A 57,671-nucleotide genomic window follows, 5' to 3' on the forward strand; every position below is an offset into this window, starting at 1 on the left:
CCATAGCGCCTGTGGGCCGTGTAAGTAAAACCGTCCTGCTCATTGCTGTGGCTGCTGCCGCTCAAATCGGCCACCGGTTTGCCTTTGAAAGGCAGCATCAAAACCAAGGCGGCAAGCATGGAAACAAAACCCGGGCTGAGCAGCAAAACCCCTGCTACGGCATAGCGAATCGGCCAAAGCAGCTGGTAAAGCGACACTTTCCCTCCGGTACGCATGGCCGCCGCAGCCAGCAACACGCCCGAAGTACCCATGCGGCGCAGCATGAAAATCCCGAGCACAAAGCTGGCAATCATCAGCAAAAGGGTTACGCCGCCGCCGAGCCAATCCGCCACCCACACGATGGACATGATTTCCAAAAACAGCATAACCAAAAAAATGATACCGAAATATTGCATGTCGCGTTCCTTGTTTGCATGAGCCTGTAACATAACGCCAAAACCATTTGTTTTCAAGAAACAGTTTTGCATTATTCCGCCGTAAAAAAAGGTAAAGCAAGCGCCAAATACGGCGAATTTGTTTATCCTTTGCGCATTATGAAAAAGAACACTATTTTTACACAATTGATGAATGCCGCCTTAGCCGGCATTGTTTTATTGACCGCAGCCTGTGTGGGCGCGCCCAATACCAAAGGTCCGGTGCCGCCCGGCTATTACCGCGTACAAAGCGGCGATAACCTTTACCGCATCGGCCTGCGTTTTGGTCAGAGCGCCGCCACTTTGGCTAAATGGAATAACCTTGTTGACCCAACCCGTATCGAAGTAGGGCAGGTGCTGAAAGTGAGCGATAAAGCCGATAAAGGTGGCGCCGGTGTTGCCCCTGTCGCCAAAGAAGTGAAGCCCACCAATACGGTTATGCCGATGAAATGGCCGGTGGACAATCGCCAAATCATTGCCAACTACAACGGTTCCACCAACAAAGGCATTGATTTTGCAGGGGAACGCGGCACGCCTGTGCGTGCGGCGGAAGCAGGCAAAGTATTGTTTGCAGGGGAGGGCGTGCGCGGCTACGGCAAGCTGATTTTAATCAGCCACAACCGCAGCACCTTAACCGCCTATGCCCATAACGACCAGATTCTGGTTAAGAAAGACCAAACCGTAAAAGCCGGCGAGCAAATCGCCACCATGGGCGACAGCGAAACCGACCGCGTGAAGCTGCATTTTGAAGTGCGCGTGGGCGGCAAAGCCGTGAACCCTCTGACTTATCTGAATCAATAACCGGCTTTGCCCAAGCATGGGTTTAAGCGGAGTCTAAATAACCCGATAACTGAATCACCGGAGAGCTTCAGCACAAACAGCTATCCGGTGATTCAGTTATTTGGTTATATAATGCCGCTATTCTTCATATGCCTGTCTGAAACATGAAATCCACCCGCCGCCAGTTTCTCGGCTATACCGCCACACTCACCGCCGCCGCATCCGCTTCATGGCTGATACACCGCCATTTAAACCCGATGCCGGGCATAAAGGTCAACCGTGTCGGCCTGCCGCTGGGGCATCTGCTGCGCGACGGCGCCTTGCTTCAAACACCGGCCCAAACCTACCATTGCGACACACTGATTCTCGGCAGCGGCGCAGCGGCATTGAGCGCCTTGTGGTATCTGGAAAAAAACGGACACCGCAATATTCTGCTGGCCGAAGGCTTTGAACGCAACGGCAACAACGCAGGCTATTATACCGGGCAAAAACTCGGCGCCCCCACCGGCGCGCACTATCTTGCGCTGCCATCCCGAGAAAGCGTTTATGTGCGCGAAATGCTGGCCGATTTGGGCATCATCGAAGGCTTCAATCAAGCCGGCAAGCCGGTCTACCGCGAAACCGATTTGGTTTACGCCCCGCAAGAGCGCTTACTTTATCAAGGCAAATGGCAGGAGCACCTGATTCCGAAAGACGATGCCGACACCCGCCGCTTTTTCGGCTTTATCCGCCAAATCAAAACCGCCCGCGGCAGCGACGGGCGCAAACTTTTCGCCATCCCCATAGTATTGTCTTCGGCAGACGAAAACTGGCGCCATCTCGACCGCCTCACTTTTGCCCAATGGCTGACACAGCAAAAATACCGCTCGCTCACGCTGCTTTGGTATCTCGATTATTGCTGCCGCGACGACTACGGGCAGGGCATCGCACAAGTTTCCGCCTTCGCCGGATTACACTATTTTGCCGCACGCGGTAATGAGGATGATGCCGTGCTCACTTGGGCCGACGGCTTGGCGCATCTTTCCGAAGCCCTGCGCACACACACCAAGCTGCAACCCTTGCCGCGTTTGCCCGATACCCCGACGATGGTATTTCCCCAACCCGTTTCATTCGATGCCTCCGCAGTGAAAATCAAAGAAACCGAACACCATGCGGAAGTTTGGCTGCGGCATAACCAAAGCGGCGAAACCCTGGCCGTGTATGCCAAGCGCGTCATCAGCGCCATGCCCTTAATGGTAGCGGCCAGAATATTGGAACAGGCGGCCGATTATGGTTTTCAGACAGGCCTGTCTGAATACGCCCCGTGGCTGGTGGCCAATTTCGTGATGCGCCGCTTCCCGCAGGAAACCGGCGGGAGCGAACTCGCTTGGGATAACGTGGTTTACGGCAGCAAAGGCTTGGGCTATGTGGTGGCGACCAACCAATTTATCCGCACCGCCAAGCCCGCAGAAACCGTGTTCACCACTTACCATGCTCTCAACCACGACACCCCGCAACGCATCCGCCAATGGCTGCTCGAAGCATCCGACCAAACCCTGCTCGACTATGCCGCAAAAGAGCTAACCGCAGCCTACGGCAAACGCGTTTTAAATCATGTAAAGCATGCCGACATCACCGTGCGCGGCCACGGCATGAGCGTGCCCCAACCCGGCTACCTCAACCGCCCGCTGCTACACGCCCTACGCAGCCACCGCTCGCGGATTGTGTTTGCCCACAGCGATTTGAGCGGCTATTCGGTATTTGAAGAAGCCGCCTACTGGGGCGTGGAAGCAGCGAAAAGCATATTGGAAATGCCTGTCTGAAAAAGTTTTAGATAGATTGATTTTTAGATATTGAAGCACACTAAGATAGATAAGAAGGCCGCCCGGAACGATATTTCAGGCGGTTTTATCGTTTTCATAGACTAACTGCCGTATCACGGCTGGTGCCGGTTAGGCTGCGCAGGCTGAATATCATTCCAGCTTGCGCAATTTATTTGAAGATTACAACAGCTTATTAAAAGATCAAAAAGACCAAGCCCCGCTCCCCGACCACTATCCCAGTGAACTGGCCAGCCTCAGCTGCCTCATCGCTTCCGGCATAAAGGTCAAAAGCGTACCCGATGTTTTTAAATGGCAAAACACATTTATGTGGTTGCAGCGAAATAGCGAATCAGATCCACAAATTCAACACTATCAATCATTTTGCTCACCCAGCTATGCAATATTGCTCCCACCGATTACCAATTTATATACCGGCTATACCAACGAATCAGGAGAAAACAGCACAGTAAAAGTAGAGGCATTATTGTTCAGCTTGCCGGACATGCGTTTCATCACAAGTGTTTTCACTTCCGTTCCCAAACCCACAGAAAACAAAATGTTCACGGTCAAATATCTAAAAATCGAACCGCAAGCTCACAGGCATGTCGCAACCGGTGAAATTATGGAGTACACCTTTGACTTCGAACCCATTGTGTTGGAAGAGAATAAATAGCTTGTTACATCCAACTGTCAACGAGTGCCCATATAACAAAGGCCGTCTGAAAATCTTATGGTAAGAATTTTCAGACGGCCTTACTGTTTCTATACATCAATTATCATATTATCGACAGTAGTGGCTGGTAGGGTGTGTGGCGCAAGCCGCGCATGCGGTTGCTGGAAAAACAAACGACACGTGCGTGCCGATGGCACACACACTACACAGGCTACGCTGGCTGTATTATAGGGATTCTTGATGTAAATCTGTAATTAGGTCTTTTGCAGAAAAATTACCAAGATTTTCTCGTCGAGTTTTGAGATTTTCTAATAAATAACCATTTATTAAATCAAATTCATCTAATAATGAATACCAATTTTTTACGTAGCACTTAAATCTATCGTCATCCGTTACCAAACCGGGCTCTAATTTATTTTTTAAAGAATTAATGCGTCCACGAATTTCAGTATCTGAACTTGATATTTTTCTACCAATAAGAATTAACTCAAAATATAAATTTTCACTACTAAACTCAGGGTGATTTTGTAGTATCCTTTTATAGTCATCTAACTGTCTTAGATGAGTATAGTTTAAAGCAATTGAGGGGCGCTTAATTTCTATAATAATACATCTAAAAAATTTTTTTCCTGTTGGCGATACAAATGGAACCTTTCGTGCTAAAAATAAATCTACTTGCCTTTGAATTCCTTCCAGTTCTTCTGCATCAAGATTTTCACCATCTAAATCCTCTTGAGTTACTTTCCTAAAAATATCTGGTACCTTATTCCTCAAAGAATAAGCATTTTTTGTAAAATTATCTTCTTCTGCCCCAATAGTTTCATAGGCATTTCCAAACAACCAGGTATTATTTTCTATAATTCCTTGAAGGTCAGGAGTTTCCAAAACTTCTTTATAATGAAGATTCATAATTTCTCTTAATTTATGAACAACATTTTCTCTACGTTGCAAAATTTCTATTGTGCTAATAATATGCTCTAGTTTAGATTTGGAAATTTGTTGCGCTAGTTTTTTAGTGTTTTCTTGATCTAAGTTTAAAACATTTTCAATAATATCAATTAATCCATCATTTTCATTTGAAATGGATAATCTATCAAGTAATTGAATAATAATTTTTTGCTGCTTCTTATTTAAATTACTGAAAATTTTAGGATCTGCCAAATATAATTCACGTACTAACTGTTTAGTGTTTTCTTTACGCCATTCTTTTTGTTCAATACTCAAAATATCTTTATAGTCGGGAAAGATACCATTCTTTTCAAATTGGGCAATTTTTTCCTCAACAATAGATTTTAGAAAATCATTGTATATTTTCCTTGTAAATTCAGTACATTCACTCTCTACTTTTTTCCATGTCTCTGACAATGGAGTGTAAATAGGTTTTTCCGATAATAAATCATTATCGTGAGTCGAGAAGTTATCAGCCCATTTTGAAATAATATATATACTGATGTAAAAGTCAGGTTTTTTATTAAAACTACTCAACTTTTTATAAACAACTTTATCGTAACTATTCAAAAGGTAAATATATGACTTCTCTGATGTAGGCTTCTTATCCCATAAAAAAAGTTTAACCTCAAATTTATGTCCATCAATTAAGATTTGATGTGTAAATAATTCATGCGAAGGCGCTTTAATTACATCAGAGCCAAGCTTTAGGGTATGTGTATCATGTAGCGCAAGGAACCAACCAAACTCAATAGACAGTTTCTCTATTAATTGTTTATTGTCTATACTAATCTTCGGAAATATTTCATTTAATTCAACACATGTTCCAGTGTTTTTATTTTTTAAAGATAGATGTTGAGTAGTATCTTGTAATTCAATCCAAGGACATTGGATAAGGTCGATACTATTAATGCTAATTCTAGCTTGCTTACCAAATTTATTCTTTGTGTACCAATCAGCCTTGTTTGCAAGCTTATGAAAAGCCAAGCGTCCTCTACCACGAGACCCATGTTGTTCAACATTGTCTTTTTTGGAAGAATCATTAAATTTACCAAAATTATCCTGAATGTTATCTATATCGATGCCAGTCCCATCGTCAAGCACTGTTACTGCCTGTAAAGCATCCAGTTCACTTCTAGTTAAAATAATATCAACATTTTTAGCTTTGGCATCGAAACCGTTCCAAGCTAGTTCAATTATAGCTTGTTCAGGCTCTGTATTTTTGAAATGATTTTGTACTCCCGAATGAGTAATTTTCGTTTCTAACTTGTTCATGAGTGTTGTCCTAGTGATTTTTAAATCTATGAGATTCTACCTTTAAAAGAGTTGTCAGTGTTTATTTGACATTCTCCCACTCCTTCAATAACCTCTTCACCGACACCGGACTCGGCGTCTTCAACTCCTGCGCAAACAGCGACACACGCAATTCCTCAATCTGCCATTTAAACATCTTCAGGCCGTCTGAAACGGGTTGGTTTTGTTTCAAAAGTGATTGTACCTTGTCTTGCCACATCTGTTCCAACTCTTGAATATCGGCTTCGCGTGCGGCATCGCGGGCGGGGTTGGTGCCACATTTTTCCATGCGCAGGGTCATGGCTTTGAGGTAGACGGGTAGGCGCGGCCATTGGCTCCAGGGGGTGCGGCCGGCGAATCCGGCGGACAGCAGGGCTTGGTTGCGTTCGCGCAGCAGGTGGGTGAGCGGGTGTTTGCCGAGTTTGCCGTTGAGTTCGGCGTAGGCGGCGGCGGTGTCTTGCAGGTAGCGGCTCATGGCTTCTTTGACGGCGGGCAGGCGGCTGCGGGCGCGTTTGATTTGTTCTTTGAAGGCTTTTTCACTGCGGGGTAGTTCGTCGTCGCCGATAAAAGCGCGGTCGCAGATGGCGGCGGTGAGGTCGTCGCGCAGGGTGTCGGCGGGGATGTGTTTGAGCAGCATGGCGGCTTGGGTGAAGCCTTGTATGCCTTTGCCTAGGTCTTTCATGTGCTCTTTGAGCTGGAGCTGCATGAGGGCAATCACGCCTTGCCGGTGGGCTTGTTCGGCGGCTTCGGGGGTGTCGAACAGGCGCAGGGCGATGGTGTTGTTTTTTTCTTTTTGCAGGCCGAGGTAGCCGGTGAGCTGTTGTTTGCCGCGGGCGAATTTGATGTTTTCAGGTAGCGTGCCGATGTCCCAGTTGGTGAGGTTGTCGCGCTCGAATTCTTGGGTGTTGTCGCGGAAGGTTACGGCGGCGGCTTGGCCGAGTGCTTGCTGGAGTTTGGCTAAATCGCGGCCGGTGGCAAGCTCTTGGCCGCCGTCGTCGATGATGCGGAGGTTGAAATAGCAGTGCTCGGGCAGTTTGAACGCACTCCATTCGTCTTGGTCGATTTGCTCGAGCAGGCGCATGTCGCCGGCGGTTTTGGCGATAAAGCGGGCAAGCTGGGGGATGATCGGCTCTTGGCGGTTGGGGTTGCTTTCTAAAAATTGTGTGATGAAGTCGGGCACGGGCACGCAGATGCGGCGGATTTGTTTGGGCAGGGCTTTGATGATGAGTTGCAGTTTTTCGCGCAACATGCCGGGCACGAGCCATTCGAGCGCGGGGGCGTGGAGGCGATTGAGCACGGTGAGCGGCAGGGTAAGGGTTACGCCGTCGAGCGGATGATGCGGCTCGAAGCGGTAGCTGAGTTTGAATTTGCCGTCGGCGTTTTTCCAATGGTGGGGGAACTGGGCTTCGGTGATGTGTGCAGCGGCGTGCTGCATAAGGTCTTCGCGGGTAAGGAACAGCAGGCGCGGGTTGTCGCGCTCGGCGGTTTTAAGCCAGCTTTGAAAGGTGCGGATGTCGGCAAGGGGCAATGGTTTTTTCAGACGGCCTGCGTGCTTGGGGCTACCTGAAAGGCCGTCTGAAACGGGGGCGGTGTTGTCGGGCTGGGGACTTACGGTTTTGGTTTTGTCGGATTCGAGAATCCGACCTACGTTTTCTGCTTCTGCACTTTCAGACAGGCCTGTGTTGTCGGGCAGGGATGCCCGACCTACCTTTTCAGACGGCTCGTAAAACTGCGGTAAATGCCGGTTGTAAAACTCAAACAAGGCTTCTTCGTCCACCAGCACGTCTTGCTTGCGCGATTTGTGTTCCAACTCACTGATTTCTTTAATCAGTTTTTTGTTGTGGATAAAAAAGGCCGTCTGAAGATTGCATTCCTGCGCCACCAGCGCGCCACGGATAAAAATTTCGCGGGCTTCTTCGGGGGCGACTTTGCCGTAGGCAACGGGGCGGCGTGGCAGCACCGTGAGACCGTAGAGTGTAACACGCTCGCTGGCGACGACTTCGCCGCGTTTCTGCTCCCAATGAGGTTCAAAATAATGGTAGCGCACAAGGTGCGGAGCTTCCTGCTCGATCCATTCGGGCTGGATGGCAGCGACATCGCGGGCATAAAGGCGGGTGGTTTCGGTGAGTTCGGCCGCCATCACCCATTTGGGTTTGGATTTGAACAGGGCGGAAGCGGGGAACAAATGAAAGTGTGAACCGCGCGCACCGGTGTAGTCGTGGCCATCGGGCGATTTCATGCCGACGTTGGCAATCAGGCCAGTCAGCAGGGCGCGGTGGATTTGCTCGTAGCCCGCTTCTTTGGCGGAGCGGATTTGGGCACGATGCTGTTTTTTATCCAGTTGTTTTTGTTTGAGTTTGGCAGATAAATCTTGGTCGCCGGTGTTTTTCCGCAAGGGACTTCCTGCGGTCGAAGACGGCAATTGCGGTTGTGCAGGAGGCCGTCTGAAAGCCTGTTCCTTAGTGGTCAAACCCATTTCCACGGCAATGTCGGCGAGCTGGTGGTGCAGTTCGCGCCACTCGCGCATCCGCAGGTGGGAAAGGAAATATTGGCGGCACCATTGCACCAGTTGTTTGTTGGACAAACCTTTGTCGCGCTCGCGCTGGAAGCTGTCCCAAATATTGAGGTAGGCGAGAAAGTCGGACTGTTTGTCGGTAAAGCGTTCGTGCGCCTTTTGAGCGGCTTCGCGGGCTTCGAGCGGCCGTTCGCGCGGGTCTTGAATCGACAGGGCGGACACGATAACCAGTATTTCCGCCATACAATCGTGCTTTTGCGCCGCCAGCAGAATACGGGCGACTTTCGGGTCGATGGGCAGCCGCGCCATTTGCTCGCCGAGCTTGGTTAGGCGGTAGCGCGGTTTGCTTGGGGAATCTGATCTCAGGCCGTCTGAAAGGTTTTCAGACGGCCTAAGTTTGTCAGTACTGTTTTTCAGGCTACCTGAAAGATTTTCGGTCTTTTTGCTTTGTCTGTCGTTCATATTGGTTTCGTCGGCCGGGCGTTGATGCCCGAGGTTTTGTTAGTCGGTTTTCCGGCCTGAATGTTGTTTTTCAGACCATTCAGGCCGTCTGAAAAAAACTCTCCGCACGTTGTTTGAGTTCGCGGTTCATTTTTTCAAATGCAGGCAGCGTGTGTTTATCCAATGAGCCTGCCATCAAACGAACCAAAATACCACTGAAATCCTCGCCGTGAACCAATCGTGTTGTATGTTCAGACAGAGCCTCCAGTCGGAAAAAATGCTCACCGTCGAATAATCCGCGTAAGGGCAGGCTGCCCAGCCAACGCAATTCTTGCGGGGCTTGACACACCAGTAGACGGGGTTTGAAACGCATAGCACGACCGCCTGCAGGCTGTATGCACACGTTCAAGCAGCTTCCCTCTGCAAGGCTGCCTGAAATTCCGGTAATAAAACTGTTCCATTGGGGAAAAGCAGCGAAGTCGGTCAGGATAGACCACACCGTTTCTATGGGTGCATTGATAACGGCTTCGGTGCAGATGTTTTTTTTCATGGTATTTGCCTTGTTCAGCTGTTTAAGTTGGGTATGAATATCCAAGATTTTATTGTTGTTTTATCAGAGGGATTTTGCGGTGGCATTTTACCGTATCCCCAAGCGAGCTGGAAATAGCCACTCCTTATTTCATTTGGAAAAGAGTATTAATGAATCACTTTTTCATTTGAAAAAATGTATAATCTACCCAGAATAAACGGCAAACGATGTAGGAGCCATGCCATGCAACGCAAGATTATTCAATCCCTCGAAAAATGGAAAAACCAACCTAAACGCAAGCCCTTGATTATTCAAGGGGCAAGACAGGTTGGCAAAACGTGGGCGATGAAGCACTTCGGTGAGCAGCATTTCGCCCAAGTTGCCTACATCAATTTTGACCACAATCCGCGCATGAAGACGCTGTTTGCGGGCGATTACGATATCAACCGCCTGCTGCTTGGTTTGAAAATCGAAAGCGGCGTGGATATTCAGGCAGAGGATACTTTGTTGATTTTTGACGAAATTCAGGAAGTGCCGCAAGCCTTGTCCTCGCTCAAATATTTTTACGAAAACGCGCCGCAGTTTTATATCGTGGCGGCAGGTTCGCTCTTGGGCGTATCGCTGCATCATCAGGCGTCGTTTCCTGTGGGCAAGGTGGATTTTCTGCCGATGTATCCGATGGATTTTCAGGAATTTCTCACCGCGCTGGGCAAACAGGATTTGCGGCAACTGCTGGAAACGCAGGATTGGCCGCTGATTGCCGCCATGAAAACGGCCTATATCGAGCTCTTGCGCCAATATTATTTTGTCGGCGGCATGCCCGAAGCGGTGCAAACATTTATTGATACGCAAAATTTCGATGCGGTTCGCCAAGTACAGCGCAATTTGCTGTTGGCGTATGAGCAGGATTTTTCCAAGCACATCAAAGACGGGCAAACCGTACAAAAAGTGCGGTCGATTTGGTCGTCCGTTCCCGAGCAGCTTGCCAAAGAAAACAAAAAATTTATCTACTCGCAACTGCAAAAAGGCGCACGAAGCAAGGATTATGAAATTGCCCTGCAATGGCTCAAAGACAGCGGTTTGGTGCATTGCGTGCCGCGCATCAAAAAACCACATCTGCCGCTTTCGGCATATCAAGACAACGCTTTTAAGCTGTATGGATTGGACGTCGGCCTGCTCGCCGCACAAAGCCATTTGGATGCCGGCGTTTTGCTGGAAGGCAGCCGTATTTTCACCGAATTCAAAGGCGCATTAACCGAGCAATATGTCTTGCAACAACTGGTTGCCAGGCAGGAAAACCCTGTGTTCTATTGGGCTGCCGAACGCGGTACGGCGGAGGTGGATTTTGTGCTGCAATGCGGGCAGTCGGTCATTCCCATTGAAGTGAAAGCGGAAGAAAATTTGAAAGCCAAAAGTTTGAAAGTGTATGTGGAACAGTTTCAGCCCGAGCAGGCGGTGCGGTTTTCCATGGCGGATTATCGGGAACAGGATTGGCTGGTGAATGTGCCGTTGTATGGAGTAGGAATTTTTAATTAATCCATTTAGCTAAAAATTCTTTAATTACTTGCTAAGGAATACTTATGTTTGAAGAAAAATTAAATATTGCTAAAAAAACCGATTCATTACCAGAGCTTAAAAATGAAGAACTAACTATTAAATCAGGGGAAACAACCATTATCATTGGAGCGAATGGTTCAGGAAAAACGAAATTAGCAGTTTATTTAGAAGAACAACTAGGAGAAAAAGCACATCGAATTTCAGCACATAGGGCGCTAAATTTAGACCCAAGTGTAGATAAAATACCTGAAAACCGAGCTAAACTAAGCCTTATGTATGGTAATTCTAGTTGGGCTAAAACAGTTGATGATAGAAAATCAGCTCGCTGGAATAATAAATTATCAACGTCACTATTAAATGATTTTAACCAACTTCTCCAATATTTATTTGCTCAGCAAAATAACCTTGCTGTTGCAAACAACCAAAAAATTAATCAAGGTATAGCAATTACAGAAAGTGAGACGAAGCTAGATAAACTAAAAAAAGTTTGGGAACTATTATTGCCACATAAAAAGCTGCATTTAACAGCAGATGATATTCAGGTTTCTTCTATAAATACAGAAAACAGCCAATACTCAGCATCAGAAATGAGTGATGGTGAACGTGCTGTATTTTACATTTTAGGCCAGGTACTCTCTGCTAATGAAAATTCAATTTTAATTTTTGATGAACCTGAATTACATATCCATAAATCAATTATTTCAAATCTATGGGATAAAGTTGAAGAGCTGCGCCCTGATTGCGCTTTTATAATGATTACACACGATATTGAATTTGCCGCAACCAGAGCAGCCAAAAAATATGTTATTCATAGCTATTACCCTGACCCTGCTTGGAATATTGCAGCCGTGCCTGATAGCGAATTTGATGAACAAACTGTTACATTAATTTTAGGTAGCCGGAAACCTATTCTTTTTGTTGAAGGAGGAAATACTAGCTTAGACATTGAAATTTATCGGCATTGCTATCCAGAATGGACAATTATTCCAAAAGGCTCCTGCAAAGATGTTATTCAAGCAGTCTCTTCCTTAGACAAGTTAAATCAAGATATGCCACTATTAAATATAAGATGTGCTGGCATAGTTGATCGTGATACAAGAGAACAGTCTGAAATAGATTCTTTAAATTCATTGAATATTAAAGTATTGGCAGTTTCTGAAATTGAAAATATTTTTAGCTTAACTTCCACAGCAAAAGAAATATTAAAATTAGAAGGATTTCGTGATGTAGAATTAGAAGGGAAATTAGCTCAGTATAAAGAAAATCTATTAGATTTTATTAAAGAAAATTTAAGAGATGATAAGCTGGATAAATTTGTAATTAAACGGATTCAAAGACATATTGATAGGTACTTAAAAAATATTAATTTATCAGCAAGTTATAGTAGTGACCAAATGAAAAATTTGCTTATTTCAGAAGTGAGAAATTTAGCAAATAACCAAATAGAACAATGGATTTCTGAAATGAAAGATGAAATTGAAACTTGTTTTAATAATGGTGACATAGATAAACTATTGGAAATCTATGAGAGCAAAGGTGGGTTATTAAATAAAACAGCCTCAATATTAAAAAGTACGAGAAAAGATGAGTTTGAGAAATGGCTAATACGACAATTAAAAAATCAAGAGAGTGAGCTTTTACAGGTTATTAAACAAAATCTACCTAGTATTTAGCTAAATGCCTGTCTGAAAATTATTTTTCAGACAGGCATTTTTAGTTTACCTGCCCGTTTTCAGACGGCCTCCTCCACCGCCCCCAGTTCCAACAACACCTGAAAGCCATCATTAATATAACGCTGGTCAGGCGCTTCGAGAAACGGAAACGCCGCCACATCGCCCAGTTTCAACGCGGCCATGCGCAGGATCACTGCTGCCAGATTGCTGCGGATGATTTCGGGGTCGGTAAAGGCGGGGCGCTCGTTGAAATCTTCTTCGCTGTACAGGCGCACGGCTACGCCGGCGGATACGCGGCCGCAGCGGCCGGAGCGTTGGCGGGCAGCGGCTTGGGAGATTTTTTCCACATGAAGCTGCTCCACTTTGGCGCGCGCGGAATAGCGTTTGACCCGTGCCAAACCGGTGTCGATCACATATTTGATGCCCGGCACGGTAAGCGAGGTTTCGGCCACGTTGGTCGCCAGCACGATGCGCCGTTTGCTGCCGCTCGGGTGGAAAATTTTGTGCTGTTCGGCGTTCGACAAGCGGGCAAACAGCGGCAGGATTTCGTCGTCACGGCGCAGTGGCGATTTGCGCAAGGCTTCGGCGGCTTCGCGGATTTCGCGCTCGCCGGGCAGAAACACCAGAATGTCGCCGCCGCCCAGCCGCGCCAGTTCGTCAGCGGCATCGACAATCGCGTCGGTCAACTCGATTTCCGCTTCGTCTTCGTCTTGCGAATGCAGCGGGCGGTAGAGAATATCGACGGGGAAGGTGCGGCCGCTCACTTCCAGCACAGGCGCGTTGTTGAAATGTTTGGAAAAGCGCTCGGCATCAATGGTGGCCGAGGTGATGATGACTTTCAAATCGGGGCGGCGCGGCAGAAGCTGTTTCAGGTAGCCGAGCAGAAAATCGATGTTGAGGCTGCGTTCGTGCGCTTCGTCGATAATAATCGTGTCGTAGGCGGTGAGGAAGCGGTCGGTTTGCGTTTCGGCGAGCAGAATACCATCGGTCATCAGCTTCACATAGGCATCGCGCGAGGTGTTGTCGTTGAAACGCACTTTGTAGCCGACGGTTTGGCCGATGTTGCTGCCCAATTCTTCGGCAATCCGCTCCGCCACCGACCGCGCCGCCAACCGCCGCGGCTGCGTGTGCCCGATCAAACCCGCCGCACCGCGCCCAAGCTCCAAGCAGATTTTCGGGAGCTGGGTGGTTTTGCCCGAACCGGTTTCGCCGCAAATAATGGTGACTTGGTTGTTTTGAATGGCGGTTTTGATGTCATTCAAACGCTCGTGTACCGGCAGCGTGCCGTCATACTGCGGCTTGGGCAGCGCGGCTTGGCGTTTTAAAAATACGTCGTGCGATTTTTGGTATTTTTTCTGCACTGCTTCGATGCCGCCGAAGCGTTTGGGGTTTTTGAAGGCGTTTTGCAGGAAATGGCGGTCGCGGGAGAGCGTTTGGGTGAAGTCGGGCTGCTGCATGGTGTGTTTGTGTGTGAGGGAATTTAAAGGTTGTGATTATAACAAAATGCCTGCCTGAAAGTTTTCAGACAGGCATTGTTGATGGCGGCGCTTATTCTTTTGAAAGGGTAGTTGTATTGGTTGGAACGGAATACAGATTCCGTTAGGGGGGCTAAGGGTGCGTAGGCAACGATTTCGATATAACCTTATCAGCCACGTTTAATATGGTAAAGATAATCGCTTTAGTACCTACATCACGTCTGAGTTTGCTTCATATGCGCTTTACGCTGAAGCTAACATGCGTCTAAATTCTACATTACCGCAGAAAGGTGTTTGCTATATGCATGTGTTACCAAGCGTCGGTACAATTTCAGATACAGTTCGTTGATGCCCCTTGTTTTATAGTTAATCAACTTAAAAATAGTACGTTTGTTATACTCGGGTTTGCCCCGAGTATCTTGAGTTCCGGTAAGTTTAGGAGATACTTGAGTCAAGCCAGAATATGACGGTATCGTTATTATGTAATTGGATTAACTATAGATGGTTTGTCTTTCAAAGCCCTAGACGTTGAATGCCTGGCGGATTCGGATTTGAAGTGCAACTTTCCATAACAGAAAAAGGCCGGTATGCGGTAGCATACGGCCTTTCCTGCAAGAAAGATTGCCAATGAGCTACACACAACTGACCCAAGACGAACGATACCACATCCAATACCTATCCCGCCACCACACCGTCACCTAAATCGCCAAATGGCTTAACCGCCATAAAAGCACCATCAGCCGCGAAATCAAACGGCACTGCCCACAAGGGCAGCAATACAGTGCCGAAAAAGCCCAACAGCAAAGCCGGCTTACCAAGCAGCGCAAAAGAAAGCCCTATAAGCTCCATTCCCGGCTGATTCAACACATCGACACCCTCATCCGCCGCAAACTCAGCCCCGAGCAAGTGTGCGCCTATTTGCACAAACACCACCAAATCACACTCCACCACAGCACCATTTACCGCTATCTGCGTCAAGACAAAAGCAACGGCGGCACTTTGCGGCAGCATCTCGGAATAGCCGGCAAATCCTACCGTAAACGCTACGGCAGTACATGGAGCAGAGGCAAAGTACCCGACCGCGTCGGCATTGAAAACCGACCCGCCATCGTCGACCAAAAATCCCGCATCGGCGACTGGGAAGCCGACACCGTCGTAGGCAAAGATCAGAAAAGCGCATTACTGACCTTGGTCGAGCGGGTTACCCGCTACACCATCATCTGCAAGTTGAAGAACTTCAAAGCCAAAGACACTGCCAACGCCGTCATCAAGGTATTGAAGGCGCATAAAGCCAGAGTCCATACCATTACCATGGATAACGGCAAAGAATTCTACCGACACATCCGAATAGCCCAAGCATTGGAGGCGGAAACCTATTTTTGCCGCCCCTACCGTTCTTGGGAGAAAGGGCTGAATGAAAATACCAACGGACTCATCCGCCAATATTTCCCCAAACAAACCGATTTCCGCAACATCAGCCATCGGGAGATACGCAGGGTTCAGGATGAACTGAACCATAGGCCAAGAAAAACACTTGGCTATGAAACGCCAAGTGTTTTATTCTTAAACCGGTTCCAACCTCTACTGTCTGAGTGTTGCACTTGAAATTCGAATCTAAGTTTGTCTGAAAACATTTTTCAGACAGGCATTTTGTGTATGTGCGGCATTAATCTGTTGTTTGGAGCCGGTTGAGCAATACATCGGCGGCGGCATCAACCAAGCGGAAAGTTTCTTCGAAATCGCCGGTATAGTAAGGATCGGGCACATGTGTGTAGCCGGATTCGGGAATCAGGTCGGTAAGTTTAACAACCCGGTCGTCGCGTAAAGGGACGATTTGTTTCAAATTGGCAAGATTGCTGTCGTCCATCACGATAAACAGGTCGAATTTATCGGCATCGGAGGGGTGCACGCGCGAGCTGACAAAATCATCGTGGGCAATGCCTTTGGCTCGCAAAACAGCGGCTGTTCCGCGGTGCATGCCTTCGCCGTCGTGGTAGCCGGAAGTGCCTGCGCTGTCGGTTTTAATCCGGTCTGCCAACCCGGCTGCTTGAATTTTGTGGCGGAACACATATTCCGCCATCGGCGAGCGGCAGATGTTGCCGAGGCACACGAATAAGATGTTTCGGGTGTGTTTCATGCGTGTTCCTAAATGTTGGCCTGTTTTAGGCTTCTTGGGAAAACAAAGGGTTGTGCCCTGCCAGTTTCAGCGCCTGTTCGTAATCGGGCAGCTCGCCGTTTTCAGGCAAAACATCATGCAGCAGGCGGATATGTTCCACTTGGCATTCAACCATCAAATCTAAAAAGTCTTGCTGGATGGTTTCGATACGGTCCATCGGGGAGAGCGGCCACGAAAATACTTGCGGTTGCAGGCCGAAGCGGTGGTCGGTGGCGCTGAAGCCGAAAACCAGTTTCCCGCCTGCTTGTGCGGCTGCCACCACGCCGACGCGCGGGCTTTGCAGGCGGATGGCGCGGATGGCATTGGCAGCAAACACATCCAAAGCCATACGCAAGCGCATGTGGCTGCCTTCGGTAAGGGCGTGCAGCGGAGTGGCGGGCGACAGAGGGTTGGTAAAGAGCGTGAGTTTCGGTTTGGCTAAATTTTCCTGCCATACCTGCATCAGCGGTAGTGCGGCTTCGCGCAGGTTGGTGCCGGGAACCGGCAAAACGGCACGGCTGCCATAGCCTAAAGCAAAAACCACATGAACCGATTGGCCAGATGGGATGGCAACGGTTTCTTCAGGGAAAGAAGCGGCCAATTCGGCGGCGGCATCGAGATTCTGCTTGGCTGCAAACCATTGGCCTGCGTTGACGGCGGAAAGGCGGGAGGCTGAAACCAAGTTCGGCAGCCAAGTGGCATGAGTCAGCGCGCGGGTGTGCGGATAGTTGGCCAAACAGGCGGCAAGCTCGATAGTGGGCGCTTTGCCGGAAATTTCCAAATCTTGGTTGCAGCCCGCAACTAACACCACGGGCAAAGCAAACCATTGGATTTCATCATCGGTTTTGGCTTGCAACACATCGTCCAGATTGTTTAATAATGCACGGTAAGTAGCAGCATCCGGCACCATGCTCATGGCTACCGACAAACCCAGGTAATGGTTTTGCTGAAACATGCCGAAAATACCTGCGCGCAGTGATTCTTCCGCCAGCTTGGTTTGTGCGCCGCTGCTCGAATGGGCAATCTGGCCGGCATAAAGCAATAAATCGTTTTTAACCGGATCGGCCGGGTAAGGGCGGGGGTCGGGAAGGGTGTGTGGGTTCATGTGTTGGCCTTTAAGGTTGGTTTGCTATGTAATCAAGCGCAGTATGGAAAGCGGCGTTGATTATATAACAGAAAGCTCGGCGGGCTGGCGTTTGTGTTTTTCAGACAGGCATTCTGCCGTTCGGATGCCTGTCTGAAAGCATTGGGTCTGTGTTGTCGTAAAATAGTTGCAATTTTCTTCATAAAACAAACGCCGATTTTTCTTATATTGCATAATGCAGGGTAAAGTTAAGCAAGCCGGTATGATGCAATAACAAGTTATTCTATAATCTTACTATTTCATAATTTTAAAAACACTATTTGGGGACTCACTATTTTGACGGTTAGCTGCCGCAAAATAATGTTCAGATTGGTTGAAGAAAATGAGTGTAGGCTTACTTCGTATTCTGGTGCAAAGCCAGGTTATTTCTAATGAACAAGCAGCGGGATTTCAAGAAGCGCTGAAACACAACAAAGATATTGCGCCCATGCTGTTCGAGGCCAACATTATTACGCCGGAAGGTCTGGCGGGCTTGTTGGCGAAACTGTTCAATTATCCTTTACTGGATTTGTCTTATTATCCCAGAAACAACGTGCTGACCGATGTTTTGTCGGAAGAAGCAATGGTGCAAAACCGCTGCCTGCCGATTTTCAGGAGGGGCAATAAGGTATTTCTGGCGGTTGCCGATCCCACGCAAATTCAAACTTATCAAAAAATCGCATTTACAGCCGGCGTAACTTTCGACTTGGTTGTGGTGCGCAGCGACCAGCTGGATTCAATACTGGAATGGCAAAACCAGCGCTCCACTTCGATTCTGAAAGAAATGAGCCTGGAGCAGGATATAGCTGCTTCCTCTCAGGCTCTTTATATTGATAACGAAGAAGCCGAAGACGGCCCGATTCCGCGCTTTATCCATAAAACTCTGTCAGATGCACTCAGCGTCGGCGCATCCGATATTCACTTTGAATTTTACGAGCAAGTCGCGCGCGTACGTTTCCGTGTGGACGGCCAATTGAGGGAAGTGGTACAGCCGCCTTTGGCTGTACGCGGCCAACTGGCTTCGCGTATTAAGGTAATGGCGCGCTTGGATATTTCGGAAAAACGCGTTCCCCAAGACGGCCGTATCCAAATCGCTTTCTCCAAACACGGCCGCCCGATTGACTTCCGTGTAAATACACTGCCTACTTTGTTTGGTGAAAAAGTGGTAATGCGTATTCTGAACTCGGATGCCAGTACCCTTAATATCGACCAATTGGGTTTTGAGCCTTTCCAAAAAGAATTGTTGCTGGAAGCTATTCACCGTCCTTACGGCATGGTGCTGGTAACGGGGCCTACGGGTTCGGGTAAAACGGTTTCGCTTTATACCTGTTTGAATATTCTGAATACCGAAAATGTTAATATTTCCACTGCAGAAGATCCGGCAGAGATTAACTTACCCGGCATCAATCAGGTAAACGTTAATGAAAAGCAAGGCCTTACGTTCGCTTCTGCATTGAAAGCATTTTTGCGGCAGGATCCGGACATCATCATGGTGGGTGAGATTCGCGATTTGGAAACAGCGGATATTGCGATTAAAGCTTCTCAAACCGGCCATATGGTTTTTTCAACGCTGCACACCAATAACGCTCCGGCAACGCTTTCCCGTTTGCTTAATATGGGCGTGGCGCCGTTCAATATTGCTAGTTCTGTAAGCCTGATTATGGCTCAACGCCTATTGCGCCGTTTGTGCAGCTGCAAAGCACCAGTGGAACGCCCGCCTGTTGAAGCATTGAAACACGCCGGCTTTACGGACGAAGATTTAGCGAAGGATTGGACGCTTTACCGCCCCGTAGGTTGTGACCGCTGCCGCGGAAAAGGCTTTAAAGGCCGTGCCGGTGTTTATGAGGTTATGCCGATTACCGAGGAAATGCAGCGTGTGATTATGGAAGGCGGTAATGAGGTTGATATTCTAGCAATGGCCTATAAAGAAGGCATGGTTGATTTGCGCCGTGCCGGTTTGTTGAAAGTTATGCAAGGCATCACTTCTTTAGAAGAAGTGTTGGCGAGCACAAATGATTAATCAAAACTTTAAACAATCATAAATATTTAAAGGTAATAATAATGGCATCAAATCAAAATACGGGTGGTCTTTTCGGTATTGGTACAAAAGACAAAGGTAGACGTTTTACGTTTGAGGGCAAAAATACGCTGACCGACCAAATCGTTCGCGGCGAAGTGGTTGCCAAAGACGAGGAAGAAGCGCGTAAGAAGCTACAGCGGCGCAGCATTAAACCTTTGCGGATCAGTAAAGTAAAGAGCACCCGTAAGAAGAAAATCACACAAGCCGACATCACGGTGTTTACCCGTCAACTGGCAACTATGATGAAAGCAGGCCTGCCTGTAATGCAGGCATTTGAGATCGTTGCCCGAGGCCACTCAAATCCTTCGATGACGCAATTGCTGATGCAGGTTCGCGGCGATGTGGAACAAGGTAGCCCGATGTCGAAGGCTTTTGCTAAACATCCTAAATATTTCGACCGTTTTTACTGCAATTTGATCGCAGCCGGTGAAACAGGCGGTGTATTGGAAAGCCTGTTGGATAAGTTGGCATTGTATAAAGAAAAAACCCAGGCCATTAAAAAGAAAGTGAAAAGTGCCTTAACTTACCCGATTGCCATCGTGGTGGTTGCTATAGCCCTGGTAATGGTGATGATGATGTTTGTATTGCCAGAATTCGGTAAAGTATACGAGGGGATGGGCGCCGAATTGCCGGGTCTGACTCAAGTCATGATGACAATTTCCAGATTCTTTGTTGAGTGGGGTTGGTTGATTATTATCTTGATGATTGCTTCCGTGATTGCTGCTGTTAAAGCAGTGCAGAATTCACCCAGCTTGCAACGCCGTGTAGATGCTTGGCTGTTGCGCATGCCTATTTTCGGTAATATTGTAAGAAAAGCAACCATTGCGCGGTGGGCGCGGACGACATCCAGCTTGTTTGCCGCGGGCGTACCTTTGGTTGAAGCGCTGGATTCGGTGGCGGGTGCTTCGGGCAATATTTTATATGAAGAAGCAACACAGGATATCCGTGCGAAAGTAAATCAGGGTATGTCGTTAACTTCAAGTATGCAAAGCACCGAGCTTTTCCCGAATATGGTGTTGCAAATGGCTTCCATTGGTGAAGAAGCAGGTTCGTTGGAAGACATGTTGAACAAAGCGGCAGAATTTTATGAAGATGAAGTAGATAATGCTGTTGCACAATTGTCTTCATTAATGGAACCCATCATTATGGTGGTTTTAGGCTCCATTATCGGTGTGATCTTGGTTGCCATGTATCTGCCCTTGTTCAATCTGGGTAATGTTGTGGGCTAATATGGTGGCTGAAATTTACGCGCCGTTTGTTGTGCCGATAGCAGTAGTGTTCGGTTTGCTGGTGGGCAGTTTTCTGAATGTTGTGATTTACCGTCTTCCGGTTATGATGGAAAAACAGTGGACACTGTTTGCTAAAGAACATCTTAACATTGGGCTGACGGCAGACGAGCAAAAGCCTTTTACTTTGGCACATCCTCCTTCACGCTGCCCAAAATGCGGGGCAGGTGTGAAGGCTTGGCAGAATATTCCGATTCTGAGTTATTTGTTGTTGAAAGGGCGATGCGGCAGTTGCCACACACGGATCAGCTTGCGCTACCCTCTGGTGGAATTGCTTACGGGAATATTGTTCGGTGTCATGGCTTACCAATACGGCTGGACATGGCTCACTTTGGGCGGCTTGGTATTTACGGCAATATTGATTGCGCTGACTTTTATTGACGCCGACACGCAATACTTGCCTGATTCTTTAACGCTGCCTCTGATTTGGCTGGGTTTGATTTATAACTTACAGGGTGATTTCGTACCTTTGCAGCAGGCGGTTTTGGGCGCAGTGGTAGGTTATATCGGTCTCTGGTTGCTTAATTATCTATTTAAAAAAATCCGCGGTATCGATGGCATGGGCGGCGGTGATTTTAAACTGTTTGCAGCACTGGGAGCATGGTTGGGTATCAGTACATTACCGGCAATTATCTTTGTGGCGGCTTTGGTGGGTTTGGTTGCGGCTATTGTGATGCGTGTGGCCAATACCCAACAGCAGATTGCATTCGGTCCAAGTTTGGCGATTGCAGGTTGGTTGGCTTTTGTTGCCAACGAACCTTTACGGAAAGGCATTGCTTGGTGGCTTAATTCTTCGGGATTGATATGACTATTTGGATCGGGTTAACCGGAGGCATCGGCAGTGGCAAATCTCAGGCTGCTGCCGAATTTTTGCATTTGGATGTGCCGTTGATTGATGCAGATGCAATCAGTAGGCAGTTAACTGCGCCGAAGGGTAAGGCTTTGCCTATTATCCGCCAAGTATTCGGAGCAAGCTTGTTTGATGAACATGCCTGTCTGAAAAGAGGAGAGTTGAGAAATTTGGTGTTTTCTTCGGAAGCCGCCAAACACAAGCTTGAAGCTTTAATGCATCCGTTGATTGCAGATGAGATAAGCCGGCAGCAATCTGTTTATTCAGACAGGCCTTATGGTGTGATAGAGCTTCCTTTGTTAGCCGAGAAACCGGTATTCCGTGTTTTAGTTGACAGAGTTCTGCTTATTGATTGCAGCCGGGAAAACCGGTTGAAGCGTGTGATGCAGCGCAGCGGGTTAGAGGAAGAAGAAGTGCGGAAGATTATGGCCGCGCAAGCCAGCGATGAGCAGCGCCGTGCAATTGCCGATGATGTTTTAAACAATATTGGAACATTGGACGAATTAAAGGCAAAAGTAGGAAGGCTGCATCGTTTTTATCAATATCTGGCGCAGGCATAACGATACTGCTTGCTTAATAGCCACAGATAGTCAAGCAACTTGCTTGCTATGTTGTTCGCGCTTTGCCTACTACCCGTACTGTTATCGACTGATGGTTTCTCCTCTGTTTATTAAAATTCCATTATCATTACTTATTATAAATAATTAAATTTTCAGTTGAATTGGAAAAGGCAATATTATGACGGAAGTATTGATGGTGAAATGCCCGACGTGTGGCGCCGAAGTGGCATGGGTTGCTGATAACCGATACCGCCCTTTTTGCAGCGAGCGTTGCAAAATGATTGATTTGGGCGCTTGGGCTAACGAAGACTTTAAAGTAGAAGCATCGGAAGAAGAAGTGTTTACCGGTCAGTTAAATTAGGGGATGTATTGGCCGATAAGCTTACTTGCCGTGCATTTTGACCGGCCTGTATCAAACTGAGTTGCTGTGCCGGAGGTGCTTGGGCTTGCGAAGGGGTGTTGAACGAAAAATAATGCCCAATGCGGGAAGTGATTGCTGTGAAACGGATGCTTTTATGCTGTATGTATGAAGTATGGGTTTTGCCGCTCTATTTGTTCTAGAGATAAACGTTTTATTCGAGCATAAATTGTAATGAAGTATAACCAACGGAATTTTCCGAATAACCGGTTGAGCCGCGCCCGCTTTGCGGCTTACTGTTTCCCATCCATCATTATATTGTTTGCGATGATGTGGTTGATGCGGGATGTATTGGAGGCCGCTTCGCATGGGCGGCAGATTCAATCTGTTTTGTCGCTCAGCACCAAAAGAACCATCACGGTATTCATCTTGGTCGGGTGCGGATTGGTTTATTATCAGCATAAGTTATTAATGAAACGCTGTAACGATGCGGGCTTGGGATGGCAGGTTGACGAGATTCTGTTCAAACTCGCTTTTGTGCTTGCAGCCACCGGCTTTTTACTCAGGCCGTTGGGTCTGCTGGTGTTGAGTGTGGTGTTTGCCCAATTTTTATATGGAATTTATTTAAGGAGCAACTGGATTGCCAATTTGAACGGCCATCCGCGCCCTAACGATAATTTTACCTTGCTGTTTGCCACGGCTTCTTATCTGATCAGTATCGGTTTGGTTTTGGTTTCAACACGATGGCTGGAAACTTGGTTTAATTTGGTATACAACGGTTTAAGAGTGTTCTTTTGGCGCATTCTTTAGAAAAGCCTGCCAGCCGAACGGTTGGGTTTGGCTGGTGCTCAAATTGAAACTTTTATTGATAGTGTCGGTGCAAACACGGTATGCCTGTCTGAAAAAGAAACAGATATAAGCTGCCTGAATATCTGACCTATTTGTTTTATTTTATATGGAACATAACCCTTCTTTCTGGCGCCGCATGGATCGCGCGCTAACGCACAAACTTTCGCAAACCCGCCGCCTCTCGCGCAAAACGATTGCTTTTTCGTTTTTGTTGATGGGGGCGGCTTTGGTGTCTTTGGTGTCATTGGTGTTTGCTAAGATGGCGGATTGGGCATTGGAGGAAAATGCCCGATTGGTGCAGCAATACCCGTGGTTTGCCTGGGCGGCTTTACCGTTGGGTTTGATGTTGATTGCTTGGCTTACCCGCCGCTATGCGCCTTACACTTCTGGCAGCGGGATTCCCCAAGTGCTGGCTTCGCTTTCGTTGCCTTATGGGGCCCAAAAAACCCGTTTGGTGCAGTTCGGGCGTACGCTTTTGAAAATCCCGTTGACTTTTTTCGGCATGCTTATCGGGGCGTCTATCGGCCGTGAAGGGCCTTCGGTTCAGGTTGGTGCGGCGGTAATGGCCGAATGGGGGCGTTGGTGCAAAAAGCGCAATCTGGCATTTAAAGGCTTGCAGGAAAACGATTTGCTGGCGGCGGGAGCGGCGGGCGGTTTGGCGGCGGCATTTAATGCGCCGCTTGCAGGGGTAGTGTTTGCGATTGAGGAGTTGGGGCGGGGTGTGATGCTCCGTTGGGAAAGGCAGATTTTTATCGGCATTCTGGCTTCGGGTTTCGTGTTGGTGGCATTGGAGGGGAATAACCCTTATTTCCGCGGATTCAGAGGGTTTGAGTTGCCCAATATGATTGTTTGGGTGCTTGGCTGTGCATTGGCGTGCGGTGTGGCGGGCGGCTTGTTTGCCCGCTTGCTTTCAAAAGGCGTGGATGCGGTAACGCCGGTGCGGATTCGCGGCTGGGTCAGAAAGCATCCTGTGATGCTTGCAGGGGTGATGGGTTTGCTTTTGGCTGCGGTGGGCACGCTTTATCAAGGCGAAACATTCGGCACGGGTTATCATCAGGCTTCGGATGCTTTGCGCGGTGTGTATGAAGCGCCGGCCGGTGTTGCGGCGGCTAAATGGGTGGCTACGGTTTTATCTTATTGGGCGGGCATTCCGGGCGGTATTTTTACGCCATGCCTCACAATCGGTGCTATGATAGGGCAGCACATTTCTGATTTATCCGGCATACAGATTGGCACGAATGTGGTGGTATTGATCTGTATGACGGCATTTTTGGCAGCCGCTACGCAATCGCCGCTCACTGCCAGCGTGGTGGTGATGGAAATGACCGGCAGCCAAAACTTGTTATTCTGGTTGCTGATAGGCTCGATTTTCGCTTCGCAAGTATCGCGCCAGTTCAGCCCCAAGCCGTTTTACCATTTGGCGGGCGCGCGTTACCGCCACCGCATTCAGGAAGCGTATGCGGCAGAACGTGCAGCCAAGTTGGCGCAAGCGGATGCTAACGATGAAAAACAACAAGGAGAAAAATAATGGCAGTCAATTTATGCGAAAAAGAGCGCGATGAGTTATTGAGCATAGACGGCGTGGGTGTTTTTGTAGGCCAGGCAGGCATTAAGAAAGCAGAACACGATGATTTGACGCTGTTTGTATTGAGCGAGAAAAACACCGTCGGCGCCGTGTTTACGCAAAACCGCTTTTGCGCCGCGCCTGTGCATATTGCCAAACAGCACCTGTTTGATGAAGACGGCGTACGCGCGCTGGTGGTCAATACCGGCAATGCCAATGCGGGCACCGGTGCACAAGGGCGCGAGCGGGCGGAAGAAATCTGCGCGGCCGTTGCCAAAAAATTGGGCTGCAAGCCCACGCAGGTGCTGCCGTTCTCCACGGGTGTGATTCTGGAGCCGCTGCCTTCCGACAAAATCATTACCGCCTTATCACGCATGAGGCCGGCCGGTTGGGCCGATGCCGCGCGTGCCATTATGACCACGGATACCATCCCCAAATCGGCCAGCCGTTCGGAAAAAGTGGGGCAAAACCACACCGTATCGGCCACCGGTATTTCCAAAGGTGCGGGCATGATTTGCCCGAACATGGCAACCATGCTCGGTTTTATCGCGTGCGATGCCAAAATCGCGCAGCCGGTGCTGCAACTGATGACGCAGGAAATCGCCGACGCCACGTTTAACAGCATTACGGTTGATGGCGACACCAGCACCAACGACAGCTTTGTGATCATCGCCACCGGCCGGTGCGGGCAGAGTGAAATCGACAACATTGCCGATCCGCGTTATGACCAGCTCAAGGCTTTGCTGCAAGATTTGGCGCTTGAATTGGCGCAGGCCATTGTGCGCGATGGCGAGGGGGCAACCAAATTTATCACCGTGGCTGTGGAGAATGCAGAGAGCCGCGAGGAAGCGCGCAAAGTGGCTTATGCCGTGGCGCATTCTCCATTGGTGAAAACGGCTTTTTCCGCCAGCGATCCGAATTTGGGCAGGCTTTTGGCAGCCATCGGCTATTCCGGTGCGGATGTGGATACAGAAAATCTGCGGATGTGGCTGGGTGATGTTTTGGTGGCGGAAAAAGGAGGCAGAGCTGCAAGCTATACCGAAGAAGACGGGCAGCGTGTGATGAACGAGCCGGAAATAACCGTGCGCATCGACTTGCGCAAAGGTTTGGAAAAGGCGGTGGTATATACCTGTGATTTAACGAAAGAATATGTGGCGATTAATGCCGACTACCGTTCTTGAGTAGATCAGTTTATATTGCAAATCAACTTTATCGGTAATGCTCAAAGTGTCGGGGTTTGCTAAAGTGAAATAAATATCGGCATCTGTAAATCACTATTTTACGGATGCCTGTCTGAAAAGATGGAAAAATGTCTTTCGGTTATTTGATCATAACTTCCGAACCCTGTTCTGTTTTAACCAAAACAAGAGGGGAAACCTTTTCTTTGATTGAAGAAAGAGCCGGCCGAAATATTTATTTCCGATTTTGCGAAAGTGGCTCCATCACGGAGCGTATTGGTGAAAAGCAGGCCGTAATCACAGAAAACGGTATGGATTTTTTCCGGCGTGTTTACCAAGTTAATCAAGGCCGATTTTATTTGCGGACACGCTATAGTTAAGTTGATTAACTATAAAAGTTTGTCTTTATCCTGAAAGAAGCCATGAAAACGTTTGGGAAAATCCGGAAAACCGAATATCGGAGTATGGATGGGGCCGGCATTCGTCGAGCGCGGATACGGCCTAAGTATTATTATGCGCGCCGACTATACGACTTATAATGAATCATTCCCGATAAGGTTTTGCTGTACAATGGATACAGATTTTGAAAAAGCATCTGTATGCGGATGAAAACGGCAGGTTGAGGATAATGACGGAATGCCTGTCTGAAAAAGATTCAGACAGGCATTTTGATAAACACAAACGGAGTAAAGAAATGGCCAATCCCTTAAAAACCAATAATACCGAATGTATTGCGGTAGATATTCAAGAGCGTTTGATGCCTGCGCTGCATGCTTCGGAAGTGATGCTGCAATCCTGCACGGTTTTGTTGAAAGGTTTGAATAAGCTCAATGTTCCGATTCAGGTAACCGAGCAGTATCCCAAAGGTTTGGGTAAGACCCTGCCGGAAATTATCGAGCTTACCCAAAATGCTCCGGTTTATGAGAAAACCCGTTTTTCCGCTTATTTGCCGGAAATCGAGAAAAAGCTGGCCAACAGGCAAGTGCAGAATGTGATACTGATTGGGGCGGAAACCCATGTGTGCATGCTGCAAACCGTGTTGGACTTAACCCGTGCAGGCATTCAGGTTTATGTGCCGTTTGAATGCACTTCTTCACGCAAGCTGCAAAACAAAGACAATGCTTTGCAACAGATGAGGGATGCGGGTGCGGTTGTGAGCAATGTGGAAAGCGTATTGTTCCAATTGCTGCAAGATGCGAAACACGAGGCGTTTAAAGAAATCTCCGGTTTGATACGTTGACCACAATGCCTGTCTGAAAAATATGGATGAAACAGTTGTGAAAACAGGGCGGGAAGTTTTGCACGACCTGCTTTCTGCGGATGGGCGGGCTCAGTGGCCGGTGTTGGTGGCATCCCCTTCAGTATTTGCGCCTTATCTTTCCTATATCGAAAAAACGCTGATTGTTTTGGTGGGTTTGCTGGTTTTGGCGGTTGCTTTGGATTATGCCGGCTTGGTTTGGTTTATCGTGTGTTTGGCTTTTATTCTGCTCAATTTATATTGGCGGGTTAAGGCGAGGGAAAAGTCGATACACCTCGGTTTATCGGAAGGCTGGCGGTTTGTTTCGGCGGAAAGAACGCTTTATCAGCTGGATAACGGCAAGTGTATTCGCGAACTTGCCGTGCAGGATGAGCATAATCTCCTGATTTATCAGTTTCAAACCAGAGCAGGAGACCGTTACTTAACATTGGAATACCGCAGGCCTTATCCGGCTCCTGAATTAACCTTGTTGCAGTTTGTGCATAGCCGGCCTGAAGATATTCCTGAGTTTCGCGCAGCGGCCCAACATTTGGCCGATTTAATGGGCATAAGTTTGGAAGATAAGTTGTGAGCTTTCTTCAGCCATAAAATATGCCGTTCCGTTGTCGTATTTCCATAATGCCTGTCTGAAAGGAATCCGCCATGCCGCGTTATACCATGATGCTTGCGGAGCAAAGCGATTTGCCTGAGATTGTTGAGATTTACAACAGCACCATTGCCGGCCGGCAGTCTACCGCCGATTTGATACCGGTTTCAACCCAAGAGCGGCAGGCGTGGTTTGATGCGCATAAAGGGCAGCGCCCGCTTTATGTGATGAAAAACGAAACGGGCGGAGTGCTCGCGTGGGGCAGTTTCAGCGATTATTATCCCCGCCCGGCTTACCATATCAGCGCGGAAATCAGCATTTATGTTCGCCACGATATGCGCGGCATCGGCGTGGGCAAGGATTTGCTGCGCTACATGCTGGAAAAAGCGCCGTCTTTGGGTATGGAAAATGTGCTGGCCGTGATTTTCGGGCATAACCATGCCAGCATCCGTTTGTTTGAATCGTTCGGTTTCAAAGAGTGGGGCAGGTTGCCCGAAGTGTGTGATTTGGACGGTAACAGGGCGGATGTGGTGATTTTGGGCAAGCGGATTAAAAGCTGAAGCGGGCGCATCATTAATCGTAAAAAGGAATATGGCATGAGCGATTCATATAAAGCTATTTTTGAAAACAACCGCAAATGGGTGGAATCCAAGCTCAGGCAAGACCCTCATTATTTCGATACGCTGGCGCGCATCCAATCGCCCGAATTCCTTTACATCGGCTGCTCCGACAGCCGCGTAACCGCCGAAGAATTGATGGGCGTGCAGCCGGGCGAAGTGTTTGTGCACCGCAATGTGGGCAATATTGTTAACCCGATTGATATGAACTCTTCGTCGGTGATCCGTTATGCCGTGCGTTATTTGAAAGTGAAACACATTATTGTGTGCGGACACTACAACTGCGGCGGCGTGGCGGCGGCAATGGAACAGCAAGACCACGGCTCGCTGAATGCCTGGCTGCGCAATATCCGCGATGTGTACCGCCTGCACCGAGACGAGCTGGATGCGATTGAAGACCAGCAGGCGCGTTATGACCGGTTGGTGGAATTGAATGTGCAGGAGCAATGCGTCAACATCATCAAAATGGCGATGATTCAGAAGCTTTATGTGAAGCAGGGTTATCCGATTGTTTACGGTTGGGTGTTTGACATCAGAACCGGGCTTTTGAAAGATTTGGAAATCGACTTTAAAGCGATTTTGAGCGACATTATGAAAATTTATAATGTGTCGGGCAGCAAGGATTTGAACTTTGACAAATCAGAAGAAGACAAGCCGGAAGAAGAATAAACGGTCATAAATACAATGCCTGTCTGAATGTTTCAGACAGGCATTTTTGTCGGTGCGGTTATAGCCAATCTACTTACATAATAACGATACCGACATACTCGGACGTACTGTTTTTAAGTTGATTAACTATAACAGATCAGCCGCTGTATTCTTCCCATAAGTCTTCCTGCAAGTTGACCGGCTTTTCGCCCTCTGCAGGAATGATACGAACATAGCTTCCGTCGCCGTTCATTTCCCATGCTTTCTGGTTGTCGGCCAAAGCAAGCGTTAAGCCTTCGCGGATTACGCGGGCTTTGAAATCGGGGTTTTCAATCGGCGTGCAGGTTTCGATGCGGCGGAAGAAGTTTCTGCCCATCCAGTCGGCGCTGGAAATATAGGTGTTTTCCGCGCCGTTGTTGTAGAAATAGTAAACGCGGGCGTGTTCGAGCTGGCGGCCGATGATGGAACGCACCCTGATGTTTTCAGACAGGCCTTTTACCTGCGGGCGCAGGGCGCAAGGACCGCGCACAATCAAGTCGATCTGCACGCCGGCTTTCGATGCTTCGTATAAAGCTTCGATTACGGTCGGCTCCAGCAAAGCATTCATCTTGGCTTTGATTGCGGCAGGTTTGCCCGCGCGGGCGTTTTGCGCTTCCTGATGGATGCTCTGCATAATCAGATTATGCAGGGTAAACGGGCTTTGATAGAGCTTTTTCAGGCGCGTTGGCTGGCCTAAGCCTGTGATTTCCATGAATAATGTGTTTACGTCGTCGGTAATGCTTTCATCGGCGGTGAGCAAACCGAAATCGGTGTAGATGCGCGATGTGCCTTGATGGTAGTTGCCTGTGCCCACGTGCGCGTAGCGTTTTAGTTTGCCTTCTTCACGGCGGATAACCAGCGCCATTTTGGCATGGACTTTATAGCCGAACACGCCGTAAACCACTTGTGCGCCGGCTTCTTCCAGCCTGCTTGCCCAGCTTACGTTATTGGCTTCGTCGAAACGCGCCATCAATTCCACCACAACGGTAACCTGTTTGCCGGCTAAAGCTGCGGTCAGCAGGGCATTGGCAAGTTCCGAATGGGTGCCGGTGCGGTAGATGGTCATTTTCATCGCCACCACATCGGGGTCGTAAGCGGCTTGGCGGATAAATTGAACCACCGGGTCGAATGATTGGTATGGATGGTGCAGCAGAATGTCTTTTTTGCGGACGGCATCGATTACCGATTCGCCTTTGGCCAGCCGTTGCGGCAGAACGGCTGATTTCGGCGGGAATTTTAAATCCGGCCTGTCAACCATGTCGGGCACGGCCATCAGGCGCACCAGATTAACCGGGCCTTCCATTTGATACAGCTCGTTTTCGGTGAGCTTGAACTGGTCGAGCAGGAACGCGCTGATGTGTTCGGGGCAGTTGTTGGCCACTTCGAGGCGCACGCCGTCGCCGTATTCGCGGTCGCGCAATTCGTCTTGAATGGCTTTGCGCAGGTTTTGCAGGTCGCTTTCATCAACCGTGAGGTCGCTGTCGCGCGTGAGGCGGTATTGGTAGCAGCCTTTGATGGTCATGCCGGGGAAGAGTTTGTGTACATATTCATGCAGAATGGATGACAAGAACACAAAGCCGCAGCGTTTGCCGCACAGGTTGTCCGGCATACGCACGATGCGCGGCAGAATGCGGGGCGCTTGTATGATGGCCATGCCTGATGCGCGGCCGAAAGCATCCGTGCCTTCCAGTTCAACTGCGAAGTTGAGCGATTTGTTGAGCGGGCGGGGGAACGGATGGGAAAGGTCGAGCCCGATGGGGGTAAGTATCGGCAGCAGCTCGCGGTCGAAATAGTCTTCAATCCATGCGCGTTGCGCCGCGCTCCATTCGCGGCGGCGGTAGAAGCTGATGCCTTCTTCGCGCAGACGGGGGAACAGCTCGTCGTTGAGGAGCTGGTATTGCTCTCGGATGATTGCACGCGCTTCTTGCGTGGTCGCGGCAATGGTTTCGGCAGGCGTGAGGCCGCTGTCGAGCAAAAGGCCGGGACGGGCTTTGTGCTCGCGCTTAAGATAAGCCATGCGCACTTCGAAAAATTCGTCGAGGTTGGAAGAAACGATACATAAATAGCGCAGCCGCTCCAACAGCGGAACGCGGGTATCCTGCGCTTGCGCCAGCACGCGGCGGTTGAAAGCCAAGAGGCTCATTTCGCGGCAAAGAATACGGTTGGATTTGGGCATGTAGATCTCCGGCATGATGTGGATGTTGTAATTTCCAAATTATAGCGTGCTTTTAATATATTGTTTTAATAATGGAAGAAGAGCGGCTGATATGTTCAATATTCATTGAGGGGGAAAGGAAGTGTTTGCCCGGTTTACAGTATGTGCGGTTGCTTTGTCGGCTGCCTGCGCGGGAGCGCAGGCGGATGGCAAAGCTTTGGAAGGGATAATGTTCAGCCGTCATGATTGGGAGCTGGCCTGCGACAACACCGGCTTTTGCCGCGCGGCGGGTTATCAGGCGGAAGAAGATTTCGAGCATCCCGTGTCTGTTTCCTTCAGCAGAAAGGCGGGCAAGCAGGCGCCCGTGCAAGGGGAAATTTTATTTTATGCTTTTGACCCGCAAGGGGAAGCGGGCAGTTTCAACGAGGCGTCTTTGCGGATCAACGGCAGGCAGACAGGTAGAGTAAAGCTGGCGGACAACGGGCAAGGCGGCAAACTTTCCGCCTGGCAAACGCGAACATTGCTGCAAGCCCTGAAACACAAAAGCCGGATTGAGTTGCGTGCCGGCAGGCAGCGCTGGCAGGTTTCGGACGCAGGCGCTGCGGCGGTGTTGCTCAAAATGGACGAATTCCAGCAGCGTGTTAACACACCTTCCGCCCTAATCCGCAAAGGCAAAAGCCGGCATGCGGTATTGCAGCCGCGCGTGAAACCGGCTATCCGCATACCTGCCGTAGCCAAAGCCGAACCGCGCGAGATTAAGGCTGAAAGCACCGAGTTTAAAAAGCTGGAGGCATTATTGCGGCAATACCCCGATCCGGAAAAAGACATGGTTGAATTCTGCAACCGGTACCAAGAAACCGGCATAACGGTGCATCTTTTGGATAAGCGGCATACCTTGCTGCAAGTGCCGTGTGTTGCCGGTGCATACCAAAGCTCCGACGCCTATTTTGTGATGAACGCCCAGATGAGCAAGGTAATACAGAAAGTCGGCGGTGGGCACGGCGGCAATGACGAAGGCTACAAAGCAGGTAGGATTTTTTCCGCATTTAAAGGCAGGGGCTTGGGAGACTGTTGGGGCTTCAGCATATGGGCATGGAACGGCAGAAAATTTGTTTTGGCGGAAGATTCGCACACAGGTATGTGCAAAGGTTTCCCCGGCGGCGCGTGGAGGTTCAGCCGCTTTACTTCAGAGATCAGCGAGGTCGAATAAACGTGTTTCCACTTGACAATGCCTGTCTGAAACCTTTTCAGACAGGCATTGTCAATGGATTTGATTGAAAAAGATTGATGCGGAGGAGGCAGATAAAAAATGGATTATCCGGCAAACAAAACACCAACCCAAAAGAAAAAGCGGCGACGTTATGTGTTGCCGGCATTGATATTTTTACTCTTGTGCATGGTGATGGCAGCGGTAGGCACTTATCTTTATGAAACCAGAGTGCCTAGCCTGTATCAACATTGGGAAGCACTGGTTGCGAAAGATCCCAAGCCGTTGTTTGTTTCCGAAGAAGAATACCGGGCAAAAAATAAAGCAGGCTATTGCTGGAAAGATAGGAAATTCTACACCCGAGAGGAATTACAGCAAAAAGCGATGGTCAGTTTTGTCAAATACCTAATGAATATCGCAGATGCCTACCGCAATGAACGAGTAAAAACAATCAATGTAAATGACGAATGGGAAACATTGCTTACTCACGGTTTTTGCCACAGTGATGACCTGAATTGCCGTGTTTGGTTTTTGCCGGTTGATTATAGCAATGCCCGCTGGGATGAAGAATTCCATTCCGGTATCCATCCTTCAGATCCATCCTTATTGGCCGTATATCAGGCAAAAGCACTCAATTCGGCGGAGGATATGGTGCAATACATGAAGCAAAACGAGAATCAAGGATTTAGCTTGGTTGGTAGGGGTTTTGGACAAGCAGTTTATGGTTCTGATTGTTGCCGCGTGATTACGGCAGAACAGATACAAAGCATACAGCATAAAGAATTGTATGGTAGCGGTACTGCAATTTTTCCGTATGAAAATCGCATTCCTATTCACATGGATATAAGAGAGCAAGGCATAGGTAATTTCTACTTCCAAACCCGTGAACTGTCTACGGGATTGGATAAAATCGCATATCAAAAAAATCACAGGCAAAAAGAAACCTATAAATCCCGGTTTACCGATATTTATTTTTTAAACAATTGCGGGGATATGTTGGATTATCCGTATTATTATTATGAAGAATCAGATTTAAATTGATTGTTATTAAGGAGATGGAACAATGGCAGCAACTTTACGCAGGATTGATGCTCTGCACCCCCACCCATGCCTGTCTGAAACCTTTTCAGACAGGCATTGTCAATGGATTTGATTAAAAAAGATTGATACGGAGGAGGCAGATAAACCATGAGTTATCGGATAAACAAAACAACACCCACTTCCCAAGAGAAGCAAAAACAGCGTCGGATTTTGATAAAAATCATGGCGGTTTTTTTATTGGTAACGGTCGGTTTAGGTTATGGTTTTTATTATGTTTTTATTGGGCCGCCGAACGACAAATACGCCTATTGGAAAAACCTGATGGCGAAAGATCCGAAACCAGAGGGCGTATCCGAAGCGGAATACCGCGAGAAAAACAGGGCGGGCTACTGCTGGCGGGATAGGAAATTTTACCGTCCGGAAGAATTGCGGCAACAGGCAATGGAAGGCTTCGTAGAAAAGCTGTTGGCTCAAGCCGAGGCATTCCAAGCGAACCGAACCACCAATCAGGGCGGCAGGGCGGAAACTGCTTCGGCCTGCGCGCGCAGTGAAACGGATTGCCGGGTTTGGTTTCTGCCTCAGGGTTATACCAATGCGCAATGGGATAAGTTGCTATTGGAAATGGAAGATCCGATCAGCGAAGAGCAGTTAAGAGCGTTCGGCGCAAAAGAAATCCAATCAAGCGCCGATTTCCGCGCTTATGTCACAAATCAGCAAGCCAAACCGTATTCCCTCAACCGGCGGGATTATAGCGACTCGGATAATTTATTCGGTGCGGATTGCTGCACGGTTTTGCCGAAAGAGCAGGTTTTGCCGCGTGTCCGTCCGGATGGATTGATCACCCATGTAGAAGACGGTCAAATTCTTCCTGAAAACCGTATTCCGGATAATATCGATATTCGTGATTACGGAGTGGGCAATTTTTATTTGGAAGCAAAGCAGCTTTTACCCGGCCCATATTTTTTTACCCTAAAGAAAAAACATTTCAAATCAAATCTTCCGAAATATTCTTTATGAACAATTGCGGGGATATTCTGTGGCAACCTTATTATTACGGTATTTGATGAACTTTATTTAAACTTTTAAGAGGAGAAAATTATGGCAACCAATCAAAAACCTTTAACCGTAGATCAAGTAACCGTGGACAGGGTGTTGTCCCGTTATTTATGGAATTCGCCCACACCGCCTAGCTGTGCGGATATGAAGAGCCGGATGAACCGGCCGAATAATTCGGATAGAGAAGCGCTGAAGATAGATGCGGTGGATTATATGAAAAACGGCGGCGCCAGATTCGCCTCTGCGGCATTAATAAAGAGCAAAAACTTACCCATGCCTGTCTGAAACCTTTTCAGACAGGCATTGTCAATAGATTTAATAAATACTATAGAAAATGCATAATTGATATGGAGAGAGAATATGCCTATTAAACCGGTAAAATTCTTGTTGGCCATGCTCATTGCGGGAGCAACCGTGTTTACGTTTGCCGCCTGTTACCATTACATTCAAAAACACTTGCATCCCAAACCTGATCGGGGGCCGATTTATTTCAGGCCGGGGCAATTGATTCCGGCGGGTTATCCGAGAGACGAATATAAGCATCCTTACCAGATAGGCAATCTGGGCGGCAAGCCGGTAAAGCTGTCGGCTTTTGTGGCTAGGTTGTTGGAATACGATGATTCCCCCGGTTGGGATCCGGAGAAGAACAGAAACTATAAACCACCGATACGCACCTATCAATCGATAATTGAATCGTTCGGTTTCGACATGCGTTATACAGACGGGTTGTTGCGGCATTTGCGTAAAGATTCGGATAGGGCATACGAACGCGAACACAATATTCCGGGTAATGCATGGGTAAGTGTTACCGTGTTGAGCGGTTCCCGTTACCCTGTTATGCCTGCAAAATATTTAAACAGGTTGGCTGCTCATGATATTCCTCCACCTCGTATTAAGTTGCAGGAAAGGCAATTTGGTTTGGAAGTGTATGTTTTACCCAAGGATGTGGATTATGGGCAAATTGCCTTAAGAAACTATAATGACAGAGATATTTTTGTGGCGAGGAATCAAGCAGGAAATATTACTTCTTATATCGTATGCTCGAATAGGAAAGTACAGCAACCCCCGTGTAGTCACTCTGTAGTGATGTTGGAGGATATGAAAATAGATCTTTCACTCAGCTATGATCGTCAAGTTTTGAAAGATTGGAAAAAAATCGAATCGGAAGCGGAAAAAGCCGTGCGCAGTTTTATTACCGAGCCGGAGGCCATTGATACGGAAACTGAGCAGGGAAACAGATTAAAAATCCATTTGAAGATGCCTGTCTGAAACGGTGTAAGCAAGCTGTTTCAGACAGGCCTATTTGATGTGTAGTTTATTAATAGGAGAATGAATGATGGCAGGAATAATTACCCAACAAGATATCAACAATTATAAAGACCAAATAAATAAGAATGGTGTGGGTGGTGCGATTTCGGTTTATCAGTCGCTGCAAAGCAAGGGCTACACCTATGCGGGCTGGGCGGGCGGTGTAGCCTCTGGTAAAACAGTTACCGGACAGGCGGCATTGAATTTTATGGCCGCTTCTTCAGGTAAAACCTTTTCAGAAAGCCAATTAAACAATATACGGATCGATATGGCGAACAGTTATTTGAATACATTGGTTAAAAATATTGAACGAGATGGAGGGAAAACTACATCAGATATTTCCTTTGAGCAAATGAGGGATTTTCATAAAAATGTTTTTAAGGATCATGGCCTCAATATCAATAATTGGACTTTGGAGCATCCGATGAGTTTGGTTGGGAAATATGCAGGCAAAAAAGCTCAGGAAAAATATTGGCAGGATCTTTCTAAAACTGAAGGCGATGGTGTGGATGCTTTATGGAATAGTCATTCACTGCAAAATATTGTTACCGATGCGGGGCAAGGGTTTATTGTGATTGATGTTGATTCAGGGAAGCCGATACCGTCTTCTGATCTGAATGCATGGTTTGAAGCCGGCCATGATCCCGAAGGTGTTAAGGTTATTCCGATTAGTGATGAGGATAAGAAAAAGCAAAGGAATGGCTGGATAATGTTGATTTGGATGATACCTTTATCGACTGGGCGCGAGAACTCATCATATCTGCGGATGATGCGGCCCAAATGGTTTCTCCGATCATTATCGATCTTAACGGTGATGGTGTGAAAACGCTCGGGCTTGGTAATAATATTCACTTTGACCATAACAAGAGCGGCTTTGCAAAACAAACAGGTTGGGTATCTAAAGAAGACGGCTTATTGGCTTTGGATATGAATGCTAACGGTATGATTGATAATGGTGGTGAACTGTTTGGCAATAATTCACTGCTTACAGACGGGAAGTTTGCAGATAATGGCTTTGAAGCGTTGAAACAATATGATTCTAACAATAATGGTTTGCTTGATGTGAAGGATGTACGTTGGCAGGAATTTAAGATTTGGCAGGATGTTGATTCCGACGGTGTGTCAGATATAGGTGAATTAAAATCTTTAGATAATGCCGGAATTATTTCTTTAAACCTGAAATATACGGAAACAAACACGGTAGATGAAAACGGTAATTCGCATAAGCAGGCTTCTTCTGCTATTTGGAAAGATGGGCACACATCTGATGCGGTAGATGTATGGTTTCAAACCGATGGAGCTCGCACAACCTATACTAAGCAATTTTCACATACAGAAGAAATCTCTAAACTGCCTGAAATTATGCCGTTCGGCCAGGTTTACAGTTTGCGTGATTCGGTATCGCAAGATAAAACCCTTTTGATTCAACTGAAAGAATATTTGGGAGAAGATAATCCTTCTGCTGAAAAACTGAATGCGTTGATATATCAATGGGCGGGAGCTACTGATGTTTTGCCTAATAGCAGAGGGGAAAATATAGATGCCCGTAAGTTGACTGTTTTAGAAAAACTTTCAGACAAATCATTTGAGCAAAGTGGTTGGGGTAGTAATCCGGGTCCGAATGCGGGCCAAGCTTTAGAAAATGAATTTGTTAAATTTTCTGAGTATGTGGCAGGCAGCATCAGGATGCAGAAAATTTATGCATCTGCTTTAGGTAGGGAAATGGTTAAAACCGATGCAAACGGTAAGATGGTAGTGGATTGGGACGGTATCAGTGGTTATATTTATCAGCAAATTCAAGCAAAAAATGCTAAAGGTGCGGCTTCAGCTATAGAAGCCGTATTAGATGCTCTTACTTTTAATCCTTCTGCTGCGGTAGAGTTTAGAAAAGAATGGGCGAGTTTTGCACGTGCTGTATTTAGCACCAAAAATATTGATGATTTGAAATTATTGGCTGAGTTAAACGGTTCTGTCGGCGATGAAGCCAACAACACGCTGGAAACGAAAGCGGCTGGTAATGTGTTGCTGGAAGGCGGTGTGTTATTTGGAGAAGGCGGCGATGATACTTTGAACGGCCGGGGCGGCAACGATGTGTTGGTTGGCGGTGAGGGCAATGATCATTTATCGGGCGGCGAAGGCTCGGATATTTATGTGTTCGGTAAAAATTTCGGCAAAGATTCGGTTAATAATCATGACACTTCAGCCGAACGCAACGATATGATTCGTTTTACCGAAGGATTGAAACAGTCTGATTTGTAAGAAACTCTAGCGTTGTTTACAGTATTTGAAAGACAATACTGCCATGAACATCCATAAAAACACCCGCCTTACCCCGCACCAACGCCAAGCCGTTTGGCGCGCCTATACGCAGGATAAAATCACCGTTACCTCACTGGCCCGGCAATACCAAGTCAGCAGGGTTACCATTTACCGCATCCTAAAGGCCGCACGGCTGCAGCTGCTCGCACCACAAAACAGCACCAACAACCGTTTCAAACAGGCCAAATACGGAATGAAGCGTTTGGCAAAAGTGGAAAAAACATCGAAGAAAAGCTCAAGAAACAGGCCAAACGCTACAACAAATCCTATCCCGGCGAAATGGTGCATTTCGACACCAAACGACTGCCTTTGTTGCAAAACCAAAAAGCAACCGCCTCGAGAGATTACCTGTTTGTCGCCATTGACGACTATTCCCGCGAACTGTATGCGGCCATTTTGCCCGACCGTACAGCGGCTAGTGCGGCCAAGTTCCTTTTGCGTGATGTGATTGACTGTTGTCCTTATACCATCGAATGTGCCTATTCGGATAACGGCATGGAATACCGTGGCAATGCGTCGCATCCGTTTGCGGTTGCCTGTGTGCAGAACAACATCAACCAGAAGTTTACCCGTATTGCCCGACCGCAGACCAACGGTAAGGCAGAACGGGTAATCCGCACCCTGATGGAAATGTGGCATGACAAAGTTCCGTTTATGGATTCGGAACACAGGCAGAAGGAATTGTGCCGTTTTGTGAATTTTTATAATACGGTTAAGCCGCATAAGGGCTTGAAGGGCGATACGCCTTTTGAGGTTTTACAGGCTTATTTTTCTCAATCTGTTGTGTAAACAACGCGAGGATTTCTTACATCGATTTTGTTTACACCCGTTCATACGATAATTTGATGATTTCCGCTAAAGACGGCAGCGGAGAAATAACGGTAAACAGTTATTTCAGCCAAGATGCTGCCGGCGGCTATCAAATTGATCAGATTCTTTTTGACGACGGTACGGTGTTGGATGTGGCGGCCGTTAAGCAGTTGGTCATCAAAGGCACCGAACAAAACGATACGCTTTACGCTTATGCGGAAGGCAACACTCTGGCCGGTTTGGGCGGCAACGATGCTTTATATGGCGGCGCCGGAGATGATTTGCTATCCGGCGGCAACGGCAACGACACGCTGCAAGGCGGGGAAGGCAACGACAAACTGCACGGCGGCAGCGGTAATGATGTGTTGAACGGCGGCAAAGGCGAAGATATTTATATCTTTGATAAAAGCTTCGGCAAAGACAGCATTCAAAACGATTATCCCGAAGAAACCGATACCATCCGCTTAACAGACGGTTGGACCCAGTCTGATTTGGTATTTACGCGCTCAAACAGCAGTTTGGTGATTACCGCCAAAGATGGCACGGGAGAAATTTCAGTAGGCAATTTCTTCCGCGTCGACGGCATAGGCGGTGCAAAAATCGTATTTGACGGCGGCGCCACTTTGAATGCCGATGTGCTTAAAGATTTGGTTACCGTCGGCAGCGAGCAGAACGACAATCTCTATGCATATGCGGAAGGCAGTAAGCTTTCCGGTTTGGGTGGTGATGATTATCTTTATGGTGCTGCCGGAGACGATACGCTGGAAGGCGGTAATGGAAACGATACGCTGGAGGGTAAAGGTGGAAACGATACCTTAATCGGCGGTATCGGCAATGATTCGCTGAATGGCGGTGAAGGAAACGACAGCTATATCTTCGGTAAAAATTTCGGCAAAGACACGATTTATAACAATGATACCGAAGGCACCGATACCATCCGCTTTGCTGATGGTTGGAAACAAGCTGATTTTGTTTTTACCCGCTCATCTAATGATTTGCATATTACGGCTAAAGATGGCACTGGTACGGTATGGGTTAATAATTACTTTAGTAAGGATGGAGATGGTGGTTATCAAGTGGAGCAGATTCTCTTCGATGATGAAAGTAAACTGGATGTAGCCGCTATAAAAGAACTGGTGATTAAAGGTACGGAACAAAACGATACTTTATATGCTTATGCAACAGGCAGTACGCTTTCGGGATTAGGCGGCAATGATACGTTAAACGGCTCTTCCGGCAAGGATAGTTTGGATGGGGGAAGTGGCTCGGATAGTCTATCAGGAGGCGACGGCAACGATGTCTTAACCGGCGGCATCGGCAATGACAGCCTGACAGGAGGCAACGGCGCTGATACTTATGTATTCAGCAAAGGGCACGGTCAGGACTCTATCAACAATTATCAGTCTGACAATAGCACGGATACCGTCCGCTTCGAAGGCATCAAATCGTCCGAAGTGAAGTTTGTTAAATCCGGCAACAACTTAATATTTTCCGGTTACAACGCTGAAGATTCTATTGAGTTACAGTCTTTCTTCAGCCAAGGCTATGATTTGGAAAATTTTGTTTTTGCCGATAAGATTGTTTCCAATCCTGATTTTTCCAAATATCCGGAAGGTGCCGCTACACAAGCGCCTACAATGGCTGTATTTGAAGGTACGCCAATAGACATTGTATAAAGTAGCTCTTTTCTATAATTAAAGGGGTATACCAAGCACTTGGTTTCGGTTTATGCCGGGATCAAGTGCTTATGTTTGAAGTAGCAAAATTAAAAGTTGCCCGGGCTGAAAACGCTTTTATAATGCCAATTTTTCAGACAGGCCTGTCTGAAAAGTTTCAGACGGCCTTATTTGCAATTCATAATATGAAATACCAAGACTTAAGAGAATTTATCAGCCGGCTTGAGGCGCAGGGGAAGCTCAAGCGCATCGGTTTGCCGGTTTCTCCCCATTTGGAAATGACCGAAATCGCCGACCGCGTGTTGCGCTCCGGCGGGCCGGCGTTATTGTTTGAAAATCCGGTGCGGCAAGACGGCTCGCGTTATGATTTTCCCGTGCTGGCCAATCTGTTCGGCACACCCGAACGGGTGGCGATGGGCATGGGTGCGGCTGATGTGTCGCAATTGCGCGAAATCGGCAAAACGCTGGCTTATCTGAAAGAACCGGAGCCGCCCAAAGGCATTAAAGACGCGTTTTCCAAACTGCCGCTGCTGAAAGATATTTGGAGCATGGCGCCGAATGTGGTGAAAAAAGCGCCGTGCCAAGAAATCGTGATTGAAGGCGACGATGTCGATTTAAGCAAACTGCCGATTCAGCATTGTTGGCCGGAAGACGTTGCGCCGTTGGTAACATGGGGGCTTACCGTTACCCGAGGCCCGCATAAAAAACGCCAGAACTTAGGCATTTACCGCCAACAGCTTATCGGCAAAAACAAGCTGATTATGCGCTGGCTGGCACACCGTGGCGGCGCGTTGGATTTTCAGGCGCATAAAAAAGCCCACCCCGGCGTGCCGTACCCCGTGGCGGTGGTGTTGGGCTGTGATCCGGCCACCATTTTGGGCGCGGTAACGCCGGTGCCGGATACCTTGAGCGAATACCAGTTTGCCGGTTTGCTGCGCGGTTCGCGTACCGAATTGGTGAAATGTATCGGCAATGATTTGCAAGTGCCTGCGCGTGCCGAAATCGTGCTCGAAGGCGTTATCCACCCCGATGAAACCGCGCTGGAAGGGCCTTACGGCGACCACACCGGCTATTACAACGAGCAGGATTGGTTTCCCGTGTTTACGGTGGAACGCATCACCATGCGCGAAAACCCGATTTACCACAGCACTTATACCGGCAAACCGCCCGACGAACCTGCCGTGCTGGGCGTGGCATTGAACGAAGTGTTCGTGCCGCTGTTGCAAAAACAGTTCCCCGAAATCGTCGATTTCTACCTGCCGCCAGAAGGCTGTTCATACCGCATGGCCGTGGTCAGCATCAAAAAGCAATATGCGGGGCACGCCAAGCGGGTGATGATGGGCTGCTGGAGCTTTTTGCGCCAGTTTATGTACACCAAATTCATTGTGGTGGTGGACGACGATGTGGACTGCCGCGACTGGAAAGAAGTGATTTGGGCGATTACCACCCGCATGGACCCCGTGCGCGATACGGTGTTGGTGGAAAACACGCCGATTGATTATCTCGACTTTGCCAGCCCCGTTTCGGGCTTGGGCGGCAAAATGGGCTTGGATGCCACCAACAAATGGCCGGGCGAAACCGACCGCGAATGGGGGCGCGTGATTGAGCGTGACAAAGCCACCGTGGCGAAAGTGGATGCTTTATGGCATGAGTTGGATTTATAGCATGGTATGCAATATGCATATATAAGCCGGTAAGATTTTATTGATGTTTAATAATAAATGCCTGTCTGAAAGTAGGTTTTCAGACAGGCATGATCTTTATTTACGGTTTCGGTTTGCTCTTTGAATATAACTGTATTGAATCGCCGTATATGTTTTTTATTTACAAAAGTCAGCTATGAAGCTGGAAAAATATAACCAACTTAAATAAAATTCGATTTAATTAAAAATGAAACTATTTAGCTGTTTATTTTTATTTCAGAAAGGTATGTTGATGAATAACAATCATAAAGATACAGAGCGCCAAGTAGTGCATGCTTCGGCGGTTGTAGCGGGAAATAGCGGGCAAGTCAATCATCGGGCGGCTGTATCAATCACCGCTCAATCACCGCTGCAAGATGGCGATGAAAGCATCAAAATCGTGCTGGATGCGGGCGAAACCCGTTTGATAAAAGGAAATGTTTTACTGAATGTTGCCAATGCCGCCAACCATCGGGCAAAGGTTTTGGATTTTACTTACGGCGGTAAAACTTACACGGCAGGCGAGTCAACCGGTAATTTTACCCTTAAGGCCGACGGCACTTATGTGCTCTATCATCAATATCAAAACAAAACACCGGGAGAGCCGGTTAACGTGGGCTATACGGTTGGAAGCGGCGGGCAGACAGACCAATCTACGCTGACAATCAACTTTGCAGATACTTATCCGGCCTATCCGGATGCGGATGAAACGGTAAATGCCAAAGGCAGCGTGAGCGGTTCGGTGTTGGAGGGCAAGCTTTATCATTTGGGCAATCCGGTGCAGGAAGTGGCAAGCTATGCGATTAACGGTATGAAATACCAAGCCGGCCAGAAAGCAGCGATTTTCGGGCTGGGCACTTTCGTGCTGAACAAAGATGGCAGCTACCATTTTTCTGTAGAAGGGCAGCGCATTGCATCGGTGAAAATGCCGAAAGTGGAATACACCGTCAACATCCTGACTGAAGAAGGCTTAAAAGCCGATAAATCAACCTTAACCATCAATCTGCCGGCAAACATTGCCGCCAACCATTATGCCGAAGCCGATGCCAAAGCCAATGTGTTTGCCAATCTCAATCAAACCCATGCTTTGGAAAGCCGTATTGAAACCGGCAATCTGCTGGATAAATATGTAGGAAACAACAAGCCTTATATTTCGGGCTTTAGCGTGCGCGGTGTGTATTATGCGGCGGGCGAAACCGTAGAAGTGAAGAATTTGGGCTTGGTTACCATCAACCGTGACGGCTCATATTTTATCAACGCCAAAGATCTGCCGAACAACCGTTGGAAAATGCCTGAAATCGCATTTACCGTGAGCAACGGTTATAAAGCATCCTCTTCGGTGCTGCGTTTGCAGATGGATGAGTTGCCCAAAGACCAAGATGAAAACCACAGGCTCGAAGGTGATGGCGGGCGGAACAATGTGTTGGAGAATGCCAATTATTTCGTAACCGGTTACAAGATTAACGGCGTGGCTTACCGAGTGGATCAAACCGCACAAATCAAAGATATCGGCAGCTTCGTGTTGAATGCGGACGGCAGTTACCATCTGGCGGCAAAAAATGCCCCGATCGGTGTGTGGCAGCTTCCCGAGATTACTTATACCGTAAGCGGTGGTAAGCGGACTAAAGCTTCCAAGTTAAGCCTGGTATTGGATAACACTTCCAAAGCAGGAGTGCTGACCGATGAAGGTGAGGTAAATGATTCCACATCGGGTAGCTACACACAAGGAAATGTGTTGGAAAATGCCAGCAACAAACTGAATGGCAAAGAAGTGGGTAATATCTTTGTAACCGGTTTTGAAGTGAATGGCTTGACTTATCAGCCGGGTGATACGGCGCATTTAAATGCTGGCTCGCTTACATTGAATGCAGATGGTTCTTACGTGTTCCGCAATCATGAACAACTTTACATTGCACCACCTGTGAAATATACAGTAAGTAATGGCGTGAAAAGTGTTGTATCCGAACTTACAATAGCTCTTCCTGATCTCGCTCATTTAGATCCTTACTCTTACCATTACTATGACAATGTATCTATTTGGTCGGGGGACAACCGCAATGGCGTAGTAGTTAAGTTGCAGGGTTATTCAACGGATTCCGGTCTGCTTGTTGGGGATGCTTATAAAATTGCTCCTGCAACTGATAGTTATGCAGAAACAGGGGTTGAAACATTGAATGATTACAGCACTTCCAATGTGTTAATTGGAGATCGGCTGAATATTGATAAGCTAACTTGGGAGTCGGGCGGCGTAACCATTAAAGGTAGTGATTTTGATAATTCGATTGATGGGATTCGTGCCTATCTGAAAACACAAAATGATTACACTTCCGAGCAGTTCAGACAGTCTTTTGATGATTCCTTTCCATTTTTTATGCGTGCAAAAACGATAGATGAAAAAGTACAAGCGATGCAGGACAGGGATGTGTTTAATTATGTGAAAACACATTATGCGGATTTAATCGACACCAATCCGCAAGGCGGCAATGATACGCTAACCGGCAGTCATGAAGACGACATCATCATCGGCAATGCAGGCAATGACACGCTTACCGGTAATCGCGGAAAAGACACTTTTGTGTTCACATTCAACAGCAACAGCGGGCATGACGTAATCACCGATTTCGTAAAAGGCTACGACAAAATCAGCTTCAGCGATGTGGTGGATATGTCCAAACTGATTTGGGAACCGGAAATCAGAACCCTGAAATTCACCGGGGTGCAGGATGGGCATGTGTATGAAAACAGTATTTATATTAAAGACGGATCCGTTGATTTGAAACTGGAAGATTTGTTGGGCACCACTGCCGCAATTTAAGTGAAAACGGAGGAAACAATGGTGAAAAAAATTGCCGCCCTATGCGGCGTTGTATGGTTGCTGGGCGCATGTAGCAATATGCAGCGCGAACACATTACCGTTCAAGGAATGCAGCCGCAAATTCTGCCGCCTTTCGGATTTATGAAGGATGCGCAAGGAGCGCCGCAGGTTGGGCAAGGCAAAGTCGGTTACCGATTTATTTTGTTGGAACCGAACACTGCTGTGATGGCTGCCAGCAAACCTTTCATGCTGGCGCATAGAAGCGGCAATTTGCCGTTTGCCAACGGCAGCGACGGCGTATATTTGGGTGTGACTGATGCCAAAGGTATGACGCCGTTGTTTTTGTTCGAAACGCAAGTGCCGGAAGAGGGCTTTGTTATGCTGGAGCGCATAGGCAAAGGCAACAGCGGCACTTGGTTGAACTTAAGCGACAACGGCAAACCGCTTATCGGTGTGTCTTATACATTGAATGTGTGCGATACCAAGCCTTATCAATACCACGGTGTAACCAACACTCGGGGGCAAACGGTTTATATAGCCGCCGATAAGGGCACTCTCGTTTATATTTCTCCTTATACGGAGGATGAAGCTGACCGGAAAGCGGTGTTGGCAAATTATTGTTCCGCAAAGAAAAGCGTATCGAGGCAAACGGTGAAAGCGACTAAGGGCCAATAAGCAGTGTTAAATTGATTTAAATCGTAAACACACAGGCAGTATTGAGAAACCGCCTGTGTGTTTTTTGGTTTGTTTTATTTTGTTTTCGCAGTAAGTAATTATTTTCATGGGTATATTCATTTGGCAATGGCTTCATGAAATTAAATAAATAAGATTACTATTTGATTTGAGTCAAGGCGATGGGGTTTTATAGGTAAATGTGTAGGGAAACTCATACAGAATTTGGCATGTATCAAGTAATCATGGGTAAAAAAATGTATGTGAATCAATAAGTGTTTTTCATCTGATTTGCATATTTTCAGAGCTGGCAAAGGATTGGCGGGTTAAGTTTATGTTGTTTGTGTTTTTTGTTTTAGTAACTTATGTTATTGTATTTTTTGGTTATTGAACTGTTTGTATGCTCTCGGGTCTGAAGGAGTATACAAAAAATATAATATAGTCACATCAATGATAAAATTAACAAAAATTATCTACATATGTGATATTTCTAAACAGTTTTTGTTGGTATAGTTACAACCTACACATTCGGTAGTTTTATTTCACCTGTTTGCGGTAGTTTTGTTTCTGATATGCCATCAAACTTGAAGAAGCAAACAAAACCATAATTCTGTAAAGAGTAAAGAAAGGAAGCAGTATGACCTATCAATACATTGATAAAAATCAAGAAATTGTTTGTGAGAAGCAGTTGCTTGATGCCGCTGGTTCCTCTGCTGATGATGTGCAGGGAGCAAGTATGTCTTGGGACATTATGGGCGGTAACGGGCCGATCAGCCAAACTTATTTTGGTGATTTCTTTCCCATGCAAGCTGCCGGTTAAATACCGTAGCTGCCAGTGTAATATAAAAAATGCCTGTCTGAACTTTCAGACAGGCATTTATGTTGTGTAAAACGGTTTAGCCGGTTAGCTGGCGGGTAATCAGCTTCTTTAGCGGAGGCAGGTTGTTACTCACACGTAATACAAGGCCGCGCAAGAGTTTAGCAGGCGCGGTTTCGTTCGTAAACAGACGCACCATGGCATTGGTGCCGTGGTAAAGGGGGCGGGTGTTGAGCTGGTGTTTGGTGTTATAGCTTTCCAGAATAGTTGAAGCGCCGATATCTTGCCCTGCTTTGGCGGCGTTGCTAATCAGTTTGCCCAGAATATCCGCGCTTTCCAAGCCGAGGTTGAAGCCGTGGGCGGTAACGGGATGCATGCCTACGGCTGCGTCGCCGATAAGGGCGGCGCGGGTGGTGCAGAATTTGTTGGCATGTACGCCGACCAGCGGGTAGGTATGGGTGGTGCCGGCCACTTCCATTTTGCCAAGTTTTCCGTTGAGCTGTTGTTCGATGTCGGCGGAAAAGGCTTCGGGTGTAAGGGAAAGTATGGAATCTGCGCGGTCGTTGTCGATGGTAATCACGCAGTTGGTCAGGTGTGCTTCAAGCGGCAAAAGGGCAAGTGTTCGGCCGTATTGAAAATATTCTACGGCGGTGTGTTCGTTGGAGTGTTCGTGCTTGAAGCGGCACACGATTACGCTGCGGCCGAAATCGTGCATATCGCACGAGATGCCGAGTTGGCGGCGGGTTTGTGAAAAGCGGCTGTCGGCGGCAACCAAAAGGCGGGCGCTTAGGGTTTGGCCGTTGTCGAGAAGAATGCGTGCTTCTTCTGCGGTGGTTTTGGCTTCTTTAACGCCTACACCGCAAATAATTTCTACGTTGTTCTGCCCGGCCACGGCTTCATAGGCGGCTTTCCGGATATTGTGGTTGGAAATCAGGTTGCCTAAGCGGTCGGTTTTTCCGCCCCGCGCTTGCGAAGGCTGGGGGAAATAAAGTTGGTAGGAAGCATCGCCGTTCCAAACTTTGGCATCTTTCAGCCGGTAGATTTCATTTTCGGGGATGCGCTGCCATATGCCGAGTTTTTCCAGAATTTCTTTGGACAAATGGGTCAATGCGATTTCCCGGCCGTCGTAAGCCGGGTTTTGGATGCTCTCAAGCGGGCTTTTTTCGATGATGGTAATGCGCAGACCGCTGTCGGCCAGGGTGCGGGCGAAGCTTAAACCGGCAGGGCCGGCGCCGACGATGATGATGTCGCTGGAGGGCGTCATGGCATGATCCTTGTGTTTCAGTAATAGGAAAAGATATATTTAAGGATAGCAAAAAGTTGCAGCGGGTGCGAATATTTAAAACGGGGAATACGGAATATGGCCGGATAGCCCGAAAGCGGTAAAGGTATTCTGATTAAAAATGCCTGTCTGAACGCATCGGTTTCTCAAAAACCTGCGAGACTTGTTTTCAGACAGGCATTGCGAACGGCATTTTTGTTATAGTATGTCTTACATTCGATGAGAAGAATGGCATTTTGAAAGGGCATAAAAATTATATGGGCACGTTTCGTTTTTCACGCGCATTCACGGAGGCGGAGCAGGATAAGCTGTTGCAGCAGATAAACGGCAGGTTTGCTTTCGAGCGCGGCGAATGGCTGGTTTTGAAACTCAACGGCCTGCCTTTGGGGTTTATCCGCGAACGCTGGTGCAAGCTGCTGGAGCGCGACTGGCAGGGCAGTGCGGGGCGTGAGGACGGCGCATTGAATCTGATTAGCCAAGATTGGTTGGCTATGGGCGATGCTTTGCAGACTATCACGCAGGGCTGGCATGCGCAGGGCGAGTTTCATGGTTGGCGCAACGAGCAATTCGATGTGTGTAACGGGCAAGGGCAGTTTTTGTTTGCGCTGGAGCGCTCTGCCTTCCGGCCTTTGGGGCTGCTCAGCCATGCGGTGCATATCAACGGCTTGGCTCGGCGCAATGGTGAAACCTGCTTTTGGATAGGGCGCAGAAGCCCTTTGAAAGCGGTAGACCCCGATAAGTTTGACAATATGGTGGGCGGAGGCATTGCCTGCGGCGAGTCGATTGAAGAAGCCATGTTGCGCGAAGGTCGGGAAGAAGCGGGGTTGGACGAACATTTGCTGGAAAACGCAGTTTGCCAAAGCCGCCTGCTCAGCTTGCGCAGCGTGCCGCGCGGGCTCCACCGCGAGTGGCTGCACATTTTCGACGTGGCGCTGCAAGAAGGTGTGCAGCCTGAAAATCAGGATGGCGAAGTAGCCGAGTTCCGCTTGATGGGCATTGACGAATTAATGGAAGCGATGGCCGCCGGTCTGTTTATGAACGATGCAATGGTGGCCACGCTGGATTGCTGCAAACGGCACGGCCTGATTGATGCGTCGCATCCGTTGGGCGGGCTTCTAACGAGTATGCAGACGGCGGTTTTGATTGAGCCGGCGCAAATATAAACAAAAAACTGTTTTCAGACAGGCATAGCTTTTCAGGATTGTGTAGAATTACGGGGTGGAATTTCCACCGATTGCTACGGGCAAACCCTGTGTTGGGTCAGTATCCTCGCCGCCTGAGCCGACTTGCCGGAAATCAGCCTTATCCGAATCCTGTCTGAAAAAGCACAGCGGTCGGCAAGCGGTTTGAAATGAACAAACAGGATTGCCGGAGCCGTTTGCGGTATGATTGCGCGACTGTAACTTTATGATTAGCCGCCGATATCGGGAAACACGGCGGCAAAACATCTATGAAACAGCCCGGGCTGTGTAGCGGCTTAAGGGCAAGCAAGGAAGCCGGATTTATGAACACTCCGTCAAAACATGCGTCTATCAGTATCAGTTTGGTTCAAGCGCGCGAAGCGCTGATGAACCAATTCCGTCCTATTTTGAATGCGGCCGGTGTAACCGACCAGCAATGGCGTATCATACGTCTGCTGGCGGAACAAGGTACGCTGGATTTCCAAGACCTCGCCGAGCAGGCCTGCATCCTGCGCCCCAGCCTTACCGGAATTTTGTCCCGCTTGGAAAAAGTGGGTTTGGTCATCCGACTGAAGCCTTTAAACGACCAACGCAGGGTGTTTTTAAAGTTGACCGGAGAGGGCGAGCGGCTTTACCACGAAACCCGTGCAAAAGTGGACGAACGTTATGACGTTATCGAAACCATGATTTCGCGTGAGAAATTGCAACAATTGCAAACCCTGCTTGGCGAACTCAAAGGCCTTGGTAAAGACAAGGCCGGGCAATCCGACGAGGGCTGATGCAGCAGACATGAGCCAGGAAGCATCTATTCCTCAGCAGGATTTCAGAAACGCCATGTCGGTGTGCGCCGCAGGCGTGCACGTGATTACCACCGACGGCGCGGCAGGGCGTTACGGCATTACCATGACGGCGGTGTCGTCGGTAACCGATACGCCGCCGACCCTGATTCTCTGTATCAACCGGCGCTCGCTGATTCTGCCGGTTTTATTGGAAAACGGCAGATTGTGCGTGAACGTGTTGGCGGCAAACCAGCAGGATGTGGCCGAGCATTTTGCCGGCATGACGAAACTGTCGCCCGAGGAGCGCTTTGAATACCATATTTGGCACCGCGGCAGCACGGGGCAGCTTCAGGTTGAAGGTGCGCTGGCGCATCTGCACGGCAAAGTGGTGCAGAACCAAACGGTCGGCACGCATGAAGTGTTTTTCGTTGAAATCGAAGAAATCCATGTGCATCAGAAAGAATTGGATAACGAACCCGCGCTGGTGTATTTCCGCCGCCAATTCGGCGGTTTGAGTTGAAACGTGCTGCTGAGACCGCATTTGCGGTCTTTTTGTTTGGACGTGGGAAAAGAGCACAATGCCTGTCTGAAAGCGGTTTTCAGACAGGCATTGTTGTGTGGTGCTCGGATTGTTTTTTGGCTTTTGCGGTATGTCGTGCGCTTTTGTTGTACGTTACAAGGCTAAGGTGGAACTTATATAGTGAATCAACTTAAAAAATAATACGCTCGTCATACTCGGGCTTGAGCCGGGTATCTCCTAAATTTACTGGAGTTTGAGATACTCGACTCAAGCCCGAGTATGACGGTATCGTTATTAAACTTAAGTAAATTGACTATATGACTGCCGCGGTGTTTGTCAAATGCTTGACCCAACATAAGTTTATTTGTCAGAACCGAAATGCAAACGGTAAATATGCGGTAGAATGGTTCAAAGTTTTGTGATGTCGGCAATCGGCGGATGCCTGTCTGAAAATAACAATACAGTAAGCCTAGCCTACCCGTTGCCGACGGTTTTAGGGAGAAAATGATGAAACATTTATTGCCACTCGGTTTAATCTTACTTCTGGCCGCCTGCGCCGTAACGCCGGAACAAAGGGCGCGACGCGCCGCAGAGCAGAAGCGCTATGAGCAGCAACTGCAAGTAGCTTTGGCAGCGCAGTGCGACAAAGACACGGCGGAGCTGATGGAGCGCAAATTCAACGGCGATACCGGCGAAACCGAGCAGGAGCGCAAAGCATTCCGCTTGAAATACATCGATAAAACCAGCGACAAACTGTTTCAATCGTGTTACCGGCTGGCATGGGAAAACCACATCAACCAGCGCCGTTTGGAGCAGGCCGAACGCTGGCGCGACCGTTACGACGACTGGTATTGGGGTCCGCGCCCTTACTGGTGGTGGTAGCCGCCGGCGGGTAGCCCATGCCTGTCTGAAAACGGCTCAACGGTTTTCAGACAGGCATGGCGAAAGCCATTTGACCGGCATCAAAAAAAAGCGGATAATCCGCAGCAATTCAAACATTTAAGGCAGCCCGAACCGGCTGCCTAAAACTATTCTAACCAAGCAGAATCCTATGAAATCACCAGAACTACTCCTTCCCGCCGGCGGCCTTGAGCGCATGCGCGCCGCGTTTGATTACGGCGCCGATGCCGTGTATGCCGGCAGCCCGCGCTACTCCCTTCGCGCACGAAACAACGAATTTGCCAAACTGCCCGTGTTGGAGCAGGGCATCAGCGAAGCACATGCGCGCGGCAAGAAATTTTTCTTAACCGTGAATACCCTGCCGCACAATTCCAAGCTGAAAACCTTTATCGCCGACATGGAGCCGCTGATTGCCATGAAGCCCGACGCGCTGATTATGGCCGACCCCGGGCTGATTATGCAGGTGCGCGAAAAATGGCCGGAAATGCCGATACACCTTTCCGTGCAAGCCAACACCACCAACTATTGGGGCGTGCAGTTTTGGCAGAAAATCGGCGTGGAGCGGATTATCCTCTCGCGCGAACTGAGCATGGAAGAAATCGCCGAAATCCGCCAAGAGTGCCCCGATATCGAATTGGAAGTGTTCGTGCACGGCGCATTGTGCATCGCCTATTCCGGCCGCTGCCTGCTTTCCGGCTATTTCAACCACCGCGACCCCAACCAAGGCACCTGCACCAACGCCTGCCGCTGGGATTATAAAGTGCACGCAGCCGAAACCGACGAAATGGGCGACAGCAAACTGCTGCAAGGCTTCGATTTCAACCGCGCGCAAGAAGAAGCCAATGCCGCTTTTGAAGGCATCAACGGCCAGCAGCGCCACCCGCTTGCCGACAAAGTGTTCCTGATTGAAGAGGCCAACCGCCCGGGCAGCCTGCTGCCGATTATGGAAGACGAACACGGCACTTATATTATGAATTCCAAAGACTTGCGCGCCATCGAGCAGATTGCCAAACTGGCCGAAATCGGCGTGGACAGCCTGAAAGTGGAAGGGCGTACCAAGTCGGTTTACTACGTTGCCCGCGTGGCGCAGGCCTACCGCAAAGCGATTGACGATGCCGTGGCCGGCAAGCCGTTTGATTACAGCCTGCTGGCCGAGCTGGAAGGGCTGGCCAACCGCGGCTACACTTCCGGCTTTTTGGAGCGCCACCAAACGCAGGATTATCAAAACTACCTCAGCGGTCATTCTTTGGCCAAGCAAAGCCAGTTTGTCGGCCAAGTGATTGAAATCGATGAAGCGGGCTGGGCGACCGTGGATGTGAAAAACCGCTTTGCCGTGGGGGATACGATTGAAATCATTCATCCGCAGGGCAATCAAACGCTGGTGCTGGAGGAGATGACGCGAAAAGGCAAAACCATAGACGTGGCGCCGGGCAACGGCATTCAGGTGAAAATCCCGCATATGCAGGGTAAGGACAATGCGTTGATTGCCCGCGTGGTGAAACCTTAATAGTTGGTTGGTGTATTTAAGAATGCCTGTCTGAAAAGCTTTTCAGACAGGCATTGTCCTATATAGTCAATCCACTTAAAAATAGTACATTCGCCATACTCGGGTCAAGCCCGAGCATGACGGTATCGTTATTAAACTTAAGTGAATTGACTATAGGCATGAAACTTAACAAACCACATATCACACACAGCCAGCCGCTGCCCTACCGGTTTTTATTAAGCTCAGTCGTTTTAAGTTTATAATTCACACCGATTTACACTAATTTACAGATATAATGCCTGTCTGAAAACCGACAAAGGATTCTGAAAATGAAAAAACTCGGCCTGTTTGGCGGCACGTTCGACCCCATACACAACGGCCATCTGCACATTGCCCGCGCGTTTGCCGACGAGCTCGGTTTGGATACTGTGGTGTTTCTGCCCGCGGGAGACCCCTACCACAAAGACACAAGCCGCACGCCGGCCAAGCACCGTATGGCGATGACCGAGCTTGCGATTGCCGATGACGAACGCTTTGCCGTGAGCGATTGCGACATTGTGCGCGAGGGCGCGACTTACACATTCGATACCGTTCAGATTTTCCGCCAGCAGTTTCCGCAAACCAAGCTTTACTGGCTGATGGGCATGGACAGTTTGTTGCAGCTGCACACTTGGAGCCGCTGGCAATCATTGGTGAAACTGGCAGACATCGCCGTGGCGGCGCGCGGCAGCGATCAGCTCAACCACGCGCCCAAAGAGCTGCACGAATGGTTGGGGCGGGCGCTGCAAGAGGGCAGCCTGCATTTGCTGAAAGCGCCGTTGAGCAACATCAGCTCTACCGAAATCCGCAAGAAAGCGCGCGCCGGCGAGAGCATGGCAGGCATGGTCGACCGCAGGGTTGAGCGCTATATCGCGCAGCACGGGCTGTATCGGGGCAGTTAAACCGCTTATAAAAAAGTATTTTCAAACCCGGCTGCGGCGGGGTGTTTTCCTAAGGAGAATTTTATGCAGGGGCGTTCTTGGGCGTTTCCATTATTGATTGCGGCCGTCGTGGCTGCAGTGGCAGTGTGGTCGGGCTGGGCGCCGTCAGACCGTGCGGTGTGGTGGGCGGAAGTGATTCCGGTGTTTGCGGTGTTCGGCTGGCTGGTATTTACCTGCCGCCGCTTCCGCTTCAGCAATCCGGCGTATTTGTTTATGAGCGGCTGGATGGTGATGCATCTGGTGGGCGCGCATTACACGTTTGCCGATGTGCCGTTTGATTGGGCAAACCGCATTTTGTCGCCGCTGTTGGGCGAAGGGCGCAACCATTTCGACAGGGTGGGGCATTACATTATCGGCTTTTATGCGTATCCGATGGCCGAATGGCTGATGCGCCGCCGCATGTGCAGCATGAAGCTGGCGTTTTTCTTCTCGCTCTTTTTCATTATGGGCGTGGCGGCGGCATATGAAATTATCGAATGGCAGTATGCCGTGATCGAAGGCGGCAACGCCGGCGTTGAATTTCTCGGCTCCCAAGGGGATATTTGGGATGCACAAAAAGACATGCTGGCCGATACTTTGGGCGCGCTAACCGCTCTGACGGTTTATCTGCTTGTGCGGCCCGATAAAAAGTTGGGGGCGGTTTGACAACCGGTCAGCTTATTTGAAGCGAGGCGGAAAAAAGCTTATGGCCAAGGCCTGCCATGCCTGTCTGAAAACACAATAAAGAGGAAAACCGATGAATATAGCCAAACAACCATTGGCTTGGCTCACAGACCAAGCGTTGTGCCTGTTCGTTTCATTCTTAACCGGCGTGCGCCCCAAATCTTCGCGCGAGCTGGATTTCAATCCGCAGCAGAAAGTTTATTATGCCAACCACGGCAGCCACGGCGATTTCGTGCTGGTGTGGATTTCCCTGCCGCGCCGTTGGCGCACGGGCACGCGCCCCGTGGCCGGCGCGGATTATTGGCTGGGCAACCGTTTCAAGCGCTTTATTATCCAAAACGTGTTCAACGCTTTGTTGATTCCGCGCAACAGCGACAATCCGCAAGCGGTTACCGAGCAGATGAGCCAAGCGCTGCATGGCGGCGATTCGCTGATTATCTTTCCCGAAGGCACCCGCAACACCGACGACAAAACGGTTCTTCTGCCTTTTAAAACCGGCATCTACCATCTGGCCAAAGCCAAACCCGATACCGAATTCGTGCCTTTATGGATTAACAATATCAGCCGTGTGCTGCCCAAAGGCAAAATCCTGCCCGTGCCGCTTTTGTGCGATGTGAACATCGGCAGCCCGTTGCGGCTGGAGAGCGGTGAAGACAAGCAGGCTTTTCTCGAGCGGACACGCAACGCCTTGCTGGCGCTTGCGCCCAAAGATGCGCAGGAAGCCGCGGCGAAACACCCAGAGAAAGGGGAAAACTGATGATGATGGTTCCGCAGGCCGGCTGGATTTTTGCCGGTGTGTTTATGGTGCTGGTGGTTGCCAGCGCAATCGGGCAATGGCTCAAACGCAAGCATGGTGCCGACAATGCCACCATCACCAATCTGAATGCGCGGATTTATGCTTGGTGGATTATGACGCTGGTGTTGCTGGCGGCATTCGTGTTCGGCAGGGCAGGCACGACCATCTTGTTTTTCCTGATTTCCTTTGCCGCGTTGCGCGAATTTATGACTTTGGTTTACCGCCGCCGCAGCGATTATTACAGCATGGCCGCCTGCTTTTATGTGTTGCTGCCCGTGCAATATTATTTTGTGTTCGACCAATGGTACGGCATGTTTTCCGTTTTTATCCCGATTTACGGGTTTCTTTTGCTGCCGATTATCGCCAGCATGAGCGGCAACACGGAAAACTTCCTCGAACGCACGGCGAAAACGCAATGGATGGCGATGATCTGCATTTTCTGCCTCTCGCATGTGCCCGCGCTCCTGTTTCTCAATCTTGACGGTTTTGCCAACCAAAACAATATCCTGCTGCTGATTTTCATGATCGGCGTGGTGCAGGCCAGCGATGTGCTGCAATATGTTTGGGGCAAGCTGGTCGGCGGCCCGAAAATCATGCCTGCGCTGTCGCCGTCCAAAACCGTGTCCGGCACAGTAGGCGGCATTGCTTCCGCCACTTTGCTGGCCGCGTTGATGGCGCCGATTACCCCGTTCACCGCCTGGCAGGCCGCTGGCATCGGCTTGGTGGTGTGTTTGATGGGCTTTTTCGGCGGTTTGGTGATGTCGGCCATCAAACGCGATCACGGTGTGAAAGACTGGGGCAATATGATTCAGGGGCACGGCGGTATGCTCGACCGTGTGGATTCCATCTGCTTTGCCGCGCCGGTGTTTTTCCATATCGTGCGCTACTTCTGGCACGGTTGAATCAGCCTTGTATTAAAAATGGGTTGATTGAAGGCTATATAAGGCAATGCCTGTCTGAAAACGGTTTTCAGACAGGCATTCTTTATGTTGCCAAGCGTTGCTGCACTCAATAACGTGCATCTTTCGGCTTGTCGCCTTTAGGCCAGTCGTTTACCTTGCCGGCGAAATCGGAGCGCGGTTGGTGGGTGAAATATTCGGCAATGTCCACTGCGTCCTGATCGTTCAACACACCTCCCTCGCCCCACATGCCGTGCATTTGCGCGCCCATCGGCATGGCGGCTTTGATAAAGGCGGCGGCTTTGTAAGTGCGTGCCATGCCTGCGCCTATGTTGAAGGATTCGTCGCCCCACAAAGGCGGGAAGGCGTAGCTGCCGGTGCCGTCGCGCTTGCCTTCGCCGTTACTGCCGTGGCAGGTGGCGCAGTGTTGGGCGTAGAGCTGTTTGCCGCGCTCGGGATTGGGCACGAGTTGGGTGTCGATAGGTACGGCGTTTACGATATCGACGCGCTGCCCTTTGGGTACATCTTGGCTCACCCATTTGATGTAGGCGAGCATGGCCTGCATAGCTTCGCTGTCTTTGGCCAGCGGTTTGCCGTTCATAGAGCGCTGGAAGCAGCCGTTGATGCGGCCGGCCAAATCAATTTCTTTGCCGGGGCGCGGCATTACGCGCGGATAACGGTTGTAAGTGTTGATATAAGGGTTGCCGCCGGGCACTTTGCCTTGCGCGATGTGGCAGCTGCTGCAGTTCATGTGGCTGCCCACATGCTCGGGCAGCAGGCGTTTGGTGTCGTTCATCAGCCGTTGGCCGAGGCGGATTTGCTCGGCATTGGGTTGTTTCTCGATATCGCTGTCAGGCAGCACAATGTATTCGCCGACTACTTTTTTACGCTCGCCCTCGCCGGTAACGACGGGGTAGCGGCCGGGTTTCTTTGCGGCTTCCGCCTGTTGGGTTGCCGGTTCGCTGCATGCGGTTAGGCCGAGTCCGAAAATGACGGCGGCCAGTATGGCGTGTTTATTCATGATGCGCTCCTGCTGAGGCTTGCGGAACAAAATTCGGTGCTTTGCCGTTGACGAAACCGCGGATTTCGGCTACTTCTTTCCGGCTCACTTCGGGCGCCTGATTGCTCCAGCCGTTGCGTACAAAATTCACCAGATCGGTAATGTCTTCATCGCTTAAATGTTTGAAAGCGGGCATGCTGAATGTCATTGCGTCATGCCGGCTGTCGGGCGTGCGGCCGCCTTCCAGCGTAACCTGAATCACCGATTGGGGGTGTTTGGAATAAACTGCGCTGTTTTGGTTTAACGCAGGGAAAATGCGTGCCACACCGTTGCCGTCGGCGCGGTGGCAGGCCATGCAGTGCTCGGCGTAGAGCAGC

General features: G+C 48.8%; 49 protein-coding genes and 2 pseudogenes (2 of these 51 running past the window's edge). 40 read left to right on the forward strand and 11 right to left on the reverse strand.

Annotated elements, in window-relative coordinates:
- Positions 1–395, reverse strand: partial view of an FxsA family protein gene (locus EL143_RS04810; RefSeq protein WP_085416698.1) — the 5' portion only. The gene continues 94 nt to the left of window position 1, outside the view; the window shows 395 of its 489 coding nt (coding positions 1–395); the start codon lies at positions 393–395; its stop codon lies beyond the left edge, outside the window.
- Between the two features lie 66 nt (positions 396–461).
- On the opposite strand from EL143_RS04810, the gene EL143_RS04815 reads away from it, so the two are divergent.
- The 3 genes from EL143_RS04815 (at position 462) to EL143_RS12355 (ending at position 3,668) form a co-directional block, all read left to right on the forward strand.
- A complete protein-coding gene (locus EL143_RS04815; protein WP_126326627.1) occupies positions 462–1,214 on the forward strand; it encodes a peptidoglycan DD-metalloendopeptidase family protein in 753 nt (250 codons plus the stop codon).
- Positions 1,215–1,357: 143 nt separating this feature from the next.
- Positions 1,358–2,995 (forward strand): flavin monoamine oxidase family protein, encoded by a 1,638-nt coding sequence (locus EL143_RS04820; protein ID WP_085416680.1) that lies wholly within the window; start codon positions 1,358–1,360, stop codon positions 2,993–2,995.
- A 160-nt stretch (positions 2,996–3,155) separates the two neighbouring features.
- On the forward strand, positions 3,156–3,668 hold the full coding sequence (locus EL143_RS12355) for a hypothetical protein (protein ID WP_169709822.1): 513 nt from the start codon (positions 3,156–3,158) through the stop codon (positions 3,666–3,668).
- A 225-nt stretch (positions 3,669–3,893) separates the two neighbouring features.
- On the opposite strand, the gene EL143_RS04825 is transcribed toward EL143_RS12355, so the two are convergent.
- The 3 genes from EL143_RS04825 to EL143_RS04835 form a co-directional block, all read right to left on the reverse strand.
- Positions 3,894–5,891 (reverse strand): ATP-binding protein, encoded by a 1,998-nt coding sequence (locus EL143_RS04825; RefSeq protein WP_085416679.1) that lies wholly within the window; start codon positions 5,889–5,891, stop codon positions 3,894–3,896.
- 61 nt (positions 5,892–5,952) lie between these two features.
- The gene (locus EL143_RS04830) at positions 5,953–8,886 is read right to left on the reverse strand and encodes a DUF3418 domain-containing protein (protein ID WP_085416678.1); all 2,934 of its coding nucleotides are present in this window, start codon (positions 8,884–8,886) and stop codon (positions 5,953–5,955) included.
- Between the two features lie 79 nt (positions 8,887–8,965).
- Complete coding sequence (locus EL143_RS04835; RefSeq protein WP_085416677.1) at positions 8,966–9,415, reverse strand: SRPBCC domain-containing protein; 450 nt, start codon at positions 9,413–9,415, stop codon at positions 8,966–8,968.
- Positions 9,416–9,637: 222 nt separating this feature from the next.
- Between EL143_RS04835 and EL143_RS04840 the strand changes: the two genes are divergently transcribed.
- Both EL143_RS04840 and EL143_RS04845 read left to right on the forward strand, forming a co-directional pair.
- Entirely contained in the window at positions 9,638–10,930 is a 1,293-nt protein-coding gene (locus EL143_RS04840) for an ATP-binding protein (protein ID WP_085416676.1), read from the forward strand.
- A gap of 44 nt (positions 10,931–10,974) precedes the next feature.
- The gene (locus EL143_RS04845; RefSeq protein ID WP_085416675.1) at positions 10,975–12,624 is read left to right on the forward strand and encodes an AAA family ATPase; all 1,650 of its coding nucleotides are present in this window, start codon (positions 10,975–10,977) and stop codon (positions 12,622–12,624) included.
- 59 nt (positions 12,625–12,683) lie between these two features.
- Here the strand turns inward: EL143_RS04845 and hrpA are convergent, their stop codons facing one another.
- Positions 12,684–14,081, reverse strand: a complete 1,398-nt coding sequence (gene hrpA, locus EL143_RS04850) for an ATP-dependent RNA helicase HrpA (RefSeq protein ID WP_085416674.1) — start codon at positions 14,079–14,081, stop codon at positions 12,684–12,686.
- A 645-nt stretch (positions 14,082–14,726) separates the two neighbouring features.
- Here hrpA and EL143_RS04855 point away from each other — a divergent pair.
- A pseudogene (locus tag EL143_RS04855) lies at positions 14,727–15,704 on the forward strand (IS30 family transposase).
- A gap of 61 nt (positions 15,705–15,765) precedes the next feature.
- On the opposite strand, the gene EL143_RS04860 reads toward EL143_RS04855, so the two are convergent.
- Together EL143_RS04860 and EL143_RS04865 are read right to left on the reverse strand one after the other, a co-directional pair.
- Complete coding sequence (locus EL143_RS04860) at positions 15,766–16,236, reverse strand: low molecular weight protein-tyrosine-phosphatase (protein WP_085416673.1); 471 nt, start codon at positions 16,234–16,236, stop codon at positions 15,766–15,768.
- Positions 16,237–16,261: 25 nt separating this feature from the next.
- The gene (locus tag EL143_RS04865; RefSeq protein WP_085416672.1) at positions 16,262–17,359 is read right to left on the reverse strand and encodes a conjugal transfer protein; all 1,098 of its coding nucleotides are present in this window, start codon (positions 17,357–17,359) and stop codon (positions 16,262–16,264) included.
- Between the two features lie 361 nt (positions 17,360–17,720).
- Here EL143_RS04865 and pilB point away from each other — a divergent pair, with 361 nt between their 5' ends.
- The 12 genes from pilB (at position 17,721) to EL143_RS04925 (ending at position 29,232) form a co-directional block, all read left to right on the forward strand.
- Positions 17,721–19,397, forward strand: a complete 1,677-nt coding sequence (pilB, locus tag EL143_RS04870) for a type IV-A pilus assembly ATPase PilB (RefSeq protein WP_085416671.1) — start codon at positions 17,721–17,723, stop codon at positions 19,395–19,397.
- A gap of 41 nt (positions 19,398–19,438) precedes the next feature.
- Complete coding sequence (locus EL143_RS04875; RefSeq protein WP_085416670.1) at positions 19,439–20,686, forward strand: type II secretion system F family protein; 1,248 nt, start codon at positions 19,439–19,441, stop codon at positions 20,684–20,686.
- Positions 20,673–21,551, forward strand: a complete 879-nt coding sequence (locus tag EL143_RS04880) for a prepilin peptidase (RefSeq protein WP_126326629.1) — start codon at positions 20,673–20,675, stop codon at positions 21,549–21,551. Before EL143_RS04875 ends, EL143_RS04880 begins: the two co-directional genes overlap by 14 nt.
- Positions 21,548–22,153 carry a dephospho-CoA kinase gene (gene coaE, locus EL143_RS04885; RefSeq protein WP_085416669.1) on the forward strand — a complete coding sequence of 202 codons (606 nt, stop codon included), beginning with the start codon at positions 21,548–21,550 and terminating at the stop codon, positions 22,151–22,153. Before EL143_RS04880 ends, coaE begins: the two co-directional genes overlap by 4 nt.
- 178 nt (positions 22,154–22,331) lie before the next feature.
- Positions 22,332–22,514 (forward strand): DNA gyrase inhibitor YacG, encoded by a 183-nt coding sequence (yacG, locus tag EL143_RS04890; protein WP_085416668.1) that lies wholly within the window; start codon positions 22,332–22,334, stop codon positions 22,512–22,514.
- Positions 22,515–22,745: 231 nt separating this feature from the next.
- Positions 22,746–23,321, forward strand: a complete 576-nt coding sequence (locus tag EL143_RS04895; protein ID WP_085416667.1) for a hypothetical protein — start codon at positions 22,746–22,748, stop codon at positions 23,319–23,321.
- Between the two features lie 175 nt (positions 23,322–23,496).
- The gene (locus EL143_RS04900; RefSeq protein WP_197719619.1) at positions 23,497–24,888 is read left to right on the forward strand and encodes a chloride channel protein; all 1,392 of its coding nucleotides are present in this window, start codon (positions 23,497–23,499) and stop codon (positions 24,886–24,888) included.
- Positions 24,888–26,105: a bifunctional glutamate N-acetyltransferase/amino-acid acetyltransferase ArgJ gene (gene argJ / locus EL143_RS04905; RefSeq protein WP_085416665.1), complete on the forward strand. Its 1,218-nt coding sequence runs from the start codon at positions 24,888–24,890 to the stop codon at positions 26,103–26,105. The genes EL143_RS04900 and argJ overlap by 1 nt, the downstream gene beginning before the upstream one ends.
- Positions 26,106–26,796: 691 nt before the next feature.
- Complete coding sequence (locus tag EL143_RS04910; protein WP_085416695.1) at positions 26,797–27,342, forward strand: isochorismatase family protein; 546 nt, start codon at positions 26,797–26,799, stop codon at positions 27,340–27,342.
- Between the two features lie 22 nt (positions 27,343–27,364).
- On the forward strand, positions 27,365–27,931 hold the full coding sequence (locus EL143_RS04915) for a hypothetical protein (RefSeq protein WP_085416663.1): 567 nt from the start codon (positions 27,365–27,367) through the stop codon (positions 27,929–27,931).
- A gap of 71 nt (positions 27,932–28,002) precedes the next feature.
- Positions 28,003–28,506 (forward strand): GNAT family N-acetyltransferase, encoded by a 504-nt coding sequence (locus EL143_RS04920; protein ID WP_085416662.1) that lies wholly within the window; start codon positions 28,003–28,005, stop codon positions 28,504–28,506.
- A gap of 36 nt (positions 28,507–28,542) precedes the next feature.
- Entirely contained in the window at positions 28,543–29,232 is a 690-nt protein-coding gene (locus EL143_RS04925; RefSeq protein WP_085416661.1) for a carbonic anhydrase, read from the forward strand.
- Between the two features lie 136 nt (positions 29,233–29,368).
- Here EL143_RS04925 and ppk1 read toward each other — a convergent pair whose 3' ends face one another.
- Positions 29,369–31,426, reverse strand: coding sequence for a polyphosphate kinase 1 (gene ppk1, locus EL143_RS04930; protein ID WP_085416660.1), 2,058 nt, complete (start codon positions 31,424–31,426; stop codon positions 29,369–29,371).
- A 121-nt stretch (positions 31,427–31,547) separates the two neighbouring features.
- Here ppk1 and EL143_RS04935 point away from each other — a divergent pair, with 121 nt between their 5' ends.
- The 13 genes and pseudogenes from EL143_RS04935 to EL143_RS04995 all read left to right on the forward strand — a co-directional run bounded on the left by EL143_RS04935 (position 31,548) and on the right by EL143_RS04995 (position 46,811).
- Positions 31,548–32,615: a DUF1176 domain-containing protein gene (locus EL143_RS04935; RefSeq protein ID WP_085416659.1), complete on the forward strand. Its 1,068-nt coding sequence runs from the start codon at positions 31,548–31,550 to the stop codon at positions 32,613–32,615.
- 99 nt (positions 32,616–32,714) lie between these two features.
- Entirely contained in the window at positions 32,715–33,653 is a 939-nt protein-coding gene (locus tag EL143_RS04940; RefSeq protein WP_085416658.1) for a hypothetical protein, read from the forward strand.
- A 147-nt stretch (positions 33,654–33,800) separates the two neighbouring features.
- Positions 33,801–34,670 carry a hypothetical protein gene (locus tag EL143_RS04945; RefSeq protein ID WP_126326631.1) on the forward strand — a complete coding sequence of 290 codons (870 nt, stop codon included), beginning with the start codon at positions 33,801–33,803 and terminating at the stop codon, positions 34,668–34,670.
- A gap of 81 nt (positions 34,671–34,751) precedes the next feature.
- Positions 34,752–34,994 carry a hypothetical protein gene (locus EL143_RS04950; protein WP_085416656.1) on the forward strand — a complete coding sequence of 81 codons (243 nt, stop codon included), beginning with the start codon at positions 34,752–34,754 and terminating at the stop codon, positions 34,992–34,994.
- Positions 34,995–35,069: 75 nt separating this feature from the next.
- Entirely contained in the window at positions 35,070–35,978 is a 909-nt protein-coding gene (locus EL143_RS04955) for a hypothetical protein (RefSeq protein ID WP_085416655.1), read from the forward strand.
- Between the two features lie 64 nt (positions 35,979–36,042).
- The gene (locus tag EL143_RS04960; protein ID WP_085416654.1) at positions 36,043–36,840 is read left to right on the forward strand and encodes a hypothetical protein; all 798 of its coding nucleotides are present in this window, start codon (positions 36,043–36,045) and stop codon (positions 36,838–36,840) included.
- Entirely contained in the window at positions 36,735–38,276 is a 1,542-nt protein-coding gene (locus tag EL143_RS04965) for a calcium-binding protein (protein WP_126326633.1), read from the forward strand. The genes EL143_RS04960 and EL143_RS04965 overlap by 106 nt, the downstream gene beginning before the upstream one ends.
- A 43-nt stretch (positions 38,277–38,319) precedes the next feature.
- Positions 38,320–39,125: pseudogene (locus EL143_RS13010) on the forward strand (integrase core domain-containing protein).
- Positions 39,126–39,181: 56 nt separating this feature from the next.
- A complete protein-coding gene (locus tag EL143_RS04975; protein ID WP_085416484.1) occupies positions 39,182–40,822 on the forward strand; it encodes a calcium-binding protein in 1,641 nt (546 codons plus the stop codon).
- Between the two features lie 185 nt (positions 40,823–41,007).
- On the forward strand, positions 41,008–42,486 hold the full coding sequence (gene ubiD / locus EL143_RS04980; protein ID WP_085416538.1) for a 4-hydroxy-3-polyprenylbenzoate decarboxylase: 1,479 nt from the start codon (positions 41,008–41,010) through the stop codon (positions 42,484–42,486).
- A gap of 271 nt (positions 42,487–42,757) precedes the next feature.
- On the forward strand, positions 42,758–45,319 hold the full coding sequence (locus EL143_RS04985; RefSeq protein ID WP_085416485.1) for a M10 family metallopeptidase C-terminal domain-containing protein: 2,562 nt from the start codon (positions 42,758–42,760) through the stop codon (positions 45,317–45,319).
- An 18-nt stretch (positions 45,320–45,337) separates the two neighbouring features.
- A complete protein-coding gene (locus tag EL143_RS04990) occupies positions 45,338–45,994 on the forward strand; it encodes a hypothetical protein (RefSeq protein ID WP_085416486.1) in 657 nt (218 codons plus the stop codon).
- 634 nt (positions 45,995–46,628) lie between these two features.
- Positions 46,629–46,811, forward strand: coding sequence for a hypothetical protein (locus EL143_RS04995; RefSeq protein ID WP_085357126.1), 183 nt, complete (start codon positions 46,629–46,631; stop codon positions 46,809–46,811).
- A 76-nt stretch (positions 46,812–46,887) separates the two neighbouring features.
- Here EL143_RS04995 and ubiM read toward each other — a convergent pair whose 3' ends face one another.
- Positions 46,888–48,072, reverse strand: coding sequence for a 5-demethoxyubiquinol-8 5-hydroxylase UbiM (ubiM, locus tag EL143_RS05000; protein ID WP_085416487.1), 1,185 nt, complete (start codon positions 48,070–48,072; stop codon positions 46,888–46,890).
- A gap of 275 nt (positions 48,073–48,347) precedes the next feature.
- Between ubiM and EL143_RS05005 the strand changes: the two genes are divergently transcribed.
- The 9 genes from EL143_RS05005 (at position 48,348) to EL143_RS05045 (ending at position 56,297) form a co-directional block, all read left to right on the forward strand.
- Positions 48,348–49,253: an NUDIX hydrolase gene (locus tag EL143_RS05005; protein WP_085416488.1), complete on the forward strand. Its 906-nt coding sequence runs from the start codon at positions 48,348–48,350 to the stop codon at positions 49,251–49,253.
- Between the two features lie 341 nt (positions 49,254–49,594).
- Positions 49,595–50,050 (forward strand): homoprotocatechuate degradation operon regulator HpaR, encoded by a 456-nt coding sequence (gene hpaR, locus EL143_RS05010; protein ID WP_085416489.1) that lies wholly within the window; start codon positions 49,595–49,597, stop codon positions 50,048–50,050.
- A gap of 10 nt (positions 50,051–50,060) precedes the next feature.
- Complete coding sequence (gene hpaC, locus EL143_RS05015) at positions 50,061–50,570, forward strand: 4-hydroxyphenylacetate 3-monooxygenase, reductase component (protein ID WP_085416490.1); 510 nt, start codon at positions 50,061–50,063, stop codon at positions 50,568–50,570.
- Positions 50,571–51,077: 507 nt separating this feature from the next.
- Positions 51,078–51,452, forward strand: a complete 375-nt coding sequence (locus tag EL143_RS05020) for a hypothetical protein (RefSeq protein ID WP_085416491.1) — start codon at positions 51,078–51,080, stop codon at positions 51,450–51,452.
- 169 nt (positions 51,453–51,621) lie between these two features.
- Positions 51,622–52,977, forward strand: coding sequence for a prephenate-dependent tRNA uridine(34) hydroxylase TrhP (gene trhP / locus EL143_RS05025; protein WP_085416492.1), 1,356 nt, complete (start codon positions 51,622–51,624; stop codon positions 52,975–52,977).
- Positions 52,978–53,285: 308 nt separating this feature from the next.
- Complete coding sequence (nadD, locus tag EL143_RS05030; protein WP_085416493.1) at positions 53,286–53,897, forward strand: nicotinate-nucleotide adenylyltransferase; 612 nt, start codon at positions 53,286–53,288, stop codon at positions 53,895–53,897.
- Between the two features lie 63 nt (positions 53,898–53,960).
- A complete protein-coding gene (locus tag EL143_RS05035) occupies positions 53,961–54,581 on the forward strand; it encodes a DUF2238 domain-containing protein (protein ID WP_085416494.1) in 621 nt (206 codons plus the stop codon).
- A 91-nt stretch (positions 54,582–54,672) separates the two neighbouring features.
- Entirely contained in the window at positions 54,673–55,356 is a 684-nt protein-coding gene (locus tag EL143_RS05040) for a lysophospholipid acyltransferase family protein (RefSeq protein ID WP_085416495.1), read from the forward strand.
- Positions 55,356–56,297, forward strand: a complete 942-nt coding sequence (locus EL143_RS05045) for a phosphatidate cytidylyltransferase (RefSeq protein WP_197719620.1) — start codon at positions 55,356–55,358, stop codon at positions 56,295–56,297. Before EL143_RS05040 ends, EL143_RS05045 begins: the two co-directional genes overlap by 1 nt.
- Before the next feature lie 106 nt (positions 56,298–56,403).
- Here the strand turns inward: EL143_RS05045 and EL143_RS05050 are convergent, their stop codons facing one another.
- Entirely contained in the window at positions 56,404–57,315 is a 912-nt protein-coding gene (locus tag EL143_RS05050; protein ID WP_085416496.1) for a c-type cytochrome, read from the reverse strand.
- Positions 57,308–57,671, reverse strand: the 3' end of a protein-coding gene (locus tag EL143_RS05055) for a c-type cytochrome (RefSeq protein WP_085416497.1). 989 nt of this gene lie beyond the right edge of the window; 364 of the gene's 1,353 nt are visible here — the last part of the coding sequence; its start codon lies off the right edge, out of view; its stop codon occupies positions 57,308–57,310. The genes EL143_RS05050 and EL143_RS05055 overlap by 8 nt, the downstream gene beginning before the upstream one ends.

Origin of the sequence: Neisseria canis (assembly GCF_900636765.1) — a bacterium.
GTDB classification, from domain to species: domain Bacteria; phylum Pseudomonadota; class Gammaproteobacteria; order Burkholderiales; family Neisseriaceae; genus Neisseria; species Neisseria canis.

Excerpts from the sequence above, each read along its gene's own strand:
- EL143_RS05040 (WP_085416495.1), top strand. The coding sequence starts at position 54,673 with ATGAATATAGCCAAACAACCATTGGCTTGGCTCACAGACCAAGCGTTG.
- ubiD (WP_085416538.1), top strand. The coding sequence starts at position 41,008 with ATGAAATACCAAGACTTAAGAGAATTTATCAGCCGGCTTGAGGCGCAG.
- EL143_RS04875 (WP_085416670.1), top strand. The coding sequence starts at position 19,439 with ATGGCATCAAATCAAAATACGGGTGGTCTTTTCGGTATTGGTACAAAA.
- nadD (WP_085416493.1), top strand. The coding sequence starts at position 53,286 with ATGAAAAAACTCGGCCTGTTTGGCGGCACGTTCGACCCCATACACAAC.
- argJ (WP_085416665.1), top strand. The coding sequence starts at position 24,888 with ATGGCAGTCAATTTATGCGAAAAAGAGCGCGATGAGTTATTGAGCATA.
- EL143_RS04945 (WP_126326631.1), top strand. The coding sequence starts at position 33,801 with ATGAGTTATCGGATAAACAAAACAACACCCACTTCCCAAGAGAAGCAA.
- ppk1 (WP_085416660.1), bottom strand. The coding sequence starts at position 31,426 with ATGCCCAAATCCAACCGTATTCTTTGCCGCGAAATGAGCCTCTTGGCT.
- EL143_RS05020 (WP_085416491.1), top strand. The coding sequence starts at position 51,078 with ATGAAACATTTATTGCCACTCGGTTTAATCTTACTTCTGGCCGCCTGC.
- yacG (WP_085416668.1), top strand. The coding sequence starts at position 22,332 with ATGACGGAAGTATTGATGGTGAAATGCCCGACGTGTGGCGCCGAAGTG.
- EL143_RS04880 (WP_126326629.1), top strand. The coding sequence starts at position 20,673 with ATGTTGTGGGCTAATATGGTGGCTGAAATTTACGCGCCGTTTGTTGTG.
- EL143_RS04860 (WP_085416673.1), bottom strand. The coding sequence starts at position 16,236 with ATGAAACACACCCGAAACATCTTATTCGTGTGCCTCGGCAACATCTGC.
- EL143_RS04955 (WP_085416655.1), top strand. The coding sequence starts at position 35,070 with ATGCCTATTAAACCGGTAAAATTCTTGTTGGCCATGCTCATTGCGGGA.
- ubiM (WP_085416487.1), bottom strand. The coding sequence starts at position 48,072 with ATGACGCCCTCCAGCGACATCATCATCGTCGGCGCCGGCCCTGCCGGT.
- EL143_RS04990 (WP_085416486.1), top strand. The coding sequence starts at position 45,338 with ATGGTGAAAAAAATTGCCGCCCTATGCGGCGTTGTATGGTTGCTGGGC.
- EL143_RS04830 (WP_085416678.1), bottom strand. The coding sequence starts at position 8,886 with ATGAACGACAGACAAAGCAAAAAGACCGAAAATCTTTCAGGTAGCCTG.
- trhP (WP_085416492.1), top strand. The coding sequence starts at position 51,622 with ATGAAATCACCAGAACTACTCCTTCCCGCCGGCGGCCTTGAGCGCATG.
- EL143_RS05035 (WP_085416494.1), top strand. The coding sequence starts at position 53,961 with ATGCAGGGGCGTTCTTGGGCGTTTCCATTATTGATTGCGGCCGTCGTG.
- EL143_RS04975 (WP_085416484.1), top strand. The coding sequence starts at position 39,182 with ATGATTTCCGCTAAAGACGGCAGCGGAGAAATAACGGTAAACAGTTAT.
- EL143_RS04900 (WP_197719619.1), top strand. The coding sequence starts at position 23,497 with ATGGATCGCGCGCTAACGCACAAACTTTCGCAAACCCGCCGCCTCTCG.
- EL143_RS04925 (WP_085416661.1), top strand. The coding sequence starts at position 28,543 with ATGAGCGATTCATATAAAGCTATTTTTGAAAACAACCGCAAATGGGTG.
- EL143_RS04835 (WP_085416677.1), bottom strand. The coding sequence starts at position 9,415 with ATGAAAAAAAACATCTGCACCGAAGCCGTTATCAATGCACCCATAGAA.
- EL143_RS04820 (WP_085416680.1), top strand. The coding sequence starts at position 1,358 with ATGAAATCCACCCGCCGCCAGTTTCTCGGCTATACCGCCACACTCACC.
- EL143_RS04910 (WP_085416695.1), top strand. The coding sequence starts at position 26,797 with ATGGCCAATCCCTTAAAAACCAATAATACCGAATGTATTGCGGTAGAT.
- EL143_RS04920 (WP_085416662.1), top strand. The coding sequence starts at position 28,003 with ATGCCGCGTTATACCATGATGCTTGCGGAGCAAAGCGATTTGCCTGAG.
- EL143_RS04840 (WP_085416676.1), top strand. The coding sequence starts at position 9,638 with ATGCAACGCAAGATTATTCAATCCCTCGAAAAATGGAAAAACCAACCT.
- EL143_RS04895 (WP_085416667.1), top strand. The coding sequence starts at position 22,746 with ATGAAGTATAACCAACGGAATTTTCCGAATAACCGGTTGAGCCGCGCC.
- EL143_RS04865 (WP_085416672.1), bottom strand. The coding sequence starts at position 17,359 with ATGAACCCACACACCCTTCCCGACCCCCGCCCTTACCCGGCCGATCCG.
- coaE (WP_085416669.1), top strand. The coding sequence starts at position 21,548 with ATGACTATTTGGATCGGGTTAACCGGAGGCATCGGCAGTGGCAAATCT.
- EL143_RS04940 (WP_085416658.1), top strand. The coding sequence starts at position 32,715 with ATGGATTATCCGGCAAACAAAACACCAACCCAAAAGAAAAAGCGGCGA.
- EL143_RS04825 (WP_085416679.1), bottom strand. The coding sequence starts at position 5,891 with ATGAACAAGTTAGAAACGAAAATTACTCATTCGGGAGTACAAAATCAT.
- hrpA (WP_085416674.1), bottom strand. The coding sequence starts at position 14,081 with ATGCAGCAGCCCGACTTCACCCAAACGCTCTCCCGCGACCGCCATTTC.
- EL143_RS04985 (WP_085416485.1), top strand. The coding sequence starts at position 42,758 with ATGAATAACAATCATAAAGATACAGAGCGCCAAGTAGTGCATGCTTCG.
- EL143_RS04845 (WP_085416675.1), top strand. The coding sequence starts at position 10,975 with ATGTTTGAAGAAAAATTAAATATTGCTAAAAAAACCGATTCATTACCA.
- EL143_RS05045 (WP_197719620.1), top strand. The coding sequence starts at position 55,356 with ATGATGATGGTTCCGCAGGCCGGCTGGATTTTTGCCGGTGTGTTTATG.
- EL143_RS04950 (WP_085416656.1), top strand. The coding sequence starts at position 34,752 with ATGGCAACCAATCAAAAACCTTTAACCGTAGATCAAGTAACCGTGGAC.
- EL143_RS04915 (WP_085416663.1), top strand. The coding sequence starts at position 27,365 with ATGGATGAAACAGTTGTGAAAACAGGGCGGGAAGTTTTGCACGACCTG.
- EL143_RS04960 (WP_085416654.1), top strand. The coding sequence starts at position 36,043 with ATGATGGCAGGAATAATTACCCAACAAGATATCAACAATTATAAAGAC.
- EL143_RS05005 (WP_085416488.1), top strand. The coding sequence starts at position 48,348 with ATGGGCACGTTTCGTTTTTCACGCGCATTCACGGAGGCGGAGCAGGAT.
- hpaC (WP_085416490.1), top strand. The coding sequence starts at position 50,061 with ATGAGCCAGGAAGCATCTATTCCTCAGCAGGATTTCAGAAACGCCATG.
- hpaR (WP_085416489.1), top strand. The coding sequence starts at position 49,595 with ATGAACACTCCGTCAAAACATGCGTCTATCAGTATCAGTTTGGTTCAA.
- pilB (WP_085416671.1), top strand. The coding sequence starts at position 17,721 with ATGAGTGTAGGCTTACTTCGTATTCTGGTGCAAAGCCAGGTTATTTCT.
- EL143_RS05050 (WP_085416496.1), bottom strand. The coding sequence starts at position 57,315 with ATGAATAAACACGCCATACTGGCCGCCGTCATTTTCGGACTCGGCCTA.
- EL143_RS04995 (WP_085357126.1), top strand. The coding sequence starts at position 46,629 with ATGACCTATCAATACATTGATAAAAATCAAGAAATTGTTTGTGAGAAG.